At 61.0% G+C, this 56,287-nt stretch carries 54 protein-coding genes and 1 pseudogene (2 of these 55 only partly in view); 24 read left to right on the top strand and 31 right to left on the bottom strand.

Translation table 11 applies throughout. The features are described from left to right. The 3 genes from ACA062_RS18720 to ACA062_RS18730 form a co-directional block, all read right to left on the bottom strand. On the bottom strand, positions 1–545 hold the 5' portion of the coding sequence (locus ACA062_RS18720) for a VOC family protein (protein ID WP_497452430.1). Its footprint begins 352 nt before the window's first position; the window shows 545 of its 897 coding nt (coding positions 1–545); its start codon is at positions 543–545; its stop codon lies beyond the left edge, outside the window. Positions 546–800: 255 nt separating this feature from the next. After that, entirely contained in the window at positions 801–1,922 is a 1,122-nt protein-coding gene (locus ACA062_RS18725; protein WP_497452431.1) for an LLM class flavin-dependent oxidoreductase, read from the bottom strand. A 121-nt stretch (positions 1,923–2,043) separates the two neighbouring features. Next, positions 2,044–3,228 (bottom strand): acyl-CoA dehydrogenase family protein, encoded by a 1,185-nt coding sequence (locus ACA062_RS18730; protein WP_497452432.1) that lies wholly within the window; start codon positions 3,226–3,228, stop codon positions 2,044–2,046. Positions 3,229–4,203: 975 nt separating this feature from the next. On the opposite strand from ACA062_RS18730, the gene ACA062_RS18735 reads away from it, so the two are divergent. The 6 genes from ACA062_RS18735 to ACA062_RS18760 all read left to right on the top strand — a co-directional run bounded on the left by ACA062_RS18735 (position 4,204) and on the right by ACA062_RS18760 (position 10,752). Further along, positions 4,204–4,719: a flavin reductase family protein gene (locus ACA062_RS18735; RefSeq protein ID WP_497452433.1), complete on the top strand. Its 516-nt coding sequence runs from the start codon at positions 4,204–4,206 to the stop codon at positions 4,717–4,719. Between the two features lie 9 nt (positions 4,720–4,728). After that, complete coding sequence (locus ACA062_RS18740) at positions 4,729–6,408, top strand: FAD-binding protein (RefSeq protein WP_497452434.1); 1,680 nt, start codon at positions 4,729–4,731, stop codon at positions 6,406–6,408. Continuing rightward, positions 6,396–7,151, top strand: a complete 756-nt coding sequence (locus tag ACA062_RS18745) for a glucose 1-dehydrogenase (protein WP_497452435.1) — start codon at positions 6,396–6,398, stop codon at positions 7,149–7,151. Before ACA062_RS18740 ends, ACA062_RS18745 begins: the two co-directional genes overlap by 13 nt. Positions 7,152–7,164: 13 nt before the next feature. Beyond that, positions 7,165–8,253: a 2Fe-2S iron-sulfur cluster-binding protein gene (locus tag ACA062_RS18750; RefSeq protein ID WP_497452436.1), complete on the top strand. Its 1,089-nt coding sequence runs from the start codon at positions 7,165–7,167 to the stop codon at positions 8,251–8,253. 99 nt (positions 8,254–8,352) lie between these two features. Further along, positions 8,353–9,099 (top strand): SDR family NAD(P)-dependent oxidoreductase, encoded by a 747-nt coding sequence (locus ACA062_RS18755; protein WP_497452437.1) that lies wholly within the window; start codon positions 8,353–8,355, stop codon positions 9,097–9,099. Between the two features lie 72 nt (positions 9,100–9,171). Continuing rightward, positions 9,172–10,752: a FadD3 family acyl-CoA ligase gene (locus ACA062_RS18760; RefSeq protein ID WP_497452438.1), complete on the top strand. Its 1,581-nt coding sequence runs from the start codon at positions 9,172–9,174 to the stop codon at positions 10,750–10,752. Positions 10,753–10,882: 130 nt separating this feature from the next. Here the strand turns inward: ACA062_RS18760 and ACA062_RS18765 are convergent, their stop codons facing one another. Together ACA062_RS18765 and ACA062_RS18770 are read right to left on the bottom strand one after the other, a co-directional pair. Beyond that, positions 10,883–11,761: an SDR family NAD(P)-dependent oxidoreductase gene (locus ACA062_RS18765; RefSeq protein ID WP_497452439.1), complete on the bottom strand. Its 879-nt coding sequence runs from the start codon at positions 11,759–11,761 to the stop codon at positions 10,883–10,885. Beyond that, a complete protein-coding gene (locus tag ACA062_RS18770; RefSeq protein WP_497452440.1) occupies positions 11,758–13,500 on the bottom strand; it encodes an FAD-binding protein in 1,743 nt (580 codons plus the stop codon). The genes ACA062_RS18765 and ACA062_RS18770 overlap by 4 nt, the downstream gene beginning before the upstream one ends. A 267-nt stretch (positions 13,501–13,767) precedes the next feature. On the opposite strand from ACA062_RS18770, the gene ACA062_RS18775 reads away from it, so the two are divergent. The 3 genes from ACA062_RS18775 to surE all read left to right on the top strand — a co-directional run bounded on the left by ACA062_RS18775 (position 13,768) and on the right by surE (position 17,801). Further along, positions 13,768–15,345, top strand: a complete 1,578-nt coding sequence (locus ACA062_RS18775; RefSeq protein WP_497452441.1) for a DUF1302 domain-containing protein — start codon at positions 13,768–13,770, stop codon at positions 15,343–15,345. Between the two features lie 23 nt (positions 15,346–15,368). After that, positions 15,369–16,748, top strand: coding sequence for a DUF1329 domain-containing protein (locus tag ACA062_RS18780; RefSeq protein ID WP_497452442.1), 1,380 nt, complete (start codon positions 15,369–15,371; stop codon positions 16,746–16,748). 75 nt (positions 16,749–16,823) lie between these two features. Beyond that, complete coding sequence (surE, locus tag ACA062_RS18785; protein ID WP_497452443.1) at positions 16,824–17,801, top strand: 5'/3'-nucleotidase SurE; 978 nt, start codon at positions 16,824–16,826, stop codon at positions 17,799–17,801. A 157-nt stretch (positions 17,802–17,958) separates the two neighbouring features. Here surE and ACA062_RS18790 read toward each other — a convergent pair whose 3' ends face one another. The 3 genes from ACA062_RS18790 to ACA062_RS18800 are packed head-to-tail and all read right to left on the bottom strand — an operon-like array spanning position 17,959 to position 20,832. Then, on the bottom strand, positions 17,959–19,083 hold the full coding sequence (locus ACA062_RS18790) for a 3,4-dihydroxy-2-butanone-4-phosphate synthase (protein ID WP_497452444.1): 1,125 nt from the start codon (positions 19,081–19,083) through the stop codon (positions 17,959–17,961). Then, complete coding sequence (gene lipP1 / locus ACA062_RS18795) at positions 19,080–20,006, bottom strand: LipP1 family hormone-sensitive lipase (protein WP_497452445.1); 927 nt, start codon at positions 20,004–20,006, stop codon at positions 19,080–19,082. The genes ACA062_RS18790 and lipP1 overlap by 4 nt, the downstream gene beginning before the upstream one ends. Next, positions 19,993–20,832, bottom strand: coding sequence for an SDR family NAD(P)-dependent oxidoreductase (locus ACA062_RS18800; protein WP_497452446.1), 840 nt, complete (start codon positions 20,830–20,832; stop codon positions 19,993–19,995). The genes lipP1 and ACA062_RS18800 overlap by 14 nt, the downstream gene beginning before the upstream one ends. 145 nt (positions 20,833–20,977) lie before the next feature. Here ACA062_RS18800 and ACA062_RS18805 point away from each other — a divergent pair, with 145 nt between their 5' ends. From ACA062_RS18805 to ACA062_RS18820, 4 genes are all read left to right on the top strand, one after another. Continuing rightward, positions 20,978–22,021, top strand: a complete 1,044-nt coding sequence (locus tag ACA062_RS18805; RefSeq protein ID WP_497452447.1) for a 3-ketosteroid-9-alpha-monooxygenase, oxygenase component — start codon at positions 20,978–20,980, stop codon at positions 22,019–22,021. Between the two features lie 133 nt (positions 22,022–22,154). Further along, the gene (locus ACA062_RS18810) at positions 22,155–23,285 is read left to right on the top strand and encodes a helix-turn-helix transcriptional regulator (RefSeq protein WP_497452448.1); all 1,131 of its coding nucleotides are present in this window, start codon (positions 22,155–22,157) and stop codon (positions 23,283–23,285) included. 86 nt (positions 23,286–23,371) lie between these two features. Continuing rightward, entirely contained in the window at positions 23,372–23,920 is a 549-nt protein-coding gene (nudE, locus tag ACA062_RS18815) for an ADP compounds hydrolase NudE (protein ID WP_497452449.1), read from the top strand. Between the two features lie 306 nt (positions 23,921–24,226). Next, entirely contained in the window at positions 24,227–24,394 is a 168-nt protein-coding gene (locus ACA062_RS18820) for a hypothetical protein (RefSeq protein ID WP_497452450.1), read from the top strand. 52 nt (positions 24,395–24,446) lie between these two features. Here ACA062_RS18820 and dmpG read toward each other — a convergent pair whose 3' ends face one another. The 4 genes from dmpG to ACA062_RS18840 are packed head-to-tail and all read right to left on the bottom strand — an operon-like array spanning position 24,447 to position 28,053. Further along, on the bottom strand, positions 24,447–25,481 hold the full coding sequence (gene dmpG / locus ACA062_RS18825; RefSeq protein WP_497452451.1) for a 4-hydroxy-2-oxovalerate aldolase: 1,035 nt from the start codon (positions 25,479–25,481) through the stop codon (positions 24,447–24,449). Between the two features lie 13 nt (positions 25,482–25,494). Then, positions 25,495–26,403: an acetaldehyde dehydrogenase (acetylating) gene (locus ACA062_RS18830; RefSeq protein ID WP_497452452.1), complete on the bottom strand. Its 909-nt coding sequence runs from the start codon at positions 26,401–26,403 to the stop codon at positions 25,495–25,497. A 19-nt stretch (positions 26,404–26,422) separates the two neighbouring features. After that, complete coding sequence (locus tag ACA062_RS18835; RefSeq protein ID WP_497452453.1) at positions 26,423–27,214, bottom strand: fumarylacetoacetate hydrolase family protein; 792 nt, start codon at positions 27,212–27,214, stop codon at positions 26,423–26,425. Beyond that, complete coding sequence (locus ACA062_RS18840) at positions 27,211–28,053, bottom strand: alpha/beta fold hydrolase (RefSeq protein WP_497452454.1); 843 nt, start codon at positions 28,051–28,053, stop codon at positions 27,211–27,213. Before ACA062_RS18840 ends, ACA062_RS18835 begins: the two co-directional genes overlap by 4 nt. Before the next feature lie 216 nt (positions 28,054–28,269). Here ACA062_RS18840 and ACA062_RS18845 point away from each other — a divergent pair, with 216 nt between their 5' ends. Then, positions 28,270–29,043 carry an SDR family oxidoreductase gene (locus ACA062_RS18845; RefSeq protein WP_497452455.1) on the top strand — a complete coding sequence of 258 codons (774 nt, stop codon included), beginning with the start codon at positions 28,270–28,272 and terminating at the stop codon, positions 29,041–29,043. Between the two features lie 30 nt (positions 29,044–29,073). After that, complete coding sequence (locus ACA062_RS18850; protein ID WP_497452456.1) at positions 29,074–29,571, top strand: SRPBCC family protein; 498 nt, start codon at positions 29,074–29,076, stop codon at positions 29,569–29,571. Between the two features lie 135 nt (positions 29,572–29,706). Here ACA062_RS18850 and ACA062_RS18855 read toward each other — a convergent pair whose 3' ends face one another. From ACA062_RS18855 to ACA062_RS18885, 7 genes and pseudogenes are all read right to left on the bottom strand, one after another. Further along, positions 29,707–30,105 (bottom strand): steroid Delta-isomerase, encoded by a 399-nt coding sequence (locus ACA062_RS18855; RefSeq protein ID WP_497452457.1) that lies wholly within the window; start codon positions 30,103–30,105, stop codon positions 29,707–29,709. Next, positions 30,106–31,308, bottom strand: a complete 1,203-nt coding sequence (locus ACA062_RS18860; protein WP_497452458.1) for an acetyl-CoA C-acyltransferase — start codon at positions 31,306–31,308, stop codon at positions 30,106–30,108. A gap of 31 nt (positions 31,309–31,339) precedes the next feature. Then, positions 31,340–31,798, bottom strand: a complete 459-nt coding sequence (locus tag ACA062_RS18865) for a MaoC family dehydratase (RefSeq protein WP_497452459.1) — start codon at positions 31,796–31,798, stop codon at positions 31,340–31,342. Positions 31,799–31,800: 2 nt separating this feature from the next. Further along, positions 31,801–32,583, bottom strand: coding sequence for an SDR family oxidoreductase (locus ACA062_RS18870; protein ID WP_497452460.1), 783 nt, complete (start codon positions 32,581–32,583; stop codon positions 31,801–31,803). Positions 32,584–32,598: 15 nt separating this feature from the next. Next, positions 32,599–33,792: an acyl-CoA dehydrogenase family protein gene (locus tag ACA062_RS18875; RefSeq protein WP_497452461.1), complete on the bottom strand. Its 1,194-nt coding sequence runs from the start codon at positions 33,790–33,792 to the stop codon at positions 32,599–32,601. After that, on the bottom strand, positions 33,789–34,961 hold the full coding sequence (locus ACA062_RS18880) for an acyl-CoA dehydrogenase family protein (protein WP_497452462.1): 1,173 nt from the start codon (positions 34,959–34,961) through the stop codon (positions 33,789–33,791). Before ACA062_RS18880 ends, ACA062_RS18875 begins: the two co-directional genes overlap by 4 nt. A gap of 160 nt (positions 34,962–35,121) precedes the next feature. Continuing rightward, positions 35,122–35,505, bottom strand: a pseudogene (locus ACA062_RS18885) (helix-turn-helix domain-containing protein); the annotation flags it as partial. Between the two features lie 370 nt (positions 35,506–35,875). On the opposite strand from ACA062_RS18885, the gene ACA062_RS18890 reads away from it, so the two are divergent. Beyond that, complete coding sequence (locus ACA062_RS18890; RefSeq protein ID WP_497452463.1) at positions 35,876–36,814, top strand: LysR family transcriptional regulator; 939 nt, start codon at positions 35,876–35,878, stop codon at positions 36,812–36,814. A 60-nt stretch (positions 36,815–36,874) separates the two neighbouring features. Here the strand turns inward: ACA062_RS18890 and ACA062_RS18895 are convergent, their stop codons facing one another. The 7 genes from ACA062_RS18895 to ACA062_RS18925 form a co-directional block, all read right to left on the bottom strand. Next, the gene (locus ACA062_RS18895) at positions 36,875–38,179 is read right to left on the bottom strand and encodes an MFS transporter (RefSeq protein ID WP_497452464.1); all 1,305 of its coding nucleotides are present in this window, start codon (positions 38,177–38,179) and stop codon (positions 36,875–36,877) included. Between the two features lie 26 nt (positions 38,180–38,205). Continuing rightward, the gene (locus ACA062_RS18900) at positions 38,206–39,453 is read right to left on the bottom strand and encodes an OprD family porin (protein WP_497452465.1); all 1,248 of its coding nucleotides are present in this window, start codon (positions 39,451–39,453) and stop codon (positions 38,206–38,208) included. Positions 39,454–39,573: 120 nt separating this feature from the next. Then, the gene (locus ACA062_RS18905; protein ID WP_497452466.1) at positions 39,574–40,530 is read right to left on the bottom strand and encodes a PDR/VanB family oxidoreductase; all 957 of its coding nucleotides are present in this window, start codon (positions 40,528–40,530) and stop codon (positions 39,574–39,576) included. Positions 40,531–40,550: 20 nt separating this feature from the next. Further along, positions 40,551–41,027 (bottom strand): aromatic-ring-hydroxylating dioxygenase subunit beta, encoded by a 477-nt coding sequence (locus tag ACA062_RS18910; RefSeq protein WP_497452467.1) that lies wholly within the window; start codon positions 41,025–41,027, stop codon positions 40,551–40,553. 16 nt (positions 41,028–41,043) lie between these two features. After that, positions 41,044–42,318 (bottom strand): aromatic ring-hydroxylating oxygenase subunit alpha, encoded by a 1,275-nt coding sequence (locus ACA062_RS18915; RefSeq protein WP_497452468.1) that lies wholly within the window; start codon positions 42,316–42,318, stop codon positions 41,044–41,046. 41 nt (positions 42,319–42,359) lie between these two features. Beyond that, positions 42,360–43,457: an amidase gene (locus ACA062_RS18920; RefSeq protein ID WP_497452469.1), complete on the bottom strand. Its 1,098-nt coding sequence runs from the start codon at positions 43,455–43,457 to the stop codon at positions 42,360–42,362. Continuing rightward, entirely contained in the window at positions 43,454–43,960 is a 507-nt protein-coding gene (locus ACA062_RS18925) for a nuclear transport factor 2 family protein (RefSeq protein ID WP_497452470.1), read from the bottom strand. Before ACA062_RS18925 ends, ACA062_RS18920 begins: the two co-directional genes overlap by 4 nt. Positions 43,961–44,215: 255 nt before the next feature. On the opposite strand from ACA062_RS18925, the gene ACA062_RS18930 reads away from it, so the two are divergent. Then, positions 44,216–45,547, top strand: a complete 1,332-nt coding sequence (locus tag ACA062_RS18930; protein WP_497452471.1) for an MFS transporter — start codon at positions 44,216–44,218, stop codon at positions 45,545–45,547. Positions 45,548–45,609: 62 nt separating this feature from the next. On the opposite strand, the gene ACA062_RS18935 is transcribed toward ACA062_RS18930, so the two are convergent. Next, a complete protein-coding gene (locus ACA062_RS18935; RefSeq protein ID WP_497452472.1) occupies positions 45,610–46,524 on the bottom strand; it encodes a LysR substrate-binding domain-containing protein in 915 nt (304 codons plus the stop codon). A 198-nt stretch (positions 46,525–46,722) separates the two neighbouring features. Here ACA062_RS18935 and ACA062_RS18940 point away from each other — a divergent pair, with 198 nt between their 5' ends. The 7 genes from ACA062_RS18940 (at position 46,723) to ACA062_RS18970 (ending at position 53,324) form a co-directional block, all read left to right on the top strand. Continuing rightward, positions 46,723–47,472, top strand: a complete 750-nt coding sequence (locus tag ACA062_RS18940) for an SDR family NAD(P)-dependent oxidoreductase (RefSeq protein WP_497435094.1) — start codon at positions 46,723–46,725, stop codon at positions 47,470–47,472. A 98-nt stretch (positions 47,473–47,570) separates the two neighbouring features. Then, the gene (locus ACA062_RS18945; protein ID WP_497452473.1) at positions 47,571–48,869 is read left to right on the top strand and encodes an MFS transporter; all 1,299 of its coding nucleotides are present in this window, start codon (positions 47,571–47,573) and stop codon (positions 48,867–48,869) included. A gap of 18 nt (positions 48,870–48,887) precedes the next feature. Continuing rightward, positions 48,888–49,736, top strand: a complete 849-nt coding sequence (locus ACA062_RS18950; protein WP_497452474.1) for a transketolase — start codon at positions 48,888–48,890, stop codon at positions 49,734–49,736. Continuing rightward, the gene (locus ACA062_RS18955) at positions 49,733–50,755 is read left to right on the top strand and encodes a transketolase family protein (protein ID WP_497435111.1); all 1,023 of its coding nucleotides are present in this window, start codon (positions 49,733–49,735) and stop codon (positions 50,753–50,755) included. Before ACA062_RS18950 ends, ACA062_RS18955 begins: the two co-directional genes overlap by 4 nt. A 62-nt stretch (positions 50,756–50,817) precedes the next feature. Continuing rightward, the gene (locus ACA062_RS18960) at positions 50,818–51,765 is read left to right on the top strand and encodes an alpha/beta hydrolase (protein WP_497452475.1); all 948 of its coding nucleotides are present in this window, start codon (positions 50,818–50,820) and stop codon (positions 51,763–51,765) included. Positions 51,766–51,868: 103 nt separating this feature from the next. After that, positions 51,869–52,597 (top strand): hypothetical protein, encoded by a 729-nt coding sequence (locus ACA062_RS18965; protein WP_497452476.1) that lies wholly within the window; start codon positions 51,869–51,871, stop codon positions 52,595–52,597. 22 nt (positions 52,598–52,619) lie between these two features. Continuing rightward, complete coding sequence (locus ACA062_RS18970) at positions 52,620–53,324, top strand: SOS response-associated peptidase family protein (protein ID WP_497452477.1); 705 nt, start codon at positions 52,620–52,622, stop codon at positions 53,322–53,324. Positions 53,325–53,407: 83 nt separating this feature from the next. Here ACA062_RS18970 and ACA062_RS18975 read toward each other — a convergent pair whose 3' ends face one another. The 4 genes from ACA062_RS18975 to ACA062_RS18990 form a co-directional block, all read right to left on the bottom strand. Further along, positions 53,408–54,190 carry an ABC transporter substrate-binding protein gene (locus ACA062_RS18975; RefSeq protein ID WP_497452478.1) on the bottom strand — a complete coding sequence of 261 codons (783 nt, stop codon included), beginning with the start codon at positions 54,188–54,190 and terminating at the stop codon, positions 53,408–53,410. Positions 54,191–54,337: 147 nt separating this feature from the next. Then, the gene (locus ACA062_RS18980) at positions 54,338–54,703 is read right to left on the bottom strand and encodes a RidA family protein (RefSeq protein WP_497452479.1); all 366 of its coding nucleotides are present in this window, start codon (positions 54,701–54,703) and stop codon (positions 54,338–54,340) included. Beyond that, complete coding sequence (locus ACA062_RS18985; protein WP_497452480.1) at positions 54,700–56,100, bottom strand: FAD-dependent oxidoreductase; 1,401 nt, start codon at positions 56,098–56,100, stop codon at positions 54,700–54,702. The genes ACA062_RS18980 and ACA062_RS18985 overlap by 4 nt, the downstream gene beginning before the upstream one ends. Then, on the bottom strand, positions 56,093–56,287 hold the 3' portion of the coding sequence (locus ACA062_RS18990) for a (2Fe-2S)-binding protein (RefSeq protein ID WP_497452481.1). It continues 144 nt past the right edge of the window; the window shows 195 of its 339 coding nt (coding positions 145–339); the start codon falls outside the window, past its right edge — the gene reads right to left on this strand; the stop codon is at positions 56,093–56,095. The genes ACA062_RS18985 and ACA062_RS18990 overlap by 8 nt, the downstream gene beginning before the upstream one ends.

The raw sequence follows: 56,287 nt of genomic DNA on the forward strand, positions 1-56,287 counted from the left end.
GCGGGGTCCGGGGTGAAGCGGACTTTCATCAGGTCGGACAGACCGAAGCCGAGCACTTGCTCGTAGAAATCCCGACAACGTTCAAAGCTCGGCGCTGGCAGTACCACGTGGCCCATGCCCAGGTCGTTGGTGACAAAACCCTTGACCCCGACCGGCGAAACGAAGCGTGCGAAGTCCTGCAACGGCCCCCAGAACAGCTCGTGGCGATTGCCATCCGGGTCGCTGAAATGCACCAGCTCCTGGACTTTGCGCACCTCGGCCTCCGCCGCTGTGCCACGAATGACTTGCACATCAGCCTGTTCCAGCGCACTGACAGCCTGCTCGAGTGCCGCTTTGCCCGGCACTTCCCAACCGCAGGCGCCGAAGCCGTTCTCAGTACTTTTCTGCACCAGAATGCGGTAATGGCGTTCGTCCATTTTCAGGTACAGGCGCTCATCGTCATCGTTGCCGGTGACCATCATGCCCAGCACCTGGCTTGCGTACTGACGCCATTGCGCCAGGTCGCTGGATAACAGGGTGACGTAACCCAGACCACGGATATCCATGGATGCATTCCTCGTTTTTGTCAGGCCGAGCCAACCCTCGGCAGCGGCCGGGGGAGACTTTATGTAGGGCTATTCAAACGGGTTTGCGCGGGGGCAACATCGTCCAATGGGACTAGCGGAGATGATGGGGTGAGCGCATAAAAACTGTGGGAGCGAGCCTGCTCGCGAAGAGGGCATGACAGCCAACATCTGAGTTGACTGTCACACCGCCTTCGCGAGCAGGCTCGCCCCCACAGGGAACGATCGTGTCGGGTCTTAACCTTTACGGAAATGCGGGATCACTTTCTCGCCAATATTGCGCAACGTCTCCAGCTGCGCCCACTGCGGCACAGTGCCCATCTGGCAGATGAACAGAATCTCATCAGCGCCGGCGTCGATCAGCCGCTGCACGTAACCGATGCAGTCATCGACCGCGCCGTAAGCGTGGTTGGGGTTCATCATGGCCATGGTCGGGTCGGAGAAATCGACGCTGACTTCTTCCGAGGCGAAGCGCGATTTGATCACGCTCTGGCCGGTGCCATCGACGAAGGTGTCGTCCTTCCACTTCTCCGGGTCCGGACGCTCGCCACCGCCGTACCAGTAGCCCAGCGATTCCATGAAGTAACGCTGGCCACGAATACCGATGCGGCGCGCTTCTTCGTTGTTCTCCAGCACGATCGCCGGGCACAGGGCGGCGATGTGGCGGTTGGGACGGAAGCCGACTTGTTTCTTCTCGTCGCGGTTGTCCCACGCCTCGTGGTAGACCTCGACCTTTTTGGCGATCTCTTCCGGGCCACCAAAGCCCAGCACCAGTGCGCCCATGCCGCGACCGCCGGCGTTTTTTAGCGATTCGGTGTTGGTGCAGGCCAGGTACATCGGCGGGTGCGGATCTTGATAGGGCTTTGGGTGAATCGGTCGTTTCGGGATTTGCACGAAGTCGCCGTTATGTTCGATTTCATCCTGCACGAACATTTTCGGGATCAGGTACATCATCTCGTCGATCTGTGGCTGTAGGGTCGCCAGGTCATAGCCAAAGGTGCCGGCTTCCTGCTGAGTACCGCCTTTGCCGACGCCAAAATGCACCCGTCCCTTGGACAGCAGGTCGAGGGTCGCTATGCGTTCCGCGACTTTCACCGGGTGGTTCATCGCCGGTGGCAGGCAAACCACACCGTGACCGATGCCGATGCGTTCGGTTTTACCGGCAACGAAAGCCAGCATGGTTTCCGGCGCGGACATGTGCGAGTAGTTGCTCAGCGCCGTATGTTCGACGCACCAGAAGGTGTCGAAGCCAAGCTTGTCGGCCAGAACGGCCTGCTCGACAGTGTCTTCGAAAATCCGGCGGTCGCCTTCGCGGCTGGAGTCCACCGTCTGGGCTTCGTAAATCAGTGAAAATTTCATGGTTAATCCTTGTGTTTATTGGATGCGCAGTCGGCGCCTGAGACCTACGCCTTACGCCCATGCTCGGGCATCAAAGCGGCGCTCGAATCACGCAAACGGACTAGCTCATTCATAGAAAAAGTCAGAGGAAAAAGTCGTTACTGTCCTGGCCCATGCTGACGCCGCCGAGGTTCCAGGCGTACTTCGCCGGGCTGTTGGCAACGTGGGCGCGGCCGGTGTGAATGTCGCGGAACGCCCGGTTGATGGCATGGCTGCGGAAGATGGTCGAGGCGCCGCTGTTGAACATCAGGTCGGCGACGGCTTTGGCGCATTTGTCGGCCACCAGCGCCGAGTCGTAACGCATCTTCACCCGCTCCGGCATGCTCAACGGCTCTGCGCTTTGCGCCCGCTGCAGCATCAGGGCGAAGTTGCGCAGCAGCACGGTCTTGCATTCGTCGACACAGACCATGGCATTGGCAAGTGCGGATTGCGCGGCCGGATCCTGAACCATTTTGCGACCGTCGTTGACCCCGACCCGCGCACGGTTGTGTTCCACAAACTGATCGACCGCGCCTTGCAGCGCACCGATGGCCGAAGACGACACCGAGCGCACAAAAATCTGCCCGAAAGGCAGGCGAAACAGCGGCGCGGTGTTGACCGCATTACCTGGACTGTCCTGCATGAAACCGTCGAAGGCCCGATGTGTGCGGTACTCAGGAACAAAGGCGTTTTCCACCAGAATGTCGTGAGAACCGGTGGCTTCCAGGCCCATGACATTCCAGTTATCGAGAATCTGATAGTCACTGCGCGGCAGCAGGAATGTCCGGTAATCCGGCGCCCCACCCGCTTCTTCCGATGGCACCAGCGCACCAAGGAACACCCAGTCGCAATGCTTGCTGCCGGAAGAAAACCCCCAACGCCCGCTCAGCTTGAAACCACCTTCGACCCGCTCGACCTTGCCCACCGGCATATAGGAAGAAGAAATCAGCACACTGGAGTCCGCGCCCCAAACATCCTGCGCGGCACGGTCATCGAACAGTGCGAGTTGCCAGTTATGGATCGCCACCACCCCGAGCACCCAGGCCGAGGACATGCACCCTTCGGCGAGGGTCATCTGCACGTCAAAAAAGTCTTTGGGCTCCAGTTCATAACCTTCCCAACGCGACGGCTGAAGGATGCGAAAGAACCCGGCGTCATGGAAATCCTTCAGGGTCTCTTCAGGCAACTGGCCGGCTTGCGCGGCGTTCTGGGCACGTTCACGCAGGATCGGTACCAGCTCGCGGGCACGTTGGCTCAGACGCTGGCGAATCAGGTCTTGATTGAGCATTTTTATTGTTCTCCTCTGTTCACCCCATCCGCCGGGGCGCGCGTGCAGCGGGGCGGATGCAGCACCGGTAGTGCTCGCCTCCACAACGGCATTCAAACAATGCCTGCGGCGGCGGGCATCCCTCAAACGGACCATGTGGTGTTAGAAGAAAAGCGAAGGGTGAACACGAAGAGCAGCAGATCGCAGCCTGCGGGGGGACTTCGTACAGCCGTGAGAGATTGGTTGGGTGACAGGCCGCCTTCGCAGGCAAGTCGGATCGCCGCACCGCAGCTCCCACAATTGAATGGGTACATCTGTGCGAGATTGGTCGGGTGGCAGGCCGCCTTCGCGAGCAGGCTCGCTCCCACATTCGAATCGTGTACACCTGCAAGAGATTGGTCGACTGGCAGGCCGCCATCGCGAGTAGGCTCGCTCCCACATTCGAATCGTGTACACCTGCAAGAGATTGGTCGACTGGCAGGCCGCCATCGCGAGTAGGCTCCCTCCCACAAAAAGCAGATCGACGTACACCCCTCCGCCCTTCACCACTCATCAGGCCGAGCGTTAGCTCGCCTGCAGCTCTTGATGTTGATCCACCCGCCCCTTCGGGAGGCTGAGTGGAGGTGTGCATCCGGGGAGTGGCGCGCAGCGCCGTTCGACGCAGTCGAGCACGCTGCATGTAGGTCTTCGCGAAGCCAACCTGCGAGCAGTGTCCCCGGATGGATACCGGAACGAAGGAACGCCGAGCCCAGGCGAGGGGCCGGACGCTCGGGGCGAGCCTTTTTTTGCTTACTTTTTTTGGCGTTTGAAAAAAAGTGAGTCGCCGTAAGGGCGAAACCGTAATCCGCCATAACCAAAGGAATGGATATGTACACGATCAACAAAAGCCTGGTCGGCCCAAAGGCCGCCAAGGCCTAGTCCCCTCAGACGATGTAACAGATGAAAGCCAGAGCAAGAATCCACCGCACTCCATGCACAACTCAAAGGGCGAGTGCGATGAACAACGTCAATCTGAAAGCCGACATGCTCCAGGCCATGCGCCGCCTGGCCAAGTCAGTCACCATAATCAGCACCAGCAACGGCTCCGAGCGCTTCGCCATGGCCGCCACGGCAGTCGACTCCCTCAGCACCGAACCACCATCACTACTCATCTGCATCAACAAAACCGCCTCTCCTCATGCCGCACTGGCGACCGGTGCAGACTTCTGCGTCAACATCCTCGGCGTCGAACAACAAGACCTGGCACACCTGTGCAGCGGCGCAATCAAAGGCGAAGCACGATTCGACCGAGGCAACTGGCTAACCAGTGCCGGCGGCATTCCCTACCTGGGAGATGCCCAATCGGCAATCCTCTGCCGCCAGGACGGCCACTTCAGCTACGGCACCCACACCGTCTTCATCGGCCGCATCCTGCAGATCCACACCAGCGCCTCAATCACCCCGCTGGTCTACCTCGACGGCAGCTATACGACCACCGCCAAACCCTCAACCGCCTTCGCTGTCGCCGGCTGAGGCCTGAAAATGGACAGCCTGAACGGGTTGACGGCATTGCGAGTCAGCAGCGCCGACCAGTTGAAATGGGATGACCGCTGCGACTTGTTGGTGGTCGGTTTCGGCGGTGCCGGCGCCTGTGCCGCCATAGAAGCCGCCAGTCGCGGATTGGCGGTGCTGGCACTGGACCGCTTCGAAGGCGGTGGCGCCACCGCGCTCAGTGGCGGCGTGGTATATGCCGGTGGCGGTACGCCGTATCAGCGCCAGGCCGGCTACGACGACAGCAGCGAAGCCATGTTCAACTACCTGCGCAAGGAAGTCGGCGAGGCCGTCAGCAATCAGACCTTGCGGGAGTTCTGCGAAGGGAGTTGCGAGCAACTTGCCTGGCTTGAGCGCCAAGGCGTTGCGTTCGAATCCAGCGTGCCACCGCACAAAACCTCGTACCCGAGCGATCAGTACTACCTCTATTACTCCGGCAACGAAGCCGTTCCGGCGTATGCCGCCATCGCCAAACCGGCACCTCGCGGTCACCGCACCAAAGGCCCGGGCATGTCCGGTGCCAGCCTGTTCGCCCCGCTCAAGGCCAGCGCCTTGCGTCAGGGTGCGCGGCTGCGCAGCCAGTGCGAAGTGCGGCGACTGGTGCTCGACACCCAGGATCAAGTGCTGGGCGTCGAAGCCTGGCACCTGCCGCCCGGCAGCCGTGCCGCCCGTCAGCATGCCCGACTTTCAGGCTGGGCCAGCGCCCTCCATATGTACGCTCCGGCATTGGCCCACCGATTGCGCGCCCGTTTACGCCGCATCGAACAGACCCATGCCGAACGCCAGCTGATACGTGCCGAACACGGTGTGTTACTGAGCAGCGGCGGGTTTATCTTCAATCGCGGTTGGGTCCGCCAGCATGCGCCGCAGTACCTGGCCGGTTTGCCGCTGGGGACGACTGGCTGCAACGGCAGCGGCATCGCCCTCGGCCAAAGCGCCGGTGCCAGCGTGGCGCGGATGGACAAAGTCAGCGCCTGGCGTTTTATCAATCCACCGTTGGCCTGGGCCCGCGGCTTGATCGTCAACGCGCGCGGACAGCGTTATGCCAACGAAGAAATCTACGGGGCGACCCTCGGCCACGCCATGGTCGAAGAGCAGGACGGCCGCGCGATTCTGATTCTCAATCGGGCGCTGGTGCGTGAAGCATTACGCCAGGTCGGTCCTGGCAAAGTCTGGCAATTCCAGCGCCTGCCGGTGCTGCTCAACTTGCTGTTCAACGCCCGACGCAGCAACAACCTGGCGAGTCTGGCAACGCGTTGCGGGTTGCCCGTCGAGGCCCTGCAGCACAGCGTGCAAACCTACAGCCGCGCCGCGCGGGGCGAAATCACCGATGCTTTCGGCAAATCACCCGCCATGCTCGCCGACATGCAACACGGTCCGTGGTACGCCCTCGATCTGTCATTCGCCAGTCGCCTGTTCCCCTGCCCGGTCATCACCCTCGGCGGGTTGAAAGTCTGCGAGCGCAGCGGACAGGTGCTGGACCATGCCAGCGTTCCGATTCGTGGCCTGTATGGCGCCGGCCGCGCGGCGGTCGGGGTCGCTTCCAATCTGTATGTCTCCGGCCTGTCGCTGGCCGACTGCATTTATTCCGGTCGCCGGGCCGCCGCCCACGTGGCCGACCAAGTCGCACTTCAAACCACACGCTCAGGAGAACAACAATGCAACGTGTAGAAGGCAAAGTCTGCATCATCACCGGCGCCGCCAGCGGCATCGGCCGCGAAGACGCCCTGCTGTTGGCCCATGAAGGCGCCAACGTGGTGCTGACCGATCTCAACGAAGAAGCCGGCCGCCAGGTCGCTGCAGAAATCGGCAGCAACGCGCTGTTCATTCGTCACGACATCGCCAGCGAAAGCGACTGGCAACACGTGATCAAAACTACCCTGGAGCATTTCGGGCGTCTCGACGTACTGGTCAACAACGCCGCGATCCTGGCCTTGGGCAGTATCGAAGACACCACGCTGGAGCTGTGGCAGAAGGTGCAGAAGATTAATGGTGACGGTTACTTCCTGGGCTGCAAATACGCGATCCAGGCGATGAAAGAAACCGGCGGTGGCTCGATCATCAATATGTCGTCGGTGGCGGCGCTGGGCGCGATGCCGATGTTCTGTGCCTACTCGGCTTCCAAGGGCGCGGTGGCGGCGATGACTCGCTCCATTGCCTTGCACTGCAAACAACAGGGCTACCGCATTCGTTGCAACAGCGTGCACCCGGACGGCGTCAACACGCCGATGACCCAGGCCCTGACCGGCGGCCAGCCGATCCCTCAGGAAGCCCTCGATCAGGACCCGATGAACCGCATGTGCGCGCCTCGGGACATTGCCAATGTGGTGCTGTTCCTCGCCACGGATGAGTCGCGGTTCGTCAACGGTGCCGAAATTCGCGTGGACAACGCCCAACTGATCAGCGGGCTCTGAGGCCGAGGTGAACATGGGCACGCAGCAACAGAACCTGGCACCGGCTGAACAGATGACGGGAAGCTACTCATTGCAAGTGTGCGCGGTGATCGACGAGACCGCAGACGCGCGCTCACTGGTGCTTGAAATACCACCGCACCTGCGTGAACGCTTTCGCTACAAACCGGGCCAGTTCCTGAGTTTTCGCGTGCCCTGTGCCGGCAAACTGTTGACCCGCTGCTACTCCATGGCCAGCTCGCCGCTGGTGGATACGCAACCCAAGGTCACGGTGAAACGGGTCGAGGGCGGTCGAGTCTCGAACTGGATGAACGAGGTGCAGGTCGGTGACTGGTTGGAGGTACTGCCACCGGCCGGGCATTTTTGTCTGGGTGAACAACCGTCGGATAACGACACCCGGCCATTGGTGCTGTTCGGCGGCGGATCGGGCATCACCCCGGTGTTTTCCATTCTGAAATCGACGTTGCACAACAGCCGGCGACCGATCAGGTTGATCTACGCCAACCGCGATGAAGCCTCAGTGATTTTCAAGGACGAGCTGTGTCAGTTGATCAAGGCGCATCCTGATCGACTGCACGTGGTGCACGTCCTCGACTCAGTGCAGGGCTTCCTGACTGACCATCAAGTCCGTCATCTGCTGCGCGGCACGGCGGGTGGTGAATATTTCATCTGCGGGCCGGGTCCGTTCATGGACACCGTGGAACGCACGCTGCTGGGATTGGGCGAAAACGCCGAACGCATCCATGTCGAGCGTTTCATCTCGCCACCGGATCCCGACGAACTGCTGGCGGAAGAAACCCTGGCCCGGGCCGCTGCCCTCGGATCGCAGTGCGAGGCGCTGCTGGTCGAGCTCGACGGCCAGCAACACGAGATTGCCTGCCGCCCCGGCGACACCCTGCTGCAAAGTTGCAAGGCCGCCGGTCTGGACGTGCCCTCTTCCTGCGAAGAAGGTTTTTGCGGGGCCTGCATGTGCGTGGTCCAGGAGGGTGAAATCCAGCTGGCGCGCAACGATGTGCTCAGCCCCAAAGAACTGTCCGAAGGCTGGACGCTGGCGTGCCAGAGCCGTCCGACCGGTGCCCGGGTACGGCTGAAATTCCCGGATTGAACGCCCGTCAGCAATAGTCTCAACGGACGATCACCTTGGCCGGGGCTGCGGTTAGACTCGGCCACAGCATTAGCCCACAACAATAAAAGAGGTGCAGTTATGGCTCGTTTGCAGAACAAGGTCGCGGTGGTTACCGGCGGCGCTTCAGGAATCGGTCTGGCCTGCGTGCGCCGCTTCGCCGCTGAAGGCGCGCAAGTGGTGGGGCTGGACATCGGCAACGCACCGGCGGATTTCCCCGGCCTGTTCATGACCCTCGATGTGCGCGACGAATCGCAAGTCCAGCAGGTCATGCAAGAAGTCGTCAGCCATTTCGGACGCATCGACATTCTGGTCAACGCGGCCGGCGTTGCCGACCAGGGTAGCGTGACCCAGACCACTACCGCCAACTGGCAACGGGTGATGGACATCAACCTGACGGGCAGCATGCTCACCAGCAAATACGCACTGGAATCGATGGTGTCCCAACGCAGCGGTTCGATCATCAATGTCGGCTCGATCTTCGGTCTGCAAGGCTGCGACGGCAACGTGGCCTATAACGTCTCCAAGGGCGGCATCAACCAACTGACACGCTCGATGGCCATTGACTATGGCTACGCCAACATTCGCGTCAACGGTTTGTGCCCCGGCCTGATCGAAACACCGATGACCAGCATGGTCCGCGAACAGGAAGCCTTCCACGCCTTCTTCGCCTCGCAACACATGCTCAACCGCTCGGGCCAACCGGAAGAAGTGGCCAACGTCGCCCTGTTCCTGGGCTCGGACGAAGCGTCCTTTGTCAGCGGACAAATGATCGCCGTGGACGGCGGTTTCTCCGCCGGCCGCCGCTTCGCCCCACCCGCCGCCTAAGCCGCTATCCGGCCGGGCACCCTGCCCGGCCTACCCCCTTTTTCGCACTTTTCCTCTAGCCGAGGAGGCCCCATGCCGCCTGTTGCACACGCACTGACCATTCCCCAACTGTTCGCCAACGTGGCCCAGACCTACGGCGACCGTCCGGCCGTCGAGGACGCGGGCCGTTCGATCAGCTACCGAGCACTCAATCAACTGCGCCGACAAGCCGCCCGCGCATTGCTGGCACTGAACGTTCAGGCCGGGGATCGAGTTGCGATCTGGGCGCCCAATGTGTGGGAATGGATCGTCGCCGCTGGCGCGTTGCAGAGTGTCGGCGCCGCACTGGTGCCACTCAATACCCGCATGAAAGGCAGCGAGGCCGGTTACATCCTTCGCGAAAGCGGTGCTTGCGTGCTGTTCGCCATCGGTGAATTCCTCGGCGCCGATTACCCGCGCATGCTGGCGGCGGAAGCGTTGCCCGCGCTGCGCCAGATCATCACCCTGCGCGGCGGCGGATCCGGCACCCTGGGTTGGGAAGCGTTTCTCGCGTTGGCAGCCGGGGTACCGCAACTGGCACTGCAAACCCGGGAACGGGAAGTTGGCCCGCAGACGCTGTCCGACCTGCTGTTCACCTCGGGTACAACCGGAAAACCCAAAGGGGTGATGACCAGCCACGGGCAAAACCTGCGGGTAGTGCGTGACTGGAGCGAAGTGGTGGGTTTGCGTGAGGGCGATCGCTACCTGATCGTCAATCCGTTCTTCCATTCCTTCGGTTACAAGGCTGGCTGGCTGGCGGCGCTGATGCGCGGTTGCACCATCGTGCCGCAGCAAGTGTTCGATGTGCAGGCGGTGCTTGAATGCGTCCAGCGCGAACGCATCACCGTGCTGCCCGGGCCGCCGACGCTCTATCAGTCTTTACTCGCCCACCCGCAACGCCGCGACGTTGACCTGAGCTCATTGCGAGTCGCGGTGACCGGTGCCGCCGCGATCCCGGTGGAGATGATCCGGCGCATGCACGATGAACTGGGGTTCGCCACCATCGTCACCGCCTACGGTCTCACCGAAGTCTGCGGTTTTGCGACGATCTGCCGCTCTGGCGATTCCCAGGAATTGATCGCCAACACCAGCGGACGAGCCATGCCCGGCGTGGAAATCCGTTGTGTCGGCAACACCGGGCGCAGCCAGCCGGCCAATGTCCCCGGCGAGGTGCAGGTGCGCGGCTACAACTTGATGCAGGGTTATTTCAATGATCCGCAGGCCAGCCAGGAGATTCTCGATGCCGAGGGCTGGCTGCGCACCGGGGACATTGGCGTGCTGGATGAACAGGGTTATTTGCGCATCACCGACCGGCTCAAGGACATGTTCATCACCGGGGGATTTAATGTGTACCCGGCGGAGATCGAACAGTGTTTGCTGACCTATCCCGGCGTGGCTCAGGTCGCGGTCATCGGCATTCCTGACGAGCGCCTGGGTGAGGTGGCGATGGCTTTCCTGCTGCCAGCGCCGGGCATCGAGATTGAACAGTCCCGATTCCTTGCCTGGTGCCGCGAACAGATGGCCAACTACAAAGTGCCGCGCCGGGTGCGAGTGCTGGAGAGCATGCCGCTCAATGCGGCGGGCAAGGTGACCAAGAATGTGTTGCGCGAGTGGGCTTTGCAGCCAGTCAATTAAACGTAATCCCTGTGGGAGCGAGCTTACTCGCGATAGCGTCAGGTCAGTCAACATTGATGTTGAATGTGCTGCCGTCATCGCGAGCAAGCTCGCTCCCACAGGGCTTTGTGTTTGACCTGCCGAATGTGGACTAGATCACCCGCGCCGGATGCTGCTGGCGCGGGTCGCCGAGCATGGCGCGGTGTGAGGGTGGCTGACGGCCGCAGGCTTCGCTGACGCCGTAATCGGGGGCAATTTCGGCGGTGATCAGTGTCTGCCCGGAGAACGTCATCAACTGCGGGTCATTGAGCAAGGCATGAATAACCCGCCCATTGAATTGCGGGGTTTCGGCGTTGGCCAGAAACGCCCGGTATTGCTCGCCATGCTGCTCGCCGGCAATCCGTGTGCGCTCGGTCAATTGCGGGCCGAGCCACAGCGACAACGCCGCCACGCCATGCCCCTCGAAATCGATCGCCATGTCGGCCGCCAGCTTGTCGACACCCGCCTTCTGTGCGCCGTAAGCCGGCCCGTGCATGTAACACCCGGCACCGAATGACGAGGTGAAACAGACCAGCCCCTGACCGCTGCGCAGCAACAACGGCGCAGCGTAATAACTGGCGATGTAAGCCGAACGCAGACCGACATCGAGGATGCGCACCAGGTCCAGCGGTTTTCCCCAGAATGGTCCCGGCTCGATCAATTGGTCATGGATGAACGCGGCATTGTTCACCAGCAAATCCAGTTGTCCGTATTCACTTTCAACCCGAGCGAACAGCGCCTGAACCTGATCATCGTCGGCATGATCGCAGACCACCGCGATCCCCTGTCCACCCGCCGCAGTTATCGCAGCAGCCGTATCCTCCAGCGAGCCACGCAACGCATGGCCGTATAAATTCGATCCACCTTGCTCCGGAGCGCGTCCGGTGACATACACCGTCATGCCCGCAGCACCCAAGGCCAAGGCAATGCCTTGGCCGACTCCGCGACTGGCGCCCGTCACCACGGCAACCTGTTTGCGTTGACTGTTCATTCGACGCTCCTGAGCAAGGTTGTGGCCGAGCTGATCTGGCTCTGGCCCTTGATGTGATTGGCCGCCAGATAACCGAAAGTCATCGCCGGGCCTATTGTCGAACCGGCGCCGGGATACGTGCGCCCCATCATCGAAGCCGCGCTGTTGCCAATGGCATACAAACCGTTGATCGGTTGCCCGTCCTCGTGCAAGACGCGGGCGTGAACATCGGTCAGCAAACCACCCTTGGTGCCGATGTCCCCGGCGTCGATGCGCACGGCGTAGAACGGCGCTTTGAGCAACGGCGCCAGGCAAGGATTGGGCTGTACATTCGGGTCGCCGTAGTAGCGATCGAACAATGATTCACCTTTATGGAAGTCCTCGTCGACCCCCTGCACGGCCATGCCGTTGAAGCGCTGCGCAGTGCTGGCCAGGCCAGTGCCATCGACACCGATTTTTTCCGCCAGCGCCTGCAAACTCTCAGCCTTGTGAAAGTACTCACGCAAGTGTTCGGGCAGTTGCCAATCGCGCTGGGCATAGCCTGGCAGCAATGCGCCGCAGGGGTACTTGCGGCGAAACTCGGCGTCGAACACCATCCAGCACGGCACACTCACGGCCCCTTCGCGATTGTTGGCGTACATCGCGTAAACGATGTCGGTATAGGGCGCGGCTTCGTTGACGAAACGTTCGCCTGCGGAGTTGACCATGACGCAACCCGGCAAGGTTCGTTCGACGAACAGGGCACGCTGTTTTTCCTCGCCCTGGACATGGGTAGTCGGCGCCCACCAACTGTGATCCATCAGCGCGGTACGCGCGCCAATCGCCTGGCCGGCACGAATGCCGTCGCCGGTATTGTGCGGCGGCGTGGCACTCCAGAGGGCTTGCGATGGCTGGGGAAGATACTGCGTACGCATCGCCTGATTGCGCTCGAAACCACCGGCCGCGATGATCACGCCGTAGCGCGCCTTGACGTTGAGTGGCTGGCCGTTGCGACAGACGCGAGCGCCGCCAACCCGGTCGCCGACAATCAACAATTCTTCCAGTGCACAGTTCAACCAAAGGGACTTGCCGCGATCCTGCAACGAACAGCGCAAGGCACCGATCAAGGCATTGCCCAGGGTCAGGAAGCGGTCGCGGCGCGACAATCTTCGCCCCTCGCGGTCACGCCAGTAACGCCACATCACGCGCAGCGTCAACCGCAACCAGCCAGGGCCACGGCATAGCAGCACCTGCGCCTCTTTCATGGTCATCGCCATGCGTCCCATCATCAGGGTTCCGGGTGATGGCGCGCGCATCCGCAGGAACTCTTCACCCAACTCGGCAGCGTCAAACGGTTGCGGGTCCATCGAGCGATAGCCCGGTTTGCCGCCCTCGACTTCCGGGTAGTAATCGGCATACGCGGGTTGCGCCTCGAAGCGCACACGGGTCTGCTGTTCAAGGTATTCGACCATCTCGCGGCCGTGCTCGACGTAAGCTTCGATGCGCCCGTCATCAATCTCGCCGTGAGTGACCGCCCGAATGTAGGCAATCGCTTCTGCCGCTGAATCGCTGCCGCCAAGAGCCTTGATCCGGTGGTTGTCGGGTATCCAGATGCCGCCGCCGGACACCGCCGAGGTGCCACCGTACTCGGCGCTCTTCTCGATCAGCAGCGCATTGAGCCCCAGGTCATGGGCACGCAGCGCAGCGGTCATGCCCCCTGCTCCGGAGCCAATTACCAGTACATCGCAGCACTCATCCCATTTGATCCCGGCAGCTTTCATGCGGTCACCCTTGCTCAGCGCCCATCAGGCAGAAACCGCCGCCGCCAGATCTTCGCCCGGTGCAGTCGGTCTCGGGATTGTTCGCCGCGAGCCCTGAGCGGTCATCGTCCGATGGGACTAAGGCGATAGCCGCCAAGGCACTGTGCAAATCGCTTAGTCCGCTTGGACGATGTTGCGCCCGATAGCTGACTCCATAGTCGCCCACAGCACCAATCACCCCCCCCTGAAATGCAGGTCGGGCAGGTCTGACCTGGGCATGAGGACGACATGATAAAAACAATAATCGCCCCACAATCGCTGCACCCTCGCGCACAGCTGGCCATGCTGTTGCTGGCTGGTGGACTGGGCAGTCAAGCCAGCGCCATGAGTTTCCAGCCGAACGAAGATTTGAGCGTCGACTGGGATACCACACTGACTTACAGCCTGGCCTGGCGGACCGACTCCCGCGATCACAAGCTGACGGCCAACGCCAACGGCAACGATGGCAACAACGCGTTCGACAAAGGCAGCCTGATCAACAACCGCACCGGTTTCCTCACCGAAGCCAACATCAAATGGCGCGAGGATTACGGCGTGTTCCTGCGCGGGACGGGCTTCTACGACAACGTTTACGATCAGGGTAACGACAACGATACCGGCACCTCGAACTGCTTCGCCGGTGGTCATTGCAACCGTGCCGACCGTTTTTCCCAGGACACCATCGATCAGCACCGCAATGAACTGCGCATGCTCGATTACTACGCCTATGGCACTTGGGACATCGCCGGCCACAACTTCAACGCGCGCCTGGGCAATCAAGTGGTGAGCTGGGGTGAAAGCCTGTTCTACCCTGGCATTTCCGCCGCGCAAAGCCCGGTGGATGCGACCAAGGCGACTACACCCGGGGTTGAGGTCAAGGAGATTTTGCTGCCCGTCGGGCAACTGTTCACTCAGTTCAGCCTTACCGACAGTCTGGACGTGCAGGCCTACTACCAATACAAATGGGAAAAAACCGAGCTGTTCGGCGTCGGGAGTTACTTCTCCACCACCGACTTCATCGACGAGGGTGGTTTCAACGACGCCGCCGGTTTCCTCACCCGCCTCAAAGATGACAAACCGAGCGACAGCGGCCAGTACGGCGTGGCGTTCACCTACGCCGCCGAGTCGCTGAACAACACCGAGTTCGGCATTTACTACTCGCGTTATCACGACAAGACGCCGTCGCTGGATTTCCAGACGGACCTGGGACACTACCGGGTGCGCTACTTCGACAACATCGACCTGTACGGCGCGAGTTTCTCCACGGTGCTGGGCAGCGTGAGCTGGGCCGGTGAAGTCAGCTACCGCGACGGGCAACCGGTGATGGTCGACAACGGCTTCTCAAGCCCGGTACGTGGCCAGACCCTGCAGGCTCAGACGGCGATGATCTACGTGGTCGGCCCCACGTCCTGGGCCGACAACACCACCCTGACCGGCGAGCTGGTTTACAACACCGTGCTCAGCAACGACACGTCCGCCCCGGTAACGCTGGCGCCAGGTTTCTCGCTGCCGGGCACCGACAGCCTGGTCTATGACCGCGATGCCTTGGGTTACACGGTTCAAGCGAACTTTGATTACAACAACGTGTTCAGCGGCTGGGACATGTCGGTGCCCGTCACCTACAGCACCGCCGCCCAACATGACAGCGCACTGGTGGGCTCGATCAACTCAGGCCAGGGCGACGACCGCGCCAGCATCGGCAGTTCGTGGCGCTACCTGGGCAACTTCACCGTCGAAGCCCGTTACAACGCCTACCTGGGCAACGCCAACAACGCCCCGCTGGCCGACCGCGACAACGTCGCGCTCAACTTCAAATACCGGTTCTGAATCCCCTGATGGAGGAGCACAGCATGTCTAGATTTACTCACACATTGTTGGGCACGGCGCTGGCCGTCAGCCTGCTGGGCAGTGGCTTGGCTCAAGCCAAAATCAGCAATGAAGAAGCCGCTCGCCTGGGCCAGGACCTGACCCCGATGGGGGCTGAGAAAGCCGGCAACGCCGACGGCAGCATCCCGGCCTGGACCGGCAAATGGCGCGGCCTGCCGCCGCAGCTCAAATACGCTGGCCCTGGCACGCCCTACCCGGACCCTTACGCGGCAGAAAAGCCGTTGTTCGTGATCAACGCGCAGAACATAGACAAGTACGCCGACAACCTCACCGATGGCCAGAAGGCGCTGCTTAAACGCTACCCCACAACCTTCAACATTCCGGTGTACCCAAGCCATCGGGACTTCCGTTTCGATCAGCGCCTGGAAGACCTCGTCAAGAAAAACGCCGTCAGTGCCGAACTGGCCAATGACAACAACGACACGCAAAACGCCTGGGGTGCCTCGCCGTTCCCGATCCCGAAGAACGGCAGCGAGTTGATGTTCAACCACACGCTGGCCGGACGCGCCAACACCGAAGAGGCCAACTACGGGCAGGCGGTGGTTTATTCCAACAAGGAACGCGTGCTCGAAGAGGTCAATTACAAGATCTTTTCGATCTGGTCCAGCCCGGACAGGACCCTGGAGAGCGCCAACGGCATTCTCACCAACTTCCTGATCACCACCCTGGAACCGGTGCGCAAGAAGGGCGAGATTGTCGTCGGTCACGAATTCATCAACCCGACTGCCTCACCGCGCCAGGCCTGGCAGTACAGCCCGGGTCAACGACGCGTACGTCGCGCGCCGACCGTGGGTTATGACTCGCCAAGCGGCGCCGGCGGCTTCCGGGTCTATGACGAAGACCGTTTGTTCAACGGCGCACCGGATCGCTACAACTGGACCATCGTCGGCAAGAAAGAAATCTACATTCCGTACCACAACTACAAGATCGACGATCCGAGCGTGAGCAAGGACCAGATTTTGGCCACCACCGGTCATATCGATCCGCAATACATGCGCTACGAAAAGCATCGCGTCTGGGTGCTGCAGGCCACCCTCAAGGAAGGTGCCCGCCATATTTACGCCAAGCGTGTGTTGTATCTGGACGAGGACTCCTGGGCCGCTACTCTGGCGGACAACTACGACAGCCGGGGCGAGCTTTGGCGCACCAACATGCAAACCTCGATCTACGCTTACGAGCTGCAGCGCTACCACGCTCGCCTCGGGATCTACCATGACCTGATCGCCGGCTCGTATCTGGTTGACCGGATGCTGATCGATCAAAAACCCGCGAAGCTCAACGCCACCGCCTTCACTGACGACGAATTCACCCCAGGCAACCTGCGCAAACTCGGCACCCGCTAAGCCCTCCGCGCCCTGACCGATTTACTCGGTCGGGGCGTTGTGCTTTTTTACTCGCTCATTTTACGGAAACGCCCCATGAACAAACTGCTCACCGGCGTCATCGCCTTGGCCAGCGTCGGCCTGTCGATGCAGGCCAACGCCTTGAACATCCTGCTGACCAACGACGACGGCTGCCGTGCCCCCGGCATTGATGCGATGTACCGCGCGCTGACGGCCGCCGGGCATCAGGTGACCCTCGTTGGCCCGTTGAACGACAGCAGTGGCATTAGCGCTGCCAGCGTGGTCGTGCCCGGTCAGGCCCTTGCGGTGACGGAACTAGCACCTGGCAGGTTCTGCGTCGGGCCACCCGCTGGCTACGTTCCACCAGCAGGCAAGACTTCGGCCATCGGTACGCCGGTGGATGCGGTCAACGTCGGCCTGGACGTGCTGCTCAAGGACAATCCGCCGGATCTGGTAGTGTCGGGTAGCAACTTTGGCGAAAACGTCGGCCCGCTGACGCAAATGTCCGGCACCTTGAACGCGGCAGTACGCTCCATGTTCAAGGGCATTCCGGCGGTAGCGGTGTCGACGGCCATCGACATGGACTTGATCATCCGCGATCAACAGGCCGGCTATCGCAAAACCCTCGGCGCCATGGACGACACTGCGCGGTTTGCGGTGACGGTCATCGAAAAGGCGAGCCGCGCGGGCGCTCAAGCCAGACAGGCCTGCAAGGATAACCAACACACCTGTGAACTGAACGTGCTTGGGCTGCCAGGCGTCAGCGGGCTGAACCTCAACTACCCGGCGCTGGCGGCCAGTGAGGTCAAAGGCGTGAGCTTTGCCCCGATCGGCACTTGGGACCGGGTAAATTTCACTTCTCAGCGCGGAACCGATGGTGTGGTTCACGTCAACCTGGTCGCGCCGCCAACACCGACGGCCACCCAGCAACAGGCCGATGCGTATCAGCTGTGGCAAGGGCATGCGGTGATCACCGTGATCGACGGCAACATGAGCGCACCCGGTGCAGTGCAGGATCAAGCGAAGAAAATGCTGCGAGAAGTGAAACCTTAAGACACCGCAGAACCTGTGGGTGACGCGATATCTGAAAGCAACCGAAATCACTGTGGGAGCGGGCTTGCTCGCGAAGAGGCCGGCACATCCAACATCAATGTCGCCTGACGCGCAGCCTTCGCGAGCAAGCCCGCTCCCACAGGGTTATGTGTTCGGCTCAAATGATGGGTTGGAATGGCACGAACTCTGTCACTTCCAGATCAAACCCCGACACCGCCTTATAAGGCACCGGTGAACTCATCAGGCGCATTTTGCGTACGTTTTGATCTCGCAAAATCTGCGCGCCGACGCCGAGTGTCCGTTGCGGAAACTGTGGCGCTTTTGGCTTGCCACCGCTGCGTTGGCGCAATTGTTCGAGCACGCCGTCGGCGGTTTCCTTTTGCGCCAGCAACACCAGCACGCCACAACCTGCCGCCGCGATACTCGCCAGGGAACGCTCAAGGGTCCACTGCTGCGGCCCACCTTCGCTTTCGCACCCCAAGGCATCACGCAACGTTTCGATGCTTTGCACCCGCACCAGAATCGGCTGCGTGCTGTCGATCCGGCCTTTGACCAGCGCCAGATGCAGCGAGCCCTGATAGGTGTCCTGATAGGTCGTCACCTGAAACTCGCCATGAAGAGTGTGCAACGGGTATTCGCCACCACGTTCAATCGTGCCTTCGTGACGGATGCGGTAGTGAATCAGGTCGGCAATGCTACCGATGCGCAGGCCGTGGCGGCGGGCAAATTCGTGCAGTTCGATGCCACGCGCCAACTCGCCCTCCTCGTTGAGAATCCCCACCAGCGTCGCCGCCGGTTGCAGGCCGGCGAGACGGCTCAGGTCGCAAGCCGCCTCGACATGCCCGGCGCGCTGCATGACGCCACCGGGCAAGGCCTGCACCGGAAAGATATGCCCGGGTTGAACCAGATCGGCAGGACCGCTGGCCGGGTCGACTGCAACCTGAATCGAACGCGCCCGGTCCGCCGCGCTAATGCCGGTGGACACCCCGGTGGCCGCTTCAATCGAGCGGGTAAAGCCCACGCCATGCTGCGCCCGAGAATTGGGCACCATCAGGTCCAGTCCCAATTCGCGGCAACGTTGCTCGGTCAGGGCCAGGCAAATCAGCCCGCGTGCTTGCACCGCCATGAAGGTGACCGCCTCGGCCCCAGCCTGTTCCGCGGCCATCAACAACGAGCCTTCGCCGTTGTGTTCGTCGTCGGTGATGACCACCATCCGCCCGGCGGCGATGGCCTCGATCAATTGCGGCACCGTGTCGAACGTCAGGTTCGCCGCGCCGTTCAATTGAGTGCCCTGCGCAGGTCTGCCGCCGCGTCGGACAACGCTTGAGCCGCACGTTCGACAAACGGCGCCATGCTGATAAACCCGTGAATCATGCCCTCGCAGCGCTGCATACGCACTGACACGCCGGCTTCCCGCAGACGCAAGGCGAATGCCTCGCCCTCATCGCGCAACGGATCAAACTCGGCGCAGATCAGGGTGGTCGGTGGCAACTCTGCCAACCGGTCAGCGCGCAAGGGTGAAGCCAGCGGATCATCCCCCTGCCCGGTGTCCTGCAAATACTGCTGCCAAAACCAGTACATCATTGCGCCGGTGAGGAAATAGCCTTGCGCATAATCCTCATAAGACTGGCTGTCGCAATGGGCGTCGGTGACCGGGTAAAACAGGCACTGGTAACTGATCTTCGGCCCTTGGCGTTGCGCCGCGAGGCGACTGACAGCCAGCGCCAGATTACCCCCGGCGCTGTCCCCGGCCAGCGCCAGGCGACGGGCATTGACGCCGAGTTCGGCAGCATGTTCGACCAGCCAGCAGGTGGCCGCGTAACAATCCAGCGGGGCGGCCGGAAAATGGCTTTCCGGTGCCAGTCGGTAGGCGACAGACACCACGACCGCCTCTGACTGTCTGGCCAGAGAGCGGCAGAGATTGTCATGGGTATCGAGGTTACCCATAACAAAACCGCCGCCGTGGAAAAACACCAGCAGCGGCAAATTGTCTTCCTCCATCGGCCGATACAGCCGCGCATCGAGTTCACCGGTTGCGCCGGCGACCTTCAGATTTCGCACCTCGATCATCGGGTCGCCAGGAATAGGGGGCAGCAGATTATCGGAAAATTGCCGGTATTGCGCGGCGTTGATCTGGCTGAAATCGGGCACCGGCAGGTCGCTGAACTGCTGGAGCACCGCGGCGATCTGACTATCGAGCGGCATGGGCATCTCCCTCTACATCGGTCATTTGAAACTGTGGATTGGTCTCTTCCAGAATGCTTTGCACACGTCGCTCCAGCGCCGGTTTGAAACCTTTGTGGGGGAAGACCCAGAAGCGCTTTTCAGCGATGGCGGCGAACACCTGCTCCGCCAGTTCACCCGGTGTCATACCTTGGCGAATGCTGCTGTCGAGCAATTCGCTGAAGGCTGAACCTGTCGCGTCCACCACCTGGTTCGAGGCCATGATTTCACTGGCCACCGGCCCGGGGCACACCACCGAGACCGACACCGGCGCGCCGAGCATGCTCAATTCGTAATGCAGGGTTTCCGAGAGGGCGACCACGGCCTGTTTGGTGACGTTGTAAGGCGCCATCAACGGGCTGCTCAACAGGCCCGCGAGCGAGGCCGTATTGATCACATGGGCCGCCCGCCCCTGGCGTAAAAACAGCGGCACGAAACTGCGAATGCCATTGATCACGCCGCTGAGGTTGACGTTGAGCATTCGCTGCCATTGCGCCTGGCTGATTTCCCAGCTGTGGCCGGTTTGCATCACCCCGGCGTTGTTGAACAGCAGATCAACCCCGCCAAAATGTTCGAGGGCGATATCGCGCAAGCGCTCGACCTGCTCCAGGTCGCCGACATCCGTGACGCAGGCAATCGCCTGCGCACCGCCCCTCTGCAACTCATCGCACAACGCTCGCAGCCCCGTCGCATCGAGGTCGGCCAACACCAGTCGCATCCCCAGCGTCGCCGCATGCTCGGCCATGCCGCGGCCGATACCACTGGCGGCGCCGGTAATCACCGCGACCGGCCCTTGTTCATTTCTCATCGCCAACTCCTGCCATGGGTCCAATGGCATCAGTAGAGCGGGCGCGCGCAAACCGGCCATCGTCCATTCAGACGATGCCCGCTTCTACAGGGGCGGCAGAATCCGTGTCATGCGCCAAACCCGTGAACCTTGGGAGAATAATAAGATGAGTACCCTGCACCGCATCGAAGCCAAACTGCTGGAAGACCGCTACGCCCGCGGTTGGCATTGCCTGGGCCTCGCCGCCCGATACCGCGACGGCAAGGCCCATCGCCTGGAAGTGTTCGGCACCCGGTTGGTAGCCTTCCAGGGTGAAGACGGTGAGCTGCACATTCTTGATGGCTATTGCCCGCACATGGGCGCCGACCTCAGTTCCGGTTGTGTTGAAGGCAACTCGATTCGCTGCCCGTTCCACGCCTGGCGCTGGGGGGCAGATGGCGTCTGCGATGACATTCCTTATGCCAAACGCGTTCCGCCACGGGCCAGGCTCAAGAGCTGGCCGCTCATGGAAGAAAACCAGTTGCTGTTCGTCTGGAATGACCCGGAAGGCAACCCGCCACTACCCGAGCAACGCATCCCGCGCATCGACGCCTGTTTCAGTGATGAGTGGGCCGCATGGGAAGTTGCGGAACTGCAGATCGGCACCAATTGCCGCGAACTGATCGACAACGTCGCCGACATGGCGCACTTCGGCACGGTGCATGGCGCACCGGTAGAAGAATTCAGCAACATCTTCGAAGGGCATCTGGCGACCCAGATCATGAGCGCCCGCAGCGAGCGCCTGTCCGGCGACAGCGCGTTGAGCACCGTTGCCACTTACTACGGCCCGGCGTATCAGATCACCGAAATGACCGGCGCCATGAACGGCCAGCCGATCCACTCGATCCTGCTCAACTGCCATGTACCGGTCGACCTCGACAGCTTCACCCTGCGCTACGGCGTGTTGGTGAAAAAGATCCCGGGGCTCAGCGAAGAACAGAATCAGGCGATGGCCAAGGCCTATGTGCAGCAGGCACAGGAAGCCTTCTACGAAGACGTGACCATCTGGCACAGCAAGACCCGCGTCGACAACCCGTTGCTGTGTGACGGCGACGGCCCGGTCTATCAGCTGCGCCGCTGGTACGAGCAGTTCTACACCGACGTCGCGGCGCTGTCGGCGGACGTGCAGGAACACAAACGGTTTGTCGTGCGCGCCAGCGAACGGGCCTGAGTCACCGCCTGTCGCGCTCCCTGCGCCTGACCGGCAGCCGCCCGTCAGGCCTTGAGCCCGAGCGTTGCAAGGAGTCGATATCGGCGCTTATTCTCGGCCACCGCCAACGCTAATAATAAGAACGGTTTTCCCTATGCAGCAGAGCCTCAGCCTCGATACGTTCAGTGATTTACTCGGCAACCTCTATCAAGGGCCGCTGGAAACCATTCCCTGGGCGACCTTTCTCAACCAGCTCAACGTGTATCTGGAAAGCAAGTATGTGACCTTCATCCTGCGTCCGCCCAGCGCGCATGTGGATGGCTTGATGGTCAACACCACCGGCACCTCGACCGAGGCGACCGCGTCGTACAACAAACACTTTTTCAGCCTCGACCCGTTTGTCGATTTGCCCAACCGCCAGGTGGTGACCCTGGCCGAGTTCGTCTCCAACGACGATTGGCAGCACTCGGAGTTCTACAAGAATTTCCTCGAGCCGGTGGACGTGTTCCACATCCTCGGCGCCGACATCAATACCTGCGACGGCGCCCAATGCCGCATCCGTATCAGTCGCGGGCGTGACGACAAAGCCTTCGGCAACGAAGAAAAAGCCTTGCTCACGCACTTCATTCCGCACCTGGAACGCTCGATCAGGATCCACATGCAGCTCAATCGCATCGAAGCCGAGCGCAACCTTTACGCCGGTGCGGTCAATCAGATGGCGGTCGGCACGATCATCCTCGACGAGGCCGGCAAAGTGCTGCAAACCAACCAGGTCGCCGATCGGCTGATCCAGGAAAAGGACGGCATCAAACTGGTCAACGACGGCCTGCAAGTCGGCACGGCACGTGATACTCAAGAGTTTCGGCGGTTGGTGAAACAATCGCTGCTCTCGCAAAAAAGCAGCAACCCGTCGGTGGTCGAAGCCCTGCGCGTGCAACGACCGTCCGGGCGGGCAGACTTGGGGATCATCGTGCGCTCGGTGCCGTTGTCCGACTGGAGCGAAGGCAAGCAATGCCCCACCGTGGTGATTTTCATCAGCGACCCGGAGCAACAATCCACCGCGCCACAGGAAATCGTCCGCGCCCTGTTCGACTTCACCCCGGCGGAAACGCAACTGGCGATGTTGTTGGCCAATGGTTTGACCCTCGACGAAGCCTCAGAAGAACTGGGCATCAGCCGCAACACCTCGCGGGCGCACCTGCGGTCGACCTTCTCCAAGACCGGCGTGACCCGCCAGACCATGCTCGTGCGCCTGATCCTGCGCAGCGTGGCGACCCTCGGTTAGCGTTCAACTTCCGCCCTCGTCCGCTCGGACGATGGCGGCCATCCCGGCACGGCGCACAGTGGTTTATCCCAACCAGGGGCCTGACCATGCGCAACTGTCCAACCATCCTCAAGACTGAATTGCTGGCTGAAAGCGGCTATTTTCAGATCGAAGCCTTGCACCTGCAATTCAGCAACGGCCAGCAGCGGGTTTACGAACGCCTGCGCGGCACCGGTTATCGCTCGGTGATGGTGGTGGCGATGCCCGATCCGTTGCATGTTTTGCTGGTCCGGGAATACGCAGTCGGTGTCGAAAAGACCGTACTCGGCCTGCCCAAGGGCGGCGCGGAACCCCACGAAGACTATCTGCAAGCCGCGCAACGCGAGCTCAGCGAAGAAGTCGGGCTGCGCGCCGCACGCCTCAGTGAACTGGGTGAGCTGACCTTGGCGCCGGGCCACCTCTGCCATCGCTACCGCGTCGTTCTGGCCGAACAATTGAGCCCCTGCCAACTCGAAGGCGATGAGCCCGAACCTCTGGAATGCCTGCGCATACCCCTGACGCAAATCCCCGACCTGGTTGCCCGCGGCGAACTCAACGAAGCCCGGGCCATCGCCGCCCTGTTCATGGCCATGAGCGCCATTGCCCGGCGCGGCTGATACCACAAGAAATTGAAGTCGCCCACAAATGCCGTGACCGGCACACCATCCCTGTGGCAGCGAGCCTGCTCGCGAAGAGGCCGGCACATTCACCATCGATATTGCCTGATACTCCGCCATCGCGAGCAGGCTCGCTCCCACAAGGGATTGAGGTCGCCCACAGATGCTGACTCTGCTACACCAGGCCCGCTCCCACAGGGTTTTGTGCAGGTTCGAATTTATCGGGTAGTCCATTCAGACGAAGTCACGCTCCGTCAGACGCAATACCGTGCCTCTACAACAATAAAATCCGTGTCGAGGCTCGCTATGCGTAAAGCCACCTGTGCCCTGTTCATCATCGTCTGCGCCGGCAGCACCACCGGCCTGTGTCAGATGTTCAAGAATGAAGCCTACCGACCGAACGCTGCGTATTTCAGTTGTTCGAGCACGGCGCTTAACTGTTATCCACCCCTGGTGCGCAACCTGCTCCCATAAAAAAACCACCGGCCCTGCAAGCAAGGCCGATGGTTTCTGTGCTGCCGCCGGATCAGGTCGGCAACACCCCGCGCGAACGTGACAGGGTCAGCGCCAGGTCTTCAATCATGTCCTCCTGACCGCCCACCGTACCGCGCCGCCCCAACTCCACCAAAAGCTCCCGGGCAGCAATGCCGTACTTCTGCTCGGCACGCTTGGCAAACAACAGAAACGAACTGTAGACCCCGGCGTAACCCAGCGTCAGCGCATCGCGGTCCAGACGGATCGGTTGATCCATCATCGGCACCACCAGGTCCTCGGCCACGTCCATGATCCGGTACAAGTCGATGCCACTGTTGACGCCCATCCGCTCCAGCACCGCGACAAACACCTCTAGCGGCGTGTTGCCCGCGCCCGCCCCCAAACCGGCAACCGAACCGTCGATACGCGCAGCGCCCGCATCGATCGCCGCCAGGGAATTGGCAATCGCCATGCCCATGTTGTGGTGACCGTGAAAGCCGACTTCGGTCCCGGCACTCAGCCCAGCACGCAACGCAGAGATTTTCTCGCTGACTTCATCAGGCAGCATGTAGCCGGCGGAGTCGGTGCAGTAGATGCAATTGGCCCCGTAGCTTTCCATCAACCGCGCCTGCTCCAGCAGTTTCTCCGCGCTCACCATGTGCGCCATCATCAGGAACCCGACCGTATCCAGGCCCATTTTCGCCGACATGCCGATGTGCTGGCCGGAGACATCCGCCTCGGTGCAGTGAGTGGCCACACGAATGGTCGACACCCCATGCTCATGGGCCATTCGCAAATGATCCAGGGTGCCGATGCCCGGCAACAACAACGCCGAGACCTTGGCCTGCTTCATTCGCGGGATCACCGCGGCGAAATATTCCTCGTCGCTGTGGGCGGGAAAACCGTAGTTCAGCGACGCACCACCGAGGCCATCGCCGTGGGTGATTTCGATCAGTGGCACGCCGGCCGCATCCAGACCGGTTGCAACCGAGATCATCTGCTCCAGACTGATTTGATGCTGTTTGGCATGCATGCCGTCGCGCAGGCTCATGTCATGCAGACGGACGCTCTTACCTTGCAAATTCATGGCAAATCTCCACTCAACGGACGGGCAGTTGCAGGGTGCCCTTGTGGGCTTCTTCGGCAAACATTTCGGCAGTGCGTAAACCGGCGGCCGTCATGATGTCGAGGTTGCCGGCGGACTTGGGCAGGAAGTCGCCAAGGCCTTCGACCTCAATGAAAATCGACACCTTGCGGCCATCGAACACCGGGCCGTTGATCAGCTTGTAGCCGAGCACATAGCGCTGCACTTCATGGACCATCTGCAACACCGACGTGCGAATAGCATCCTGGTCCGGCTCGTCATCGGTCAGGCAGTGAATGGTGTCGCGCATCATCAGCGGCGGCTCGGCCGGGTTGATGACGATGATCGCCTTGCCGCGTCGGGCGCCGCCGATCTGCTCGACCGCGCCCGCGGTGGTGCGGGTGAATTCATCGATGTTCTGCCGCGTGCCCGGGCCGACCGAACCGGAGGACACGGTGGCGACGATTTCGCCATAACTCACTGACTGCACGCGCGACACTGCCGCGACCATCGGAATCGTCGCCTGGCCACCGCAAGTGACCATGTTCACGTTCATCGCCAGGCTTGAAGCGTGTTCCTTGAGGTTCACCGGTGGCACGCAGAACGGGCCGATGGCCGCCGGCGTGAGGTCGATCATGATCACCCCGAGCTCATTGAGTTTGCGGCTGTTTTGCGCATGCACGTAAGCCGAAGTGGCATCGAAGGCGATCCGAATATCATCGTCGAGCACATGCGGCAGCAGCCCGTCGACGCCTTCAGCGGTGGTTTTCATGCCCATCTCGCGCGCGCGTTTGAGCCCCTCGGATTCAGGATCGACGCCGACCATCCACACCGGCTCGATCCATTCCGATCGGCACATTTTCATCAGCAAATCAGTGCCAATATTGCCCGGGCCGATAATGGCCGCTCTGAGTTTCTTGCTCATCCGGTTAATACCCCACAAGTCAGGCGCAGAAAGACACCCGGGCACTGCCCAGGCCATCGATAGTCAGGGAAAAACGGTCGCCGGCACGCGCAGGTTCCAGCGGCACCAGGGAGCCGGAGAGAATAATTTCCCCAGCTTTGAACGGAATGCCATAGGCGCCGAGGGTGTTGGCCAGCCAGGCCACGGCGGTCAGCGGATTGCCCTGCACCGCCGAGCCCAGGCCTTCGCTGAGTGGCTCGCCATTCTTGGCCACGCGCATACGCAGGTTGGGCAAATCCAGCGTCCGCGGATCGACCTGAACATCGCCTAACACGAACACGCCGCAAGAGGCGTTGTCGGCAACGGTGTCCTGGATGCGGATGTTCCAATCATGAATCCGCGAGTCGACGATCTCAAAGCACGGCATCACATAGTCAGTCGCTTCCAGCACATCGGCTTCAGTAATACCGGGGCCGACCAGGTCGTGCTTGAGCTTGAAGGCTATCTCGCCCTCGGCGCGCGGCTGGATCAGCTTGTTGGCCGACAGGGATATTTGCGCGTCATTGGTGAATGACATCTGCCGCGTGATGAAACCGAAATCCGGCTGATGCACGTTAAGCATTTGCTGGACCGCAGCCGAGGTCACGCCGATTTTCTTGCCGACAATCTCGTCCCCGGCAGCCACCCGGCGTTCGATGCCGTAGAGCGAAATCTGGTAGGCGTCCTCGATGCTGATCGCCGGCCAGCGTTCGGTCAGCGGTGCCAGAGTGGTGCCGCTCAGCAGCGCCTGATAAAGCTCTTCGCCGAATTCACGGCGCAGTTGCACGCTCATCGGTGAGCCTCCTCAAGGAACGCCAGGCATTCACGGTTGAACAGCGCACGGTGCTCGACCTGAACCCAGTGCCCGCATTCGCTGAGCAGGACAAAACGAATCTGGCGGCAGTGCTGCATCATCGTGTGTGCGCCCGAGGCCGGGCAGAATTTGTCGTTCATGCCCCAGAAACCAAGGATCGGACACTGCAACTCGCCGAGGCGGGAAGTCATGTTCGGCACTTGCATGGTCGACAGCACGCAGACCGGCTGCTGTTGCACCACCGCCACCCGTTCATTGACCGTCTCGTCGCTGATCAAGGTTTCGTCGAACAATTGCAGTGCAAGCAACCGGCGCATTCCGCCCGCGTCTTGCAATTCACCCTTGGCGAAGGCCGCGCCCATTTTCTGGATGCCTTCCATCTGCTGGTAATATTGTTCTTTTTCCATCAGGCCGCCGGGGGCCATCAGCACCAGTCGGCTGAACCGCTGCGGCTGGTCGAGGGCCAGTTTGATCGCAATGGCGCCGCCCAGAGAATTGCCGACCAACACGCAACGCTGGATATCCAGTGCGTCGAGCAAAGCGCTCAAGGCTTCGACAAAGAAGTTCAGGGTATAGAGCGTGTCGGGCTTGTCCGACGCGCCGTAACCCGGCAGGTCCGGGACGATGGTGCGGTAGCCGGCCGCGGCGAACACCGGGTAATTCTGCTTGAAGTTGCTGTGACCGCTGGCGCCTGGCCCGCTGCCGTGGATGAAGATCACCGGCTCGCCCGCGCCGATGTCTTGCCCGCCGATGTCTTGATAGTGCAGCTGCAAACCCTGCGGCAGCGTAACGAAGTGCCCTTGCGCTGATGCGCCCATAAGGTGTCCTCCCGGCCTGTTGTTGTCGCCGGATTATTCCGAGGGCCCGGGCAAACAACATCGTCCGACAGGACTACGCCCTTGCCTGGCCCGCTTTAAGGCGTCAATGCAGCGGGGAACTTAAATGAGAACGCCCCTTAGTCTTTTCGGACGTTGGCCTGTGGGTGCCACGCACCTAGCATCGGCAGCATTCCCGAGCGACAGAACGAGGCAACCATGCTTAATCCGATGGACTTTCGCGGCAAAGTGGTACTGGTCACCGGCGGTGGCAAAGGGGTCGGTCGCGGCATCAGCCAGCGCTTTCTCGATTGCGGCGCCGAGGTGGTGATCTGTGGGCGCGAAGCACCGCAAACCCTGCCGGCAAGCGCCGACCGCGAAGCGCTGTTTCTGCCTTGCGACCTGCGGGATGTCGAACAGTCCGGGCGCTTGATCGACAGCATCGTCGAGCGCTTCGGCCGTCTCGATGTGCTGGTCAACAACGCCGGTGGATCACCCAATGCCGAGGCTGCCAGCGCCTCGCCGCGTTTCAGCGAGGCAATCATTCGCCTGAACCTGTTGGCGCCGCTGAACCTGTGTCAGCAGGCCAATCAGGTGATGCAGACACAGGCCGACGGTGGCACGATCATCAATATTTGCAGCGTCAGCGCGACCCGCCCCTCTCCCGGCACCGCCGCTTATGGCGCGGCGAAGGCCGGGCTGCTGAACCTCACTACCTCACTGGCGGTGGAATGGGCGCCCAAGGTCCGGGTCAACGCCGTGACCGCCGGGCTGATTCTCACTGAGCAAGCGGCCCTGCATTATGGCGATCTGGCGGGCATCGCCCGGGTGGCGGCGACTGTCCCTTTGCAACGGCTGGCAAACCCTGAAGACATCGGCGATACCTGTCTGTACCTGGCATCAACGCTGGCACGTTATGTCAGCGGTGCGGACATTACCGTGCACGGCGGCGGCGAACGCCCGGCCTTTCTCGACGCGGCCCAATCCCATTAACCAACCTCTTTGAAGAATAGGAGTTCCACTATGCCTGCGATTGCCAGTCACAGCGTGCTGCTCGACCTCACTCCGTCGGCCGCCTGGGCCAAACTGCGCGACCTTAGCCTCGCACCGCATTACGTGCTGGGGCTGACCGATTGCCAGTTTCACCCCGGACCGCGCGAGGGGCTCGGCGCCAGTCGCCGGGTGTTTCGCAAGGGTGGTCAGTGGCTGGATGAGAGCGTGGTGCAATGGCAGGACGGTGTCGGTTTTGTGTTGATTTTGCACAAGGCCAGCGCCGGCGCGCCCTTCCCGTTTCGCGAGGCAAGCTTCAGCTACGCCTTGCAAGCCGAGGGCGACGCGACACGCATGACCACGCGCATGAGCTACAGCCTGCGCGGTGGCAAGCTGGTGGAAACATTGCTGGCCAAGGCATTCAACAACATCGTGCGTGAGATCGCCGAGAACCTCAAGGCTTACTACGAAAGCGGGCAGACGCAGAATCGCGACTTGCTCCCCGACAGACCTCAGGAACGGGCCCTGTAGCAGCTGGCGAAGCCTACGAAACCTGTGGGAGCGAGCTTGCTCGCGAAAGCGGTGTGTCAGGCGACCCTTTCGTCGACTGATACGCCCTCATCGCGAGCAAGCTCGCTCCCAAAGGTTTTGCAGGCCAGGCAGATGCTAGAGGTTTGGTGTTTGGCCTTCGGCGGTCAGGTTTACCTCACTCCAATAGGCTTTCATCGAGCGAATCCTGCCGTCTGCATCGAACTCCATCACGTCGATCACATGAATCGAGCAGGGTTGCCCGGCCCACTCGATGTCGACGCGAAACGGCATCGCCCCGCACCCATTGAGCGTTGCCCGCACCGGGCCGGTCAGGACTGCCGAGACTTTGCTTGCGCCCAGCCCTTCACGATAGAAGCGTTCGATGGCGGCAAGACCTTGAATCGCCGGTTTGCCGACCGGGTCTTCGATCACCGCGTCCCGACTATAGAGTGCAATGATCGCTTCGATATCACCGGTATCCACCAACTCCACATAACGCGCCATGGTCGCCTGGACCTGTTGTGGACTGATCATTCAGACCACCTCGAACAAGGCAGCGGCACCCATGCCACCGCCAATGCACATACTCACTACCACGTATCGCAAACCACGGCGCTGCCCTTCAACCAAAGCATGGCCGACCATCCGCGCGCCTGACATGCCAAACGGATGCCCGATGGAAATCGCACCGCCGTTGACGTTCAGGCGTTCGGCGGGAATGCCCAGCGTGTCGCGGCAATACAGCACCTGACAGGCGAACGCTTCGTTCAGCTCCCAGAGACCGATGTGATCCACGGTCAGGCCATGGCGTTTGAGCAGTTTCGGAATCGCGTAGACCGGACCGATGCCCATCTCATCGGAATTGCAGCCAGCGACCGCCATCCCGCGATAAATCCCCAGCGGTTCCAGGCCGCGTTTTTCGGCCAGTTTGGCGCTCATCAAGACCGAGGCCGACGCGCCGTCGGACAATTGCGAGGCATTGCCGGCCGTGATGAAGCGGCCCTTGTCGCTCCACTGACCGCCCGGCCACACCGGTTCCAGCGCATTCAGGATTTCGCGCGTGGTGTCGATGCGATTGCATTCGTCGCGCAGCAAAGTGACGGATTCGTAGCGGGTTTCGCCGCTGGCTTTGTCGACGATCATCTTGCGGCTGGTCAGCGGCGCGAGTTCCCGGTCGAATAACCCGGCGCTTTGCGCCAGGGCGGTGCGCACTTGGCTCTGATAGCTGTATTCGTCCTGCTCCTGACGGGAAATGCCGTAGCGGGCGGAAACGATTTCGGCCGTTTCGATCATCGGAATGTAGGCATGCGGATCAAGATCGAGCACCGCACCGGACTGATTGCGGTAAAGGTTTTTGTGCTTGTTCTGCACCAGGGAAATCGACTCCAGGCCACCGGCCACGGCGATGTCGATTTCGTCGCACATGATGCCTTTGGCGGCCATGGCAATGCTCATCAGCCCCGATGCACATTGGCGTTCGACGGCCATCCCGGCAACTGAAGTCGGCAAGCCGCTGGCAATCGCACAGAGACGACCCAGGTTATAGGACTGCGTGCCTTGCTGTGCCGCAACACCGATGATCACGTCGTCCACTTCGCCCGGCTCGATTCCGGCGCGGCGCACGGCCTCGCGCACCACATGGCCGCCAAGCTGCGGGGCTTCCGTGTCATTGAACGCCCCGCGAAAGGCTTTGCCGATCGGCGTGCGAGCGGTAGAAACAATGACGGCTTCTTTCATGCTGGATTCCTCGAATGTTCTGTTGATTGGCTCAGGCGGGGTAGTAACGGCTGATGGTGTCGACCACACAGCCAGGACGGTCCTCGCCGTCGATTTCGACGCTGACACGAATGGTCGCCTGAACGCCGCCCTTGACCTCCTCGACGGACGTCAACTGCGCACTGCCGCGCACCCGCGAACCGACGCGCACCACTGATGGAAAGCGCACCCGTTCGCAGCCGTAATTGACGCCCATGGCAATACCGCGTACCTCGACGATTTGCGGCAAAAACAGATTGACCAGCGACAGGCTCAAATAACCGTGGGCGATGCAGGCGCCAAAAGGGCCGCGGGCAGCCTTGACCGGATCGACATGAATCCACTGATGATCACCGGTCGCCTCGGCAAACTGGTCGATGCGGTCCTGCTCCAGAGTCAGCCAGTTGCTGACGCCGAGGGCCTGGTCGATGGCTTCGAACAAGGCCTGCGGCGTGTCAAAAATGCGCGGCATGTTCATGCCCTCTGGCTGGAGACCGACAGCACTTCGCCGGTCATGTAGGAGCTATAGTCGCTGGCCAGAAACATCATCACGTTGGCCACTTCCCAGACTTCGGCGGCGCGGCCAAACGCTTCGTTGGCGGCGAGTTGATCGAGCACCGCTTGCGGCGCGGACTTGCGCAGGAAATCGTGCAACGCAATGCTCGGGCTGACAGCGTTGATGCGAACCCCGTAATCGGCGGCCTCGACCGCTGCGCAGCGGGTCAACGCCATGACACCGGCCTTCGCGGCAGCGTAATGCGACTGCTCTTTCTGCGCCCGCCATCCCAGCACCGAAGCATTGTTGACGATGACCCCGGCGCGCCGTTCGATCATCCTCGGCAGCATGGCGCGGGTCATGCGCATGGTGCCGGTGAGCGTCACATCGAGGACCCGGTTCCACTCCTCGTCCGTCATCTCCACCAGCAACCGCGAACCGCCAAGACCGGCGTTATTGATCAGCACATCGACGCCTTGCAAATCACGCTCGGCGCAGACAATCAGTTGCTGCACCTGCGCCTCGTCAGCGACATTGCAGACTTGCCCGAAAACCTGCTGCAAACCCGTGGTTTCGCGGATTTTCAACACCGCTTCTGCCAACCGGCCTTCGTGGATATCGCTGATCATCAAGGCGCGACAGCCTTCCTCGGCGGCACGTATCGCAGCAGAAAACCCGATACCGGCACCCGCCGCGGCCGTGATCAGCACCGACTTGCCGCGCAACAGGCCGTGGCCTTCAACATAGTGAGGAACAGACATGGAAAACTCCTTGGTTCAGGTGCGGGGACGCGGCTCTTTGGGCATGCCCAAAGCGCGCTCGGCGATGATGTTGCGCTGGATCTCGTTGCTGCCGCCGTAGAGGGTGTCGGCGCGGCTGAACAGGTACAGCGACTGCAATCGGGTGAGTTGATAAGGCGCGGCTTCCAGCAATTCCGCCTCGGGGCCGAGCACATCCATCGCCAGCTTGCCGAGGCTGACGTGCCAGGTGGACCAGAACAGCTTGTAGATGGTCGCCTCCTTGCGCAGCGAACCGCCCTGAACACCGGAGAGCATGCGCAGCGAGTTGTAGCGCATGATCCGCAGCCCGCTCCAGGCCTCGGCCAGGCGCTGGCGCAGGATCGGATCACGGTAAGCACCATTGGCCCTGGCGATGGCGATGATTTCGTTCAGTTCGTTGTGAAACTGCATCTGCTGCCCCAGCGTCGACACTCCACGCTCAAAGCCCAACAGCGCCATGGCAATCTTCCAGCCCTCGCCCGGCGCGCCGACAATGTTCGCCGCGTCGGTGCGCGCATTGTCGAAGAACACTTCGTTGAACTCCGACGTGCCGGTCAGTTGTTCGATCGGGCGCACGGTAATCCCGGCCTGAGCCATGGGCACCAGCAGGAACGACAAACCGCGATGGCCGACACTGCCGGGTTCGGTGCGGGCGATCACAAAGCACCAGTCCGACTCATGGGCCAGCGAGGTCCAGACCTTCTGACCGTTGATCACCCAACTACCGCTGGCGTCATCCAGCACTGCACGGGTCTTGACGTTGGCCAGGTCTGAACCAGCCCCGGGTTCGGAATAGCCCTGGCACCAGAACTCGGTGCCGCTGACGATGCCCGGCAGAAAACGTCGTTGCTGGTCTGCGTTACCGAAAGCGGCGATGGTCGGTCCTGCAAGCCCTTCACCGATATGCCCCATGCGACCGGGGCCTCCCGCGCGGGCGTATTCTTCGTGGAAAATCACCTGCCGGGTGATCGACAGACCGCGTCCGCCATGCTCCGGCGACCACCCCACACAGGTCCAGCCACCCTCGGCGAGTTTGCGTTCCCAGGCTTTGCGTTCTTCGGGAAACATATGCTCATCACCGGGGCCGCCGCGAAAACGCAGCGGCTCGAATTCCCCACACAGGTTCGCGCTCAACCAGTCGGCAACTTGCTGACGGAAGAACTCGTCCTGCTCACTAAAACTGATTTTCATGGCTGCTCTCCAAGAATCGCCACGGCAATGCGCTCACGATGCCAGGCAGGCAGCCCGAGGAAGCTTTCACTGGCTCGGGCACGCTTGAAGTAGAGGTGCGGGTCATATTCCCACGTAAAACCGACGCCGCCGTGCAACTGGATCGACTCGGACGCGCAATGAAAATAGGTTTCCGAGCACTGCGCCTTGGCCAGCGCCGCCGCCAGTGGCAGCTCGGCGGCCACCTGGGGATCGCCCTGCGGATCGAGCGCTTCCTGTGCCACGCAGGCCGCGTAATAGCTGGCCGAACGTGCGCATTCCACTTGCAGCATCATGTCGGCGGCGCGGTGTTTGAGTGCCTGGAAGCTGGCAATCGGTCGACCGAACTGCTGGCGTTCCTGCATGTAGGCCACGCTCAGGTCGAGCACCTGCTGCGCACCACCGGTCTGTTCCGCAGCCAGGCCGATGCACGCCAGTTGCAGGACCCGCTCCAACGGCGGCCAGCCCGCGCCGAACTCGCCGAGCAGGCAATCAGCGTCGAGGTATAGATCCTTGAGCTGAATCTGTGCCTGACGACGGGTCTGATCCATGGTGGGCAACATCTGACGCGCGATCCCGGCACGGCTCGCGTCCACGGCGAACAGGCTAATGCCATCCTCGCCGATTGTTCCGGGAACCCGTGCGGCAATGATCAGGAGGTCGGCACTGTGCCCGTCGAGCACATGCTTGAGTGTGCCGTCGAGCACAAAACCTTCGCCTTCGGCCACCGCCGTTGCCTGGACATCACGGGCCGTCCAGCCGCTGGCACTGCTGAAGGCCAGCGTCGCCATCAGGCTGCCGTCTGCAATCGACGGCAACCAACGTTGCTTTTGAACATCGTTGGCGGCCAGCAACAACGCCGGCGTGGCCATGCACGCGGTAGCGAAGAACGGCGAGCACAGCAAGCGCCGGCCCATCTGTTCCAGCAAAATCGACAGTTCGACAAAGCCCAGCCCGAGGCCGCCGTAGGCTTCGGGAATATGAATCGCCGGCCAGTACATTTCGCGGCAGAGACGCTGCCAGAGCGCCTCGTCAAAACCTCGCTCGCTGATCATCGCCGCTCGCACGGCGGTAGAATCCGAGACATCGGCGAGAAAGCCCTCGGCCGATGCTCGGATCATTTCCTGTTCGTCGCTGAATGCAAACTCCATCGCGGCGCCTTCTGCTCGTTTGGTGGGACGCGCATGAAGCGATATCCCTCTGGCCTACGAGTTTGGTGCCAGGGGCAAAAGACAGAATCGTCAGGGCTGCCTAGTCTGAATGGGCGATGTCGAGATCGGCATTCAAAGGGGGGGGTAACACGGTAGCCGTTCAACGCCCGGTAGCCTGCCGATACTGGCGCGGCGTGAACCCGGTCAACGCCTTGAACTGTCGAGTGAAAGCGCTATGGTCGGTGTAGCCGCACTGCAGTGCGACGTCAGTGATGGGAATATCGGTATGCAGGAGTCGATGCGCGTGTTCCAGGCGAATCTTTTGAATCATTTGTCGCGGCGTCAGGTGGAACACTCGCTTGCAGTATCTTTCCAGCTGCGCCACTGAAATACCGGCGATGCGCATCAGCTCGCCCAAGGTGACGCGGCGATTGAAATGCGCACGAATGTATTCATCGGCGGCGGCCAGACGCTGGTAGGCCGGGTGCGTGTCGCTGGCCGATTGCAGGTCAACCGAAATCCCTGCCAGGCCGATGATGTAGGAAGCTCGCCTATGACCTTGACCCTGTCACGCCATCGTCACACCTGCCAAGCACAATGGGATCAGCCAAAGGGATTTGGCCACGTGTACAGAGAGCCCGGCCCCAGCGCCGGGCTTTTTGTTTCCGCCCTCTGTACTCACCCCAGCGTGAAGCCGACCGCCATCAGGCTAGTGATCGGCGCCTGCCTATAGCGTGTTTGGCCATAGCCAAACGCAGTACCGGGCTTTTGCACTCCAGCGACATGTTTTTCACCAAGCGTTCGAACCCTTGTTGGTTGAGACACGGTTATTGCTATTATTCAGCCATAACGAGAGTTCGACCTAAGAGTCGCACTCCTACTCGCCTGATGTGCAGTTTGGAGGTTGCCATTGCATGGATTTGTCCAAACTTTCCCCGTGCCTGGAGTTTCAGGACCAACGGTTGAAATATCTCTTCCTCAGTTACCAACTGGGATCGATGCGCGCCGCGGCAGACCAACTGGGCATTGCCCCGTCGTCGGTCAGCCGGCAAATCAACCTGCTGCAGTCCGAATTGAGCATCGACCTGATCGAGGCTGGCACTCACCGCATCCGCCTGACGGAAGCCGGCATCGCCACAGTGGATTACTATCGTGCAAGGGCGGACCAGCAGGAGGCGCTATTCAACCGCCTGAACGATTTGCGCGGGCAGCATCTGACCAAAACCGTCGTGGCCGTGGGTGAAGGACTGTTCGGTGCGCAGTTGATCGGCAAGCTACACAGCTTTTTCAAATCCTATCCGGGCCTGCGCACCGAGATTCTGATTGCGCCGACCCTGGAAGTTCAACACATGGTGATGGAAGACCAGGCGCAGATCGGCGTGCTGTTCGCTCCACACCAGAACCCGGCATTGCGCCGCCAGTTCGGAATCAAACAACCGCTGCGGGCCATCGTCCACCCCGATCATCCGCTGGCCCGGCAGCAGTCGATTACCCTGGAACAACTGGCGAACACTCAGTTGGTGCTACCCAACCGCGGCTATCGGGTGCGTGAGCTGGTAACGCTGGCGTGCAAGGGCAAGCCGTTCGACATTGAGCCGGCGATTACCGCCAACTCACTGCAGGTGATCATCGACTTCGTCAAAATGAACATGGCCAGCACTCTACTGGCAGAGGTCATGATCCTGCCGGAGCTCAAGGCCGGGACGCTGGTGGCGCTTGAAGTGGAATGCCCGGAGATGAACAGCACCGAGCTGCAAATCATTCGCCGCCAATCGCGCAAACTCCCGCCGGTCACCCAGGAACTGATTCGCCACCTGGCGCGAGCGATCAGCAAGTTGAGCAAGACTGACTGACCTGTCCAACAAAAAAGGCGGAACGGATTAATCCGTTCCGCCTTTTTTGCGGCAGTGACTTTAGTGCGGCAGATCAGGTTTGCGGCGGATGCTGAACAGCGTGCCAGTGGTGATCAGGCCAAACACAATCAGCATCACCGAAACCGGCCAGGCCGAGTGGAAGGCCCCGAACAGCGCTGTCGCCGCCAAGGGTGCGAGCCCGCCGGAAAAGATCGACGCAATTTCATGCCCCAATGCCATGCCGGAGTAGCGCACATGGGCCGGAAACAGTTCGCCCATGAGTGCCGGCTGGGTGCCAATCATTGCGCCGTGACAAAAGGCGAGGCCCACCAGCAGTGCCAGGTAGACGTAGCCAGTGACATGCGTATCAATCAGCCAGAAAAACGGAAACGCAAACAGCACCAGGCCAATCGAGCCAATGGCGTAGACCGTGCGCCGGCCGATGATATCCGACAGCCACCCCCAAAACAGAATGGTAAAGGCCTCCACGATCATCGCGACCATCACCCCGCCCAGGACCACCTGGGTGCTCAAGCCGGTGAGTTTGGCGTAGGCCATCACAAAGGCAAGAAAGATGTACGCGCAGCTGTTTTCGGCCATACGCAGCCCCATGGCCTGGAACACTTCCCTGGGATGATTGCGCAGCACTTCCAACGCCGGTGGATGCTTGACCTTCGCCCGTTGCGCGGCCGCGTCTTCAAAGTCCCGGCTTTCCGGCAGGTTGCGGCGAATATAGATACCGACGCCGAATACCAGGACACTGGCCAGGAACGGCAGGCGCCAGCCCCAACTCATGAAGTCTTCATGGGGCAGCATCTGCACCAGGTAGAAGGCCGCAGCCGATAGTACAAAACCGCCCGAAACCCCCAGTTGACTCCAGGCCGCATAGAAACCGACCCGGTTGGCCGGCGCGTTTTCGCTGATCATCAGCACGCCACCACCCCACTCGCCACCTGAGGCAATGCCTTGGGCGATACGCAGCAACACCAGCGTGATCGGTGCCAGATAACCGGCTTGCTCGAAGGTCGGCAGCAAGCCCATCAGGAAGGTCGAGACGCCCATGATGCTGAGGGTCATGACCAGGGCCTTCTTTCGCCCGTCCCTGTCGCCGATATGGCCGAAGATAATCCCGCCCAGCGGCCGGGCGAAAAAGCCCACCGCGAAACCTGCAAACGCGCCCATGGTGCCCAGCACCGGGTCAGTCCCGGCCGGGAAGAACAACGGACCGAAAATCAGCGCTGCCGCGGTGCCATACAGAAAGAAGTCATACCATTCCAACGCGTTGCCGAACACCGAGGCAATGACGATACGGCGCATGATGGAAGGGTCGGGTGTCTTGGTAATGCCTGTCTTGAAATTACTCATTTACTTCTCCAAACCTAGCCAGCGGCTTACCAGATCTTCCAGGTGTATGAGGTGACGAAGCGGTATTCGTCATAGTTGTTGCCGTACTTCTGTTTTATGTTGAAGTTCTTCAGTTCAAAGCTCAGGTCTTTCAGACCGCCGTCCTGCACCACATAGGACAGGAAGATATTTCGCTCGCTTTCCTGGTCATGGCTCAAACCTTCGCCACGATCGATCTCGGTGCCCTTGATGTAACGCGTGAATAGTTTCAAGCCGGGCACGCCCATGGCCGCGAAGTCATATCCGTAGCGCACCGACCAGGATCGCTCGTCCGGGCGGATAAAAGGCAGGCCTGCCCAGTTCGGCAGGTAAGGTTGCGGAACAAAGCCATTGAGCGTCGGGAAGACCGTCTCACCCAACATGCGTTGATAACTGACCCCGACCATATGCGCGCCTTTATGCAGGGTCATCAGGCCACTGTAGGAACGGTTGTCGACATTGCCTGCCAGGGCGCTGCCATTTTCGCTGTTGTTGAAGTAACCCAGGTCGGTCTTCAGGATGTAGCCTTGACCCAGGTCCAGCGAATGCTTGAGGCCGGCGTAATGCTGTTGGTAGATATCGTTGAGTACGCCGTAAAAGTAAGTGGCTTGCAGGGCGGGCGTAAATGAATAAGTGCCGCCGCCAAAATCCAGGCCCTTGCTGTCCAGATCATCGGTGGAGCCGTATTTGTATAACCTTTCATGGTTGGAGGATTGCCGGGTGACGCTCGACCAGAAGCGGCCACCCGTCAGTTCCAGCCGGTCGATTTCACGTGTGTTGATCACCGCGCCCTGATAGATCGTATCGAGCTGGCGGCTGGGGTCGTTGGAGGCAACCGGCAGATTGGGTTTCTGATCGCCGATTTTCAGTTCGGTTTTCGAATAGCGCAACTTCAGGGTGCCGCCGGCGCGACTGTAGTCATCGGCGGCCTTCTGATCGAACACGCTGTAGGGTAACGAACCGTCGTTGCCAGTGGAATCAAGCCGGACGGCATACTGGGCGTTGGCGTCAAAGCCGATGGCCAGGGGGCTGTCGGTATACCCGGACTGAAACTGCAGATCAAAGCCCTGAGACCAGTTGCCCACTTTGGAGACGGGGGCCTCGCTGTTGGTAAAGTTGCGATTCAGGTAAAGATTTCTGAAGTTCAAGGACAGGTGGCTATCGTCCATCAGGTCGGCATGCGCCGACCACGGCACCGCTATCCCTAAAAGCCCTATGTAATGAATTGCATGCACACGCAAAGCTCGCTTTGACATAGTTACATCCATACTGATTTGCTACGGTGGGAGCAGAAATTCAGAGACATGGCAGTGAATGACAGCGCCGATCTGAACGCCCGCGACTGTCATGTTTTTTGTTGTTGTTTTCGTTGTGAATCAGATATCCAGCACCAGGCGCCCAGAGCGCGCCCTTGAGCAGCACAGCAACATTTGGTCGTTCGCCTCACGCTCCTCCTCGGTGAGGTAGACATCACGGTGATCGGGCTCACCCTCCAGCACGTCACACACGCAGGTGCCGCACACCCCTTGTTCGCACGACACCTCGACCGCGATGCCAACCTCGGCCAGCGCTTGCACGATGCTTTGCCCGGAATGCACTTGAAGTGTCTTGCCGCTTCGAGCGGTGTGGACCTCGAAGGCCTGGCCAGCGTTGTCGACCTCGACCTGGAAATATTCGCGATGCACCTGGTCATCGGCGTAGCCGGCCGCCTTGGCTGCGTCGATCACCCAGGCCATGAAACCCGCGGGGCCACAGGTATAGACGTGGTCATTTGCGGTCTGGGTGCTGAGCACTGAATTGAGGTCGAGTTTGCTGCTCGGCTCGTCGTCGAAGTGAGTGGTGACCCGGTCGGCAAAAGGCGCAGTGGCCAACTCGTCCAAAAAGGCGGCGTGGCTTCGCGAGCGGCCGCAATAGTGCAACTCGAAATCCGCACCCTTGGCCTGCAGCGTATAGGCCATGGCGATCATCGGCGTGATGCCTATGCCGCCGCCGATCAACAGCGAGCGCCGGGCATCGGCCGCCAACGGAAACAGATTGCGCGGTACGCCGATGGTGACGGCGCAGCCTTCGCGCAGCGTGGCATGAACCGCTGCGGAACCTCCTCGCGAGGCTGGGTCCTTGAGCACACCCAGCCGATAGCGAGCAAGGTCGGCCGGGTCGCCGCAGAGCGAATACTGGCGAACCAGCCCGCCGGGTAAATGCACGTCCACATGGGCACCGGCCTCGAACGCCGGCAACGACTCGCCGGCAGCCGAATACAGGTCGAGCACCAGCACGCCGGCACCTTGTTGCCGCGCCTGGTGCACCACAACATTCAATACGGTGACGTTCATCGATTCATTCCCGCCCATGATCAGAGGATGTAACCGATACCGGCGAGGGTATCGTCGGAGTTGATCAGGCGAATCAGCTTGCGCTGGATCTTGAAGCTGTCGGCATCACGCTCCAGCTCGTAGGTGATGTCGGCGCTATAGTGTTTGAGCGCGTCCTTGCGGAACTCGCGCAGGTGCTGCGCACAGCGCACCGTCACCTGTTGCGCATCTTCGAACAGCACACGAAAGCGCGACAGCGTGCGTACCGTGCGCGGTTGCGGGCTGGTGGAAATCGAGTCGCCGCTGATCAGGCGCTGGACACGCAATTGGCGCATATGGCCGTCGTCATACGCGTAATTCAGGGTGTTTTCGAAGTCCTGTTCTTTGGGATCGATCGGGATGATGTAAGTGCCCTTCTCGTCCCACAGCTTCAGCCAGCTGTCGAATTCGCCGTGGTCGAGCATGTCGCCTTCCTGCCAGATGAAAGCGGTGACTTCGTTCAGTAGTTTCAGGTTCATCAAGGTTCTCCGCCGGTCACACCGACATCATCTTTTTCCACTGCCGGTAGGCAGCGCGCATTCCAGTTTCGGCACTCACATCACTGACCAGGCCATCCTCGCTCGGCTGCTCGCCGGGCAAACCGCGGTTGAGCATGATCCACAGGTTTTCTCCGGCAGAGGCGCCCTTCTGCACCCGCTCCCACGCTTCGGAGTCATCCGGGGTACCGAAGCCCATCGGGCCCTGGAAGTGTTCGTGCAGACGCAACCGATAGCGGTTGGCCGCGGCCGGGCCGCCGTCCATGGTGATCACCGAGTGGTGGATTTCGGTTTCTGTCACCGAGATCGGCTGCAGCACACGGAAGAACGCCATTGAGCACGCAACGTTGGGGAACAGGTTGAGGTTGAAGCCCGAACCACCGACGGCGCGGACGATGCGGCGCACCTGCTGCTCGTCGATGCCTTCGTCGCGCAGCTCGGCGGCCAGGCCTTCGAAGCGCTCGGGGATCGGCTTGTGCAGATCCGCTTCCAGGTCCACCAGGTCGGGGATCATCACCATCACGCTGTGACCGTTGCCGAGATCCTCGACATAGCCAGGGCCTTCAACGAAATCGAACAGCTTGAGGGTCTCTTCATCCACCGAGGACAGGAACGATTTGTGCACCAGCGGGAAGTGGTAGGCGTCGGTGGTGTTCTCGAGCTGGATTTTCCAGTTACCGGGAAAGCGGAAGCGGTGCTCGCCCGGCACCTTGATCGGGTAACCTGCGCCCTGCTTCATGAACAGGTCCATCCACTTTTTCGCAGGGCCCAGAAAGTCCACCAACGGCTCAATGTCGGCCTTGAAGGTGGCGAACAGCATGCCGGCGTATTCTTCGACGCGCAGGCTCACCAGCGGCAGCTCGCCCTTGTCCAGGCACTCACCGTAGCTCTCCGGATGGGGCACACCGCGCAACGAGCCGTCCAGGGCGTAGCTCCAGCCGTGATAGGGACAAACGAAGCTGTTGGTCTTGCCCTTCTTGTGCTCGCAAACCGTGGCACCGCGATGGCGACAACGATTGAGGTGCACGTGCACCGCCTTCTTGCGGTCACGGACCACAATCACCGGTTGCTTGCCGATGTAGGTGCTCTTGTAGCTGCCCGACTCGGGAATCTCACTGACGTGAGCCACCCACACCCAAGTGCTGTAGAAAATCTTTTCAAGCTCCGCGTCGAACAGCTTGGCATCGGTATACAGCGAGGTGTGGACACGGTCGGGCTGGACGAGGTCAGCGGGGCTGGTGTCCAGGTTCAGGGTTTTGATGAGTTGGGTCACGGTCAGGTCCTATGCTTGATGTCGGGCATCTTTTTTATGGATCAGGAGGCGTTCGCGATAGCGCACAATTGCGCGTCGTCGCCCTTGCGCCCGATCAGTTGCAGACTGGTTTTGCAGCGGGTGTGTGGATAGGCGATCGGAATGCTCAGGGCCGGGTGCCCGCTGAGATTGAACGGGCGCAGAAAGCGGGTCAGGTCGATGACCGGCTCGCCTCGGTGCACATCCGCAAGCAGCGGTGGCAGGCGCGGCAAACTGGGCAACACGAGGACGTCGAAGCGCGTGAGCAACTGGTCGACCTGCGCGCTGAACGCCACACGGATGGCTTCGGCGGCGTGCAGATCGGCGGCGTCTGTCAGTGCCGCGCGCATCAGTCGAGCTTCAACGTCTGCGCCCAACAAGCCCTGGCCGGTGTATTGGCCGAAAGCCGCCCAGGTTTCGGCGTTGATCACAGTCAACGCGGCGTCAAAGGCCTGGTCCAGTAGCGTCAAGCTGACGACTTCGCACGCCCAGCCGCGACGACTGATCTCTTCGTCAATGGAGGCGCTGATGTTGGGGTCACACGAAACCGCCACCAAGCCGACACGGACCTGCTCGGGCAGTCGCTGCGCGACAAAGGTGGGGTCCATGGCCACCATGGCGGCAACCAGTGTGTCCAGGTCACGTGCCATCGGCCCGACGCAATCGAGCGAAGTGGACCGCGGATACACACCCTCTCGACTCAAACGGCCGAAGGTCGGCTTGAGCCCGTACACCCCACAGCAGGCTGCTGGCATGCGCACCGAGCCGCCGGTATCGGTACCGAGCGCCACGTCGACAGCGCCCTGGGCGACGATCACCGCAGAGCCGCTGGAAGAGCCACCCGGAATTCGTTCGGGTGCCTGGGGGTTGATCGGCGTGCCCGCCCATTCGTTGACACCGGTGACGCCAAAGGCCAGTTCATGCAAGACGGTCTTGCCGATCACCTGCCAACCATCATCGAGCAGCGACTGCACAACGGTGGCGTTGCGCCCGGCCGGTGCGGCCGATTCAAAGGCGCGGCTGCCGCAGCGGGTTGGCCAACCGGCCACATCCAGCGAGTCCTTTATCGCGACGGTAGGCCCTGGCCCGCCCTTGCAGCCTTGAATCACCAGCGGGTTCATGACTGCACCCCGTGCGCATCGGCGAGATGGCAGGCGTCCAGTCGCTCGGTGGTAAAAGACGCAATGCGCCAGGCGCCGTCTTCCCACAGAAATTCCAGACCGAGTGCAGCCACGATGGCCTCGCCCTGCCCCGAGTCGTAACGCGAAAGTTGCTGCATCAACCAGCGGCCACTGGCCTTGAAGCCGTCAATGGTGATTTGCTCACCGGCCAGAAAATGTGCGTTGAACTGAAAGTGAGGGTCAGGAGGCAGATAACCCGCGAGCATCGAAACGATCGCCTCGCGGCCCTTTATACAGCCGAACTTGAGCGCATAGCGCGAGCCGACGCCCTGCCATAGCGCATCGCGGCAAAATAATTGTGCCAGTGCCGGCAGACGATCTGCCGGGCCGGGAACGTCGCACAAGGCCATGTAGCGATGCAGCACCCGACGCACCGCCGATTCAGCTTCGAGTGCACTGATGCGCTCTGCCAGTGCGGCAATATCCGGAAGGGGTGAATTCATGGGAGAGCACCTGTCAACGATAGCGATGACAGGAAATTAGCGATCAGCCGATCGGGCAACAATCACAGGGCCTAATAAACATGTTGCGTTTTACGCAACGAGTTACACGCAATCGGGGCTCCCTACGGCACGAATCATGCGTACTCCAACCGCAACGGGTCGGTCATGACTATGCGGATGACACTTTTGAAGTCAGCCGTTCCAGTCGCTGCCCCGATAATCGAAAGCCTACTAATGGAATGTCGAGGGTTCAGCATGACAAGCGCAGCTCAGGTCAGCCCGCAAACGCTGAGAAAAGTCATTGTCGCGGCCGGCATCGGCAATTTCGTCGAGTGGTTCGACTTCGCCGTCTACGGTTTTCTGGCAACCACCATCGCCCAGCAATTTTTCCCCAGCGGCGACGCCAGCGTCGCCTTGCTGAAAACCTTCGCGGTGTTTGCCGTTGCCTTTGCCTTCCGGCCTTTGGGCGGGATTTTCTTCGGCATGCTCGGCGACCGGATCGGGCGCAAGAGAACCCTGGCCATGACCATCCTGCTGATGGCGGGTGCGACGACCTTGATCGGGGTGTTGCCCACTTATGCCGCCGTCGGGGTCATGGCGCCGATCCTTCTGACCCTCATCCGTTGCGCCCAGGGCTTTTCCGCCGGGGGCGAATACGCCGGTGCCTGTGCCTACCTGATGGAGCACGCGCCTAACGATAAAAGGGCCTGGTATGGCAGCTTCATTCCGGTTTCGACCTTTTCCGCCTTCGCCGCGGCGGCCGTGGTGGCCTACGCACTCGAGGCGTCACTGTCGACCGAAGCCATGGGTAGCTGGGGCTGGCGCCTGCCGTTCCTGATTGCCGCGCCGCTGGGCCTGGTGGGTCTTTACCTGCGCTGGAAGCTGGATGAAACCCCGGCTTTCCAGGCGGTGACCGAGGAACATGCGGTGGCACATTCCCCGCTCAAGGAGACCTTGCGCAACCATGGCGCGGCGATCTGCTGCCTGGGTGCCTTCGTGTCGCTGACGGCGCTATCGTTCTATATGTTCACCACCTACTTCGCGACCTACCTGCAAGTTGCGGGCGGCTTGAGTCGCGCCACGGCATTACTGGTGTCGCTGATTGCCTTGATCTTCGCCGCGGCGATCTGCCCGCTGGCCGGGCTGTATTCGGACCGGGTCGGGCGCCGGGTCACGGTGATGACCGCTTGCGCGCTATTGATAGTGGCGGTGTATCCCTCGTTCCTGATGGCCAGTTCCGGATCGTTCGCCGCCTCCATCGTCGGCGTCATGCTGTTGGCGATCGGCGCGGTGCTGTGTGGCGTGGTCACTGCGGCCCTGCTCTCGGAAACCTTCCCTACCCGTACTCGCTATACCGCGTCGGCGATCACCTACAACATGGCCTACACCCTGTTCGGTGGCACCGCGCCGCTGGTGGCGACGTGGCTGATCAGCACCACCGGCAGCAACCTGTCGCCAGCGTTTTATCTGATGGCGGTGGCTTTGCTCGCGCTGGCCGGTGGTTTGGCGTTGCCGGAGACGTCGAGGATTTCCCTGCATGATGTGCCGACCAGGGAGAATGGCGTAAGAGTGGACGCTGCGGCCTGAGGGTTCCCGCTCATAAGTGGCGCTTGTCGCAATGGCGAATGAGCGCCTGTGGCAAAGCGGGATCAGTAGGAAAAATCATGCCCCAGTTCCTTCTGCATCCACTCAAGGAATCGCCTGACCCGAGGAAAGTTGGAGTGGGCCCTGGGGAAAACCAGGTGGTGGGCAGTGATCGAAGCGCTCAGCTCAGGGGCCACTTCAACCAATGCACCACGTGCGAGATAATCTTGCGCCAGCAACGTGCTTTCCAAAGCAAAGCCAAGTCCGTGGCTGGCGGCTTCCAGCGTCATGTATGAGCGATCGAAACTCAGCGAATAGGGTTTTTCGGGACGTGACAGGCCATGTTGCGCAAACAACTGTGGCCATTTGATCAGCGTGGCTTCCGACAGAATCAGATTGCTGTCCAGCAAATCCGCAACCACCCGGATAGGACGCTTTGCCAGCAGCTTCGGGGAAGCCATCACCGCAATCTTTTCATTGCGCACCGTGCGCACTTCAAAACTCGGCCAATTCGGCATGCCATGGCGAATATCCACATCGATCTTGTCTCGACTGAAGTGCAGTGATTCGTAGGAGCACGAGAGGTTGAGCTGGATATCGGGATGGCTCTGGCGAAACTGTTCCAGGCGCGGCATCAGCCACAGCAGGCCGAAACTGGGCGAGGAGTGCAATCGCAGGCAATCCAGGCTGACATCACTGGTGGCACGTTCAGTGGCTACCGCCAGGCTGTGCAAGATGCCAGAAACCTCAGTCAGGTATTGCTCGCCAACAGGCGTCAGCGTCACGCCTCTGGCCGTCCGGAAAAACAACTGTCGACCGATCATCGCCTCCAGTTTGGCCAGCTGATGGCTGACTGCCGAGGGGGTCAGATCGAGCAATTCCGCCGCGCGAGCGACATTGCCGAAGCGAGCCGTCTGTTCAAAGGCCTGAATGGCTTTCAGGGGTGGCAGTATCGGAGGTGCATCGCCGGGTGAGGCCATGATTATTATTTTCCCGCTGCAGACGGCGTAAGCCGGACGTTCAGCTATTCAACCACCCGATCATTGTGTTGGCGAGTGCTGAATTTTTTTCAGCATCGAGTGACATTCACCTTATTGCTCAAGGCAAGCCCGGGGACCAAGCTGAGTCATCGATTCGTTGTGGGTCGACCCAATAAAAACAATCAGAGGAACTCCTCCATGCTTCTTCAAGGCAAAGTCGCGATCATCACTGGTGCCGCCTCCGCACGTGGCATTGGCCGCGCTACGGCGACCACCTTCGCGCAACAGGGCGCTCGCGTCGTGATCCTCGATCTGGACGAATCCGCCGCTCGTGATGCCGCTGCTTCCCTGGGCGAAGGACATCTGGGTCTTGCAGCCAACGTTGCTGACGAATCGCAGGTGCAGTCGGCCGTCGCCAAAATCATCGAACATTTCGGCCGCATCGACATTCTCGTCAACAACGCCGGCATCACCCAGCCGCTCAAGACGCTGGACATCCGCCCTGGCGATTACGACAAGGTGTTGGACGTCAGCCTGCGTGGCACCTTGCTCATGTCGCAGGCGGTGATCCCGATCATGCGTCAACAGTCTTGCGGCAGCATCGTCTGCATGTCCTCGGTCTCCGCGCAGCGTGGCGGCGGCATTTTCGGTGGCCCCCATTACAGCGCTGCCAAAGCCGGTGTGCTGGGCCTGGCCAAAGCCATGGCCCGGGAACTGGGACCGGACAAGGTACGCGTCAACTCCATCGCACCCGGTTTGATTCACACCGACATCACCGGCGGCCTGATGCAGGACGAGCGCAGACACGCGATCATCGACGGCATCCCGTTGGGGCGTCTGGGTGAAGCCCAGGATGTGGCGAATGCGGCCCTGTTCCTGGCCAGCGACCTATCCTCCTACCTGACCGGCATCACCCTGGATGTGAACGGCGGCATGCTGATTCATTGAGGATACCTGGCGGGCCTTGACGCCCGTGCGGTTCTGGATCGACGACGCAGCCAGGCCTCGTGGCCTGGCGGTCAATAAAAACAAGAGATCAGACCATCATGACAACCCTGTCGCTCGAAGCGGTTTCGACCGTGCGTTCCAATGCCTATCGGAAAACCGCATGGCGCCTGATGCCTTTTCTGATGCTGTGCTATCTGTGTGCCTATCTCGATCGCGTCAACGTCGGCTTCGCCAAGTTGCAAATGATGAACGATCTGGCGCTCAGCGAAACGGTCTACGGACTGGGCGCGGGCATGTTCTTCATCGGTTACTTCCTCTGCGAAGTCCCCAGCAACATCATTTTGCACAAGGTCGGTGCCCGCGTGTGGATCGCACGCATCATGATCACCTGGGGCATCGTTTCCGCCCTGTTCGCCTTCGTCGAGACCGCCTGGCAATTCTATGCATTGCGCTTTCTGCTCGGCATTGCCGAAGCCGGTCTTGCGCCGGGTCTGTTGCTGTACCTGACCTACTGGTTTCCATCTTATCGCCGTGCCCGCATGACGGTGTTGTGGTTTATCGCCATTCCGCTGTCAGGCATGGTGGGTGGCCCTCTCTCCGGCTGGATCATGACTCAGTTTGCCGGTGTACATGGTTGGGCGGGATGGCAATGGATGTTCGTGCTGGAGGCCGTGCCCACAGTCGTGGTTGGTCTACTGGTATTGAGCTATCTCAAGGATGGCGTGCATCAAGCCAGCTGGCTCAACGACGACGAAAAAGCGCTGATCACCCGCGAGCTGGCCGAGGATGACCAGAAAAAAGTCACACACGCCTCTGTAGGTGAATTTATCCGTGACCGTCGTCTCTGGTTATTGGCGGCCATCTACTTCTGTGTCGTGATGGGCCAGTACGCAATCACCTTCTGGCTGCCGACCCTGGTGCGTAACGCAGGGGTGTCCGACCCGATGAAAATCGGCGTGCTGACCAGCCTGCCGTACCTCTGTGCAATTGTGGCCATGCTGTATGCCGGACGCAGTGGCGACAAACATCGCGAGCGCCGCTGGCACCTCATCATCCCGATGATCGCGGGTGCTATCGGACTCACCCTGGCGGCAATGATGGGGGGAAATGTGACGCTCTCCATTCTGAGTCTTTGCCTGGCCGCTTCCGGAATTCTGTCCGCGACGTCGATGTTCTGGATGTTACCCACCACGTTGCTCGGTGGCGTGTCTGCCGCCGCAGGCATCGCGGCGGTCAACAGCTTCGCCAACCTCGCCGGCTTCTGCTCGCCTTACCTGATTGGCTGGATCACCACGCTGACCGGATCCAGCGCCATCGGCATGTATCTGATCACCGGCGTACTGGTGGGCGGAGCCCTGTTGGTACTGCGCATTCCCGCCGCCCTGGTCAATCGTTGATTTAACGGAGTTTTTAGCATGACTACTAATCCTTCATACGCTTCATCCAAGACTCTGGTGGAGCGAGCACACAACATTCGTCGGCACGCGCTGCGAATGGGTCAAGTCCAGGGCCAGGGCTATGTTGGTCAAGCCCTCGGCGCCGCTGACCTGCTCGCAGTCTCGTACTTCCATGCCTTGAACTATCGGCCTGAAGACCCGGAATGGGAGCAACGTGATCGTTTTTACCTCTCCATCGGTCACTACGCGATTGCACTGTATGCGGCCTTGATCGAAGCCGAAATCATCCCGCTCGATGAGCTGGAAACCTACGGCTCGGATGACAGCCGCCTGCCCATGTCGGGCATGGCGACCTACACCCCGGGCATGGAAATCACCGGTGGTTCGCTCGGCCAGGGCCTGGGCATCGCGGTCGGTGCCTGCCTGGGCCTCAAGCGTAAAGGCTCGCCCTCCTTCGTCTACAACCTGCTGTCGGACGGCGAGTTGAATGAAGGCTCGACCTGGGAGGCCGTGATGTCGGCGTCCCATTGGAAGCTCGACAACCTGATCGCCATTGTCGACGTCAACAACCAGCAAGCCGATGGCTATTCCAGCGAAATCCTCTCGTTCGAACCGATCGTCGATCGTTGGCAGGCATTTGGCTGGTTCACCCAACGGATCGATGGCAATGATCTGGATGCATTGGTCACTGCGTTCGACGCCGCGCGCAGTCATCCCGGGACTCAACCACGGGTCATCATCTGCGATACCAAAATGGGTAAAGGTGTGCCCTTCCTCGAAACCCGGGAGAAGACGCACTTCATTCGCGTGGAAGAGCACGAATGGGATCTGGCACTGAGCAACCTGGAAGAAGGTAAAAACCAATGAGCAATGCAACCAATACTCCGGCTTCCACTGGTGAGCCAGCCAAAAAGCGCCTGACCACCTCGGCGATGATCGCCTCGATTGCCTCTGAAGGCCAGGCCACCCGATCCGCGCCCTTTGGCCATGCGCTGGCCGCCCTGGCCGATCAGCGTCCAGACATCGTTGGCATGTCCGCCGACTTGTCCAAGTACACCGATCTGCACATCTTCGCCAAGGCTCACCCGGATCGTTTCTACCAAATGGGCATGGCCGAACAGCTGCTGATGAGTGCCGCGGCGGGGATGGCCCGTGAAGGCTTCGTGCCCTTCGCCACGACCTATGCCGTATTCGCCTCCCGCCGCGCCTATGACTTCATCTGCATGGCGATTGCCGAGGAAAACCTCAACGTCAAAATCGTCTGCGGCCTCCCCGGCCTGACCACCGGCTACGGCCCGAGCCACCAGGCCACGGACGACCTGGCGATCTTCCGCGCCATGCCCAACCTGATGATCGTCGATCCCTGCGATGCACTGGAAATCGAACAGGCCGTGCCCGCCATCGCTGCGCACCAAGGACCGGTCTACATGCGCTTGCTGCGCGGCAACGTGCCGCTGGTGCTGGACGAATACGGCTACAAGTTCGAGATCGGCAAGGCCAAGACCCTGCGTACCGGCAACGACGTACTGATCATCTCCACGGGCTTGATGACGATGCGCGCCCTGGAAGCGGCCAAGCAGTTGCAAGCAGATGGCGTTGAAGTCGCCGTGCTGCACGTACCGACGATCAAACCGCTGGATGAACAGACCATCCTTGCTGAAGCCAGAAAGCCCGGCCGACTGGTGGTGACCGCAGAAAACAGCTCCATCATCGGTGGCCTGGGCGAGGCGGTTGCGACGGTCCTGCTGCGCAACGGCGTAACTCCGACCTTCAGGCAAATTGCCCTGCCAGACGCCTTCCTCGATGCCGGAGCGCTGCCCACACTTCATGATCGTTATGGCATTTCAACCCAAGCCGTTTGCACACAAATCAAAGCCTGGCTGTAACGGCAAAGTCCATGGCACCCGGAAATGGGTGCCATGCTGCTCGGCGCGAAAGGGGCGGAATATTGAAACCACATGAATTGCTTGATCCCGAGTTTCACGGTTTTCTGACACCAGGCGCAGAAGACTGGTCGCTCGCCACGTTGCCAACTATCCGGTCGCGTGTCAGCGCGACTTACACATCCAGGCGCAATGCCCGTTGTGAAGAATCATGGACGACAGCAGAGGCGGATGGAGAAGCTCTACGCCTGTGCCTTTACAGGCCTCAAGGAACAACAAGCGCTGTAGCCCTGCCAGCGATCCTTTACATTCACGGCGGAGGCTTCGTCCTTGGCCAGCCTGAAATGGCAGATGACTACCTGGCCGATCTAGCCGAAGAATTGAACACGCTGATTGTCGCAGTTGATTATCGACTGGCTCCCGAACACCCTTTTCCAATTCCTCTTGAAGACTGCTATGCGGCACTCGGCTGGATATTTGCCAATCAGCGCAAGTACCGCATAAATCCGCGGAACGTGGCGGTCATGGGGCACAGCGCAGGTGGAGGCCTGGCGGCCGCATTGGCCATCCTGGCGCGTGACCGAGAGGAATATCCGCTCGCCGCGCAGATGCTTGTCTATCCCATGCTTGATTACCGTACGGGCACGGCAGATTCACCGCACACAAACGAAAGCACAGGCACTTTCAGCTGGCTGCCGACGCCAAACCAATTCTGCTGGGATTGCCTTCGCGCAAGCTACAGCCTTGACGATGAACGGATAGGTTTATTCTCACCGTCCATGCAACTGAACCTGCGCGGCCTGCCTCCGAGTTTTCTCTCCGTGGGGTCGCTGGATTTATTTCTTGAAGAAGACATCGACTATGCACTGCGACTATCCCGCGCAGGCGTTGCCGTGGAACTTCACGTCTACCCTGGAGCGCCCCACATGTTCGACCAGCATCCAGGTCGCATCACGGCGCAGTCCAATCTCGATATTGTTCGCGCGTTGAAAGAATTTCTGAGGCAGGGATAGTCCGACCACCTCGTGTCCTGCAGCCCGTCGCCCCACCCTCGCCTGATCGCCTTGCTTCGATTACTGTACATACAACCAGTATTTGTACAGCGAACCCATCCCCATGAATTTCGACCAGGCCAAGGCGCTGAGACTCCAGCAGTGGCGCTCGACCCTCGACGACCATGATTTTCGAATGCACAACCCCGAGGCCCATCGCCAGACCCTGCACAGCTTGAGTGCGACCCTGGCCGCCGAGGGGTTGATCGATGAACTCCAGCACTTCGACATGAACGAACTGGCCAACGCCGCCTACTGGCACGCCGTGGAAGAACTGCACAGCGCACCGGCCCGTTACTGCGGCGCGTCTGCCTATGATGTTGTTCGTCGCGCCAGCAGCGAGCTGTTCGGGCGGATTTCGCGATCGATTTTCTATGCCGCAAGCTCGCTGGCCGACAACGCCCGATTTTCCTACGACGGCAAGATTTACCAGGATGCAACCGGGGCGAACCTGGTGTTCACCCCGTCCGGGGTGGTGGCGAGAATTACCGGGCTTGCCTTGACCTTGCCCGATGGGCAGCAGTTTGACCTGATGGAAACCGGGCGCACGGTCGAGGGTGTCACCTATGAGCCGATCGAGGATCCGGACCTTTACCGCGCATTGGTGGACGCCGCCCAGGTCGCCCGGGAATGCCGCGATTTGCGTCTGTTCGAAAGAATGCGGCCGCTTCTCGACCTGGCCCGGTTCCGCACCTGCCCCGCCTGCCTCGATCGATTTGATCGACGAGAAGACTGCGACATGTGCCTTGGTCGAGGATTCATCACGAAACCTCTGGCCGCTGGGCTACGCTGAAGACACAGCCGGAGAACACACCATGTGCGGACGCCTTTCCCAGTATCGGGGCATTCACGATTTCGTCGCGGCGCTCGCCATTCCAAACGCCCTGATCAACTATGCCGGCGACCAGCCGATGGCGCGCTATAACGCCGCGCCGACCACACAGCTCGCGCTGTTTCATCAGGAAGGCCAGTTTTTGCGCGCCGATCTGGTGCGCTGGGGCTGGCGCCCGCACTGGGCCAAGGACGGCGCCGCGCCGATCAACGCCCGGGTCGAGAAAGTCGCCCATGGCCCGTTCTTCAAGACGATCTGGCCACGCCGGGCGATCATTGCCATCGACAACTGGTTTGAATGGGTCGATGAAGGCGGACCAAAGAAGCAGCCTTACCTGATCCGTCACTGTGACCGAACGCCGATCCTCTGCGCCGCAATCGGCCAGTACCCCAACGCCGAGCACGAGCCGGGCGAACACGACGGCTTCGTCATCATCACCGCCGACAGCGTCGGCGGCATGGTGGACATCCATGACCGGCGACCAGTGACGTTGTCGCCGGAACTGGCCCGGGAATGGCTGGAGCCCACGACGCCCATGGAGCGCGCCGAGCAGATGGCGCTGTTTCAGGGTGAACCGACCGAGGCTTTCGAGTGGTTCAGGGTTGACCGCGCGATTGGCAACGTTCGCAACCAGAGCGCCCAGGTGATCGACCCTATGGACGAGATCGAGGGTGATGGCTGTACATGACGCGCCCTGGTTTGCAGCTCGACTCTGCGCGACTAAAACAACGGCCGCACGCCCAGGCATGCGTGCCGTAACGACCTCGTTGCTTACTCGCCGTAAATATCGAAATCGAAATACTTCTGGCGAATGGTGTCGTAGGTGCCGTTGGCCCGAATCGTCGCCAGTGCCTGGTTGAATCGACCTGCCAGCGGATCGTTCTTGCGCACGGCGATGCCAATACCGGTACCGAAGAACTGCTCTTCGGTGAAACTCGGGCCGACAAACTCGAAGTCCTGCCCTTCCGGCCGCTTCAACAGGCTTTCATCGATCACCACCGAACTGGCCATGGTGGCGTCGAGGCGTCCGCCGAGCAGGTCGAGAAAGATTTCATTCTGCGAGCCGTAGCGCACCACTTCGGCACCGGCCGGGGCAAATTTTTCGGTGACGTAGCGATCGAAGTTGGTCGCGCGCTGCACCCCGATCCGCTTGCCTTTGAGCTGGGCCGGAATCTCGCTGATGCCGCTGCCCTTCTTGAACACCAGGCGCGCCGGAATGCGGTAATAGCGATTGCTGAAGTCGACCGATTTCAGCCGTTCAGGGGTCATGGACATCGAAGAAATCACCGCGTCGACTTTCTTCACCTTGAGCGCGGGAATCAGCCCGTCGAACTCCTGCTCCTGCCACACGCACTGGACTTTCATCTCGGCGCACAGGGCCTGGCCGATGTCGTAGTCGAAGCCGACGATGGCGTTATCCGGCGTTTTCGAAGCGAACGGCGGGTAAGCCGCTTCGATGCCCAGGCGCAGCGGTTGCTCCGCCGCGTGCAGGTGGGCGCCGAACGCCAGCAGCGAGACCAGGCCAACCTTCAATAGCGTGTTTTTTACGTTCATTCATGGCTCCAGATGCGATGTTGTTTATGTCGGGCGCTCCGCAAAGGAAGGCGACCGTTATGGCAGCGGCAATGTGAACAGGGAGATGACGGCTCTGTCGGCCGCCTGCTCCGTCGTTGCGCCAGGCTGCACCCGGCGCGACGGGTACTACGCAGACGCCTCGACGGCGGCGGTGACGATCAACTCCAACAGGATCTGCGGATCATCGAACATCACTTGCGCGGTGGCTCGTGCCGGCGTCTGCCCGGCATCGACCCAGGCGCTCCAGGTTTCATTCATGCCGGCGAAATCGGCCGCCATGTCTTTCATCCAGATCTGCACGCTGAGCAGTCGGCTTTTGTCGCTGCCGGAGATTTCCAGCAGTTCGTCGAGCCGTTGCAGCACCTGGCGCGTCTGGCCTCGGATGTCCTGGCTGCAATCGGCGGCGACGATGCCGCTGAGCCAGGCCACGCCGTTATGCACGACGCTGCGGCTCAGGCGTGGATTGCTTTCGATGCGTTGAATAAGGCTCATACAGGCTCCTGGGTGAGAGGTGTCTCAGTGGATAATTGGGCAAGGGTGATGGGTTTGAGTGGCGATCGAATACGGTAATACCCGACCTCGGCGGCGGGGACGTTGCGCTGTTCGGCAATGATTTCGGTGACGCTCAAGCCACACAGGCGCCCCTGGCAGGGCCCCATGCCGCAGCGGCCGAACGCCTTCGCCTGATTGGGCCCCAGGCAACCGAGGGCGACGTGTTGGCGAATCGCGCCGGCGCTGACTTCTTCGCAGCGACAGACGATTACCTCGTCGGCGGGAATGCGGTTTTGCTGTTGCGGGCGGTATAACGCATCGATCAGTGGCCGCGCGGCACGCTGGCGCATCAAGGCCTTGCGGTAAGGCGCGGCGAGTTGCTGCAACTGTTGCGCGTCAATCTTTGCCGAGCTGGCAGCAATCGCCAGCCCGGCCAGCCGGCCTTCGAGCAGCGCCACCTGCGCACCGCCGATGGCGCCACCGTCACCGGCGATAAAAATGCCCGGCAGACTGGTTTCACCCTGGCTGTCGCGACGCGCGATCCAGCACAATTGCTGTTCGCTCCAGTCATGTTCGAGGCGCAGCGACCAACTGATCTGGGTGTTGGGTACCACGCCCTGATGCAGCAGAATCAGCGAGGCTGGAAGGGTCCAGCGCCGACCGCCACTGTCGAAACTCAGGGCGCTGGCCTGCGCCGTGCCTTCGATCTGCAGATCCCGGGCCTCCCGGAAATGCCTGACCCCGGCGCGTTTCAATTCGATGAGCAATTGCCCGCCCTTGAGCAGGTCACGCCAGCCGCGCAAGGCGCCCGGGACGTTGCGCCAGGCACGCAGCAGATCGCCCCGGCCGCTGGTGTCCACCAACGCTTCGATGGCGATGCCCGCCCGCAGGTATTGCACCGCCAGCAGGTACAACAAGGGTCCGCAGCCGGCCAGCACCACCGGCCCTTGCGGCACCAGCGCGGCACTTTTGAGCAGGATCTGCCCGGCGCCGGCGGTCATGACGCCCGGCAAGGTCCAGCCCGGAATGGGCATGGGCCGTTCGAACGCACCAGTGGCGATCAATACATGACGCCCTTGCAGGATCTCGGCGCGGCCATCGATCAGGTAATGCACCTGACGCTGGGGCGTCACTTGCCAGATGGCAGCGTTGGCCAGGTAACGGGCCCCGCACCGCAGGAACTTCGCGACCAGCTCCGCACCCGTCCCATAGTCATCGCCCAATACGCGGCGGCTGCGCGCATCGGCCTGCTGGATATTGCGATAGATTTGCCCACCGGGGCTGCCTTGCTCATCCAGCACCGCCACCGACAGGCCGTGGCGCGTGGCCTCAATGGCAGCGCTCATGCCCGCCGGACCGGCGCCGATCACAATCAGGTCTACTGTGTGCTTATTCATCAGCGCCCTCCTCGTCATGGCCAGGATCCAGAAAATCCCTGGCCCCACACTGGCGCAGAACACGCATGCCCGCGCGAACCGGCAGCAGGCACGCCTGACAATTGGCCTGCCCGTCCACCTCGACCAGACACTCGAAGCACACGCCCATCATGCAAAAGGGCGCACCGGGTCTGCCGCTGACTGCGCT

This window comes from Pseudomonas sp. LBUM1679 (assembly GCF_059695565.1).

Excerpts from the sequence above, each read along its gene's own strand:
- surE (WP_497452443.1), top strand. The coding sequence starts at position 16,824 with ATGAACAAACTGCTCACCGGCGTCATCGCCTTGGCCAGCGTCGGCCTG.
- ACA062_RS18930 (WP_497452471.1), top strand. The coding sequence starts at position 44,216 with ATGACAAGCGCAGCTCAGGTCAGCCCGCAAACGCTGAGAAAAGTCATT.
- ACA062_RS18945 (WP_497452473.1), top strand. The coding sequence starts at position 47,571 with ATGACAACCCTGTCGCTCGAAGCGGTTTCGACCGTGCGTTCCAATGCC.
- ACA062_RS18800 (WP_497452446.1), bottom strand. The coding sequence starts at position 20,832 with ATGAGAAATGAACAAGGGCCGGTCGCGGTGATTACCGGCGCCGCCAGT.
- ACA062_RS18770 (WP_497452440.1), bottom strand. The coding sequence starts at position 13,500 with ATGAAAGCTGCCGGGATCAAATGGGATGAGTGCTGCGATGTACTGGTA.
- ACA062_RS18780 (WP_497452442.1), top strand. The coding sequence starts at position 15,369 with ATGTCTAGATTTACTCACACATTGTTGGGCACGGCGCTGGCCGTCAGC.
- ACA062_RS18975 (WP_497452478.1), bottom strand. The coding sequence starts at position 54,190 with ATGAACGTAAAAAACACGCTATTGAAGGTTGGCCTGGTCTCGCTGCTG.
- ACA062_RS18835 (WP_497452453.1), bottom strand. The coding sequence starts at position 27,214 with ATGAGCGTGCAACTGCGCCGTGAATTCGGCGAAGAGCTTTATCAGGCG.
- ACA062_RS18925 (WP_497452470.1), bottom strand. The coding sequence starts at position 43,960 with ATGAATTCACCCCTTCCGGATATTGCCGCACTGGCAGAGCGCATCAGT.
- ACA062_RS18905 (WP_497452466.1), bottom strand. The coding sequence starts at position 40,530 with ATGAACGTCACCGTATTGAATGTTGTGGTGCACCAGGCGCGGCAACAA.
- ACA062_RS18870 (WP_497452460.1), bottom strand. The coding sequence starts at position 32,583 with ATGTCTGTTCCTCACTATGTTGAAGGCCACGGCCTGTTGCGCGGCAAG.
- ACA062_RS18735 (WP_497452433.1), top strand. The coding sequence starts at position 4,204 with ATGAACAACGTCAATCTGAAAGCCGACATGCTCCAGGCCATGCGCCGC.
- ACA062_RS18765 (WP_497452439.1), bottom strand. The coding sequence starts at position 11,761 with ATGAACAGTCAACGCAAACAGGTTGCCGTGGTGACGGGCGCCAGTCGC.
- ACA062_RS18760 (WP_497452438.1), top strand. The coding sequence starts at position 9,172 with ATGCCGCCTGTTGCACACGCACTGACCATTCCCCAACTGTTCGCCAAC.
- ACA062_RS18910 (WP_497452467.1), bottom strand. The coding sequence starts at position 41,027 with ATGAACCTGAAACTACTGAACGAAGTCACCGCTTTCATCTGGCAGGAA.
- ACA062_RS18950 (WP_497452474.1), top strand. The coding sequence starts at position 48,888 with ATGACTACTAATCCTTCATACGCTTCATCCAAGACTCTGGTGGAGCGA.
- ACA062_RS18880 (WP_497452462.1), bottom strand. The coding sequence starts at position 34,961 with ATGGAGTTTGCATTCAGCGACGAACAGGAAATGATCCGAGCATCGGCC.
- ACA062_RS18860 (WP_497452458.1), bottom strand. The coding sequence starts at position 31,308 with ATGAAAGAAGCCGTCATTGTTTCTACCGCTCGCACGCCGATCGGCAAA.
- ACA062_RS18740 (WP_497452434.1), top strand. The coding sequence starts at position 4,729 with ATGGACAGCCTGAACGGGTTGACGGCATTGCGAGTCAGCAGCGCCGAC.
- lipP1 (WP_497452445.1), bottom strand. The coding sequence starts at position 20,006 with ATGCCGCTCGATAGTCAGATCGCCGCGGTGCTCCAGCAGTTCAGCGAC.
- ACA062_RS18850 (WP_497452456.1), top strand. The coding sequence starts at position 29,074 with ATGCCTGCGATTGCCAGTCACAGCGTGCTGCTCGACCTCACTCCGTCG.
- ACA062_RS18900 (WP_497452465.1), bottom strand. The coding sequence starts at position 39,453 with ATGTCAAAGCGAGCTTTGCGTGTGCATGCAATTCATTACATAGGGCTT.
- ACA062_RS18805 (WP_497452447.1), top strand. The coding sequence starts at position 20,978 with ATGAGTACCCTGCACCGCATCGAAGCCAAACTGCTGGAAGACCGCTAC.
- ACA062_RS18865 (WP_497452459.1), bottom strand. The coding sequence starts at position 31,798 with ATGCCGCGCATTTTTGACACGCCGCAGGCCTTGTTCGAAGCCATCGAC.
- dmpG (WP_497452451.1), bottom strand. The coding sequence starts at position 25,481 with ATGAATTTGCAAGGTAAGAGCGTCCGTCTGCATGACATGAGCCTGCGC.
- ACA062_RS18820 (WP_497452450.1), top strand. The coding sequence starts at position 24,227 with ATGCGTAAAGCCACCTGTGCCCTGTTCATCATCGTCTGCGCCGGCAGC.
- ACA062_RS18980 (WP_497452479.1), bottom strand. The coding sequence starts at position 54,703 with ATGAGCCTTATTCAACGCATCGAAAGCAATCCACGCCTGAGCCGCAGC.
- ACA062_RS18745 (WP_497452435.1), top strand. The coding sequence starts at position 6,396 with ATGCAACGTGTAGAAGGCAAAGTCTGCATCATCACCGGCGCCGCCAGC.
- ACA062_RS18940 (WP_497435094.1), top strand. The coding sequence starts at position 46,723 with ATGCTTCTTCAAGGCAAAGTCGCGATCATCACTGGTGCCGCCTCCGCA.
- nudE (WP_497452449.1), top strand. The coding sequence starts at position 23,372 with ATGCGCAACTGTCCAACCATCCTCAAGACTGAATTGCTGGCTGAAAGC.
- ACA062_RS18965 (WP_497452476.1), top strand. The coding sequence starts at position 51,869 with ATGAATTTCGACCAGGCCAAGGCGCTGAGACTCCAGCAGTGGCGCTCG.
- ACA062_RS18725 (WP_497452431.1), bottom strand. The coding sequence starts at position 1,922 with ATGAAATTTTCACTGATTTACGAAGCCCAGACGGTGGACTCCAGCCGC.
- ACA062_RS18920 (WP_497452469.1), bottom strand. The coding sequence starts at position 43,457 with ATGAACCCGCTGGTGATTCAAGGCTGCAAGGGCGGGCCAGGGCCTACC.
- ACA062_RS18855 (WP_497452457.1), bottom strand. The coding sequence starts at position 30,105 with ATGATCAGTCCACAACAGGTCCAGGCGACCATGGCGCGTTATGTGGAG.
- ACA062_RS18970 (WP_497452477.1), top strand. The coding sequence starts at position 52,620 with ATGTGCGGACGCCTTTCCCAGTATCGGGGCATTCACGATTTCGTCGCG.
- ACA062_RS18935 (WP_497452472.1), bottom strand. The coding sequence starts at position 46,524 with ATGGCCTCACCCGGCGATGCACCTCCGATACTGCCACCCCTGAAAGCC.
- ACA062_RS18810 (WP_497452448.1), top strand. The coding sequence starts at position 22,155 with ATGCAGCAGAGCCTCAGCCTCGATACGTTCAGTGATTTACTCGGCAAC.
- ACA062_RS18875 (WP_497452461.1), bottom strand. The coding sequence starts at position 33,792 with ATGAAAATCAGTTTTAGTGAGCAGGACGAGTTCTTCCGTCAGCAAGTT.
- ACA062_RS18955 (WP_497435111.1), top strand. The coding sequence starts at position 49,733 with ATGAGCAATGCAACCAATACTCCGGCTTCCACTGGTGAGCCAGCCAAA.
- ACA062_RS18755 (WP_497452437.1), top strand. The coding sequence starts at position 8,353 with ATGGCTCGTTTGCAGAACAAGGTCGCGGTGGTTACCGGCGGCGCTTCA.
- ACA062_RS18750 (WP_497452436.1), top strand. The coding sequence starts at position 7,165 with ATGGGCACGCAGCAACAGAACCTGGCACCGGCTGAACAGATGACGGGA.
- ACA062_RS18830 (WP_497452452.1), bottom strand. The coding sequence starts at position 26,403 with ATGAGCAAGAAACTCAGAGCGGCCATTATCGGCCCGGGCAATATTGGC.
- ACA062_RS18895 (WP_497452464.1), bottom strand. The coding sequence starts at position 38,179 with ATGAGTAATTTCAAGACAGGCATTACCAAGACACCCGACCCTTCCATC.
- ACA062_RS18840 (WP_497452454.1), bottom strand. The coding sequence starts at position 28,053 with ATGGGCGCATCAGCGCAAGGGCACTTCGTTACGCTGCCGCAGGGTTTG.
- ACA062_RS18985 (WP_497452480.1), bottom strand. The coding sequence starts at position 56,100 with ATGAATAAGCACACAGTAGACCTGATTGTGATCGGCGCCGGTCCGGCG.
- ACA062_RS18775 (WP_497452441.1), top strand. The coding sequence starts at position 13,768 with ATGATAAAAACAATAATCGCCCCACAATCGCTGCACCCTCGCGCACAG.
- ACA062_RS18845 (WP_497452455.1), top strand. The coding sequence starts at position 28,270 with ATGCTTAATCCGATGGACTTTCGCGGCAAAGTGGTACTGGTCACCGGC.
- ACA062_RS18730 (WP_497452432.1), bottom strand. The coding sequence starts at position 3,228 with ATGCTCAATCAAGACCTGATTCGCCAGCGTCTGAGCCAACGTGCCCGC.
- ACA062_RS18890 (WP_497452463.1), top strand. The coding sequence starts at position 35,876 with ATGGATTTGTCCAAACTTTCCCCGTGCCTGGAGTTTCAGGACCAACGG.